The following is a 57,671-nucleotide window of genomic DNA, read 5'->3' on the forward strand; positions in this document are numbered from 1 at the left end:
CGCTGGTCATGTGAAGAGACTCCTGCATACAAGGCAACACCACCTTCATTCTTCGGAGTGGGATAGACGGGAATGGTTCCAGTTGGCATCTGTTCAGACCTTACGGGCAATTGCCCTGCACGGAACCAACGACAGGCCGTCTTGTAATCTATGCCTTGTTCCCGCGCCCAATCCGCCAACTTCATTTGACCCTACATAAGCACATATGGTATTGAAGTTTCCTGCTGCTAATTACCCTTTGCTGTCCACTCGATATCAAGAGTAGATTGACAGGGGCTAAATAACTGCTTTGTACTGACCACGGCAAAAGTCTTTATCGGAATTGACAGATGACGCAGCCATGCAAACTGAAGGACTTACCTATGCGTCCTCAGGTGTTGACATCGATATCAAAAGCAGTTTCATCCGCACGGTTGTGAAGGAACTCAGGTTCAGCAGAAGGACATTCCGTCCTGAAATTGGTGTGGGGCACTTCACCTCAGCAATACGCATTGGATCCAGACTGCTCACTCTTTCAACCGACGGCGTCGGATCAAAAATGCTCATCGCAAGGAAACTAAACAAGTGGGATACCGTAGGAATAGACTGCATAGCCATGAATGTAAACGATACAATATGCATCGGTGCGGAACCGATTGCTGTTGTCGATTATATCGCAACACCAAAGATTGAAATGGAGATCGCTTCGGCGATAGGAAAAGGACTGAACAGGGGAGCAGCCAGAGCCAACGTAACCGTTGTCGGGGGCGAGGTCGCAATCCTCACCGATATGCTCAATGAAGTCGATCTGTCTGGAAGTTGCCTCGGTATCGTGGAGAAAAAGAAAATGATTACCGGGAATACAATCATGCCCGGAGATAAAATAATCGGACTCTCGAGTTCCGGTCTCCATTCAAACGGTTTTACCCTTGTTCGCCGGCTTCTGGAGGACGGCTTACTGGACCTTGATGCAAAAATTGGAAACAAGACACTGGCGGAAATAATAATGTCTCCGACAAGGATTTACGTCAGGGGGGTGCTCGATGCGCTCCGATCGGGAGGCATTACGGGTCTCGCCAACATAACCGGCGGGGGGATGAGAAATATTATAAGGCTCAATGACAGTCTTCACTTTCGAATAGATTCTCTTCCACGTATTCCTGAGATTTTTAGTCTTATTGCAGAAGCTGGAAAAGTGTCTGATCGCGAGATGTTTCAAACCTTCAATATGGGTGTGGGATTCATGGTCGTATGCAGGGAAGATTCCTGTGAAAAGGTGATTAAGAGACTGAAGAAGAACGGTGTGTCGGCATTTGAGATTGGCAGTGTAGAAAAAGGCAGTGGATTGACGCTTGTGGACCATGACATTCATTACAGCGCATATTGAGCTTTACTTGCATGTTTTGGGAGATGCGGTGTATGAGCCGTGATAACGGCAGCATCCTGGTATTCAATGGAAGAATTTTTACCGGGCACAGATTCGTCGAATCAATACTGATATCAGATGGTCGGGTGGTATACGCAGGCTCTTCGGGTGAAATAACGGAAAAGTCCGCAGGACAGGGAATTGAACGACTGGATGCACAGGGGAGGATCGTACTTCCGGGCCTTACCGACAGTCACATGCACCTGCTTGAAACCGGGACAGAGATGATGATGGGCACACTGAAAGGATATGCAAGCATCGAATCAATGGTGTCGGATCTCAGGAACAAATGCGGAAAAATGCCGTTTCTCGTGTCAGGAGGATGGGATGAGGAAAATTTCAGTGAGCGCAGGCTTCCCGAAAGGAAGGACCTGGACAGGATATCCACCGATGCCCCGGTAATGCTTTTCAGGTTCTGCCATCATGTTGTTTCTGTTAACTCATTTGTTATAGAAAGACTCGGTCTGGAAGACGCAGAGGATGTGGACGGAGGAATTGTCGGTCACGACTCCTCCGGAAGAATGAACGGCATACTCATTGACAGGGCAATAGATTATCTCCTCGGTTACAGAAGCAGTCTCCTTCAGTCTATTGCAGCCGACGCTATGTGTCTCGCCGCCGATTATGCCATTTCGAGGGGCATCACAACACTGATGTCTCTGGATTGTGACTCGCTTGAATTGCAGAGGTGCATTGAACTCGTTTCATCAAAAAGAATGAAATGCCGACTGAGACTTTTCCTTTCGAAGAGTACATTTTCCGATTATCTTGCTTCCGGTGCAATTCCTGAGGATGACATGTTCAGGGTTGCGGGCGTAAAGCTGTTCGCAGACGGCAGTTTTGGCGGTAGAACAGCCCTTCTGTCCAAACCGTACGAGGACAGCAACACATCGGGATTGTGCCTGATGGATGTCGGCGACTTGACTGAGGAATTACGGAAGGCAGCCGCTGCAGGAAAAATGGCTGCGGTTCATGCAATCGGGGACAGGGCAATAGCAAACGTTCTGAAAGCGGCGTCGAATGCGCAGATCCCCGGCAACAGGTTGAGAATAGAACATCTGGCTCTCACTCCCCCGGAAATAGTGAAAAGGTTATCCGAGTTCAGGCCGCTGCTTGTTGTGCAGCCACATTTTCTCGTCGGCGACTGGTGGCTGCCGGCAAGACTGGGAGATCGAGCCAAACACTGCTATCTTTTCAGAACATTTGCAGAGAAGGGCCTGGAACCGGTAGGTTCCAGCGATTCTCCGGTGGAACCCCTGGATCCGTGGACAGGCATACTGTCAGCGACAGACAGGGGGAAGCACGCGGGTGTTGAGATGTCAGCCATCACTTCTTCGGAAGCTGTTGATACCATCGATGCAATCAAGATGTATACTGCATGGTCAGGCAAAGCAAGCAATGAATCGGGCATAATAGGGTCTCTTGAGCCCGGAGGTTACGGGGACTTTATTATGATGATGGAGAAAGACATAGATGCCTTGCTCCGGAACAGCATGGTTATGAGGAGTTATGTCGGCGGGCGGCTGGTTTTTGAGGCGGAATGAGACGATTTGTCGTCATCTTGCTCCCCTGTATATTACCACAGGACACGGAGATTCCCTGATAATGTGTTCAAAGAGGCTTCCATGATAGAATGGCAGAGCTGATGTCGAGAGTCTTGAGGAAAGGACAAGTACGGAAAATTTCCCCTTCGAGACTTCATTGATTATGAGCTCCGCAGGGCTACCTCTGCGTGTCACGTTCATTACGCCGGCGGAAAAGTCTGCCGGTGCCGCCGCACTATCATTCCGCGATGACGAAATGTGGAGCTCCGAAATTGAACCGTTTCCAATTCCCCGGGAGAGCGCTTTTGCAATCGCGATTACCGTCCTCCTGTTGCTCCATTCGCTGGTTACTGCAAGTATTTTTCTTGCCTGCCTGCTGTCCATAAGAAGCGTCAGCTGGGTGACCATCATAATGTCCACTACCGAATTCTTCGCGATGCTTCTTGTTTTGCTCCCTAATCTGAAATTCCTCTTTCCAGGATGAGGCTTTATGACAAAAAGCAGCAGGTCATAGTTCTCTTTCCTGATCTCCTCCAGTATCCCTCCGGCAATCGATCTGTGGTTGACAACTTTAGGAATCACTTTCACTTGATTTCTGTAACCTGTTTCCACTGCGGCAAGCGAAATTCTGGTTCCTCTTTTCCATTGCCCAATGATCTCCAGCGGGTGCGACGAATCAATGACATGTATTGTAACAATTTCCCCCCCTCTCCTCAGAAATCTCATTGCAAACGGTATGATCAGCTCGACTATCTCTTTCGAATCTGCAGGAATGAGAATGCGTCCGTACTGGGGGGTTGCATCCTTCCGCTCTTCTTCCGTATCTTCGCTCTGTGCATCCATGTGTATGCTACCTTATATTATTTGTTTAATTTAATTTTTACCCATGATAGAATTAAGCAATGCAGAATTTTATCGAATCAATCCGTCCTTCAGCAGTATGGAATGAAGTGCAAGATCTAAAAGGACGACGTTCACATAGGTGCTTCCTATGAATCCGAGGAACGGATGAACTGTGTATCTGGTCACAAGCGAATCAAGTAGAGAAACGCTCAGATTTGTGTTGAAATGTACCCTCGGAATCTGGAACAGTGCAAAGCTGACAGTTATGTCCGGATCGAAACCAGAAGCGCTTGGCTCAACACCGTTTGCCGGGACCTTCTGTCCTGGTTTGAGATGGCCTGTCTGGATAAGATATGTGGTATAATTGAGCGTCTGATTGTAAAATTCCAGTGTCGCGATCCCAATTGCCTGTCCGCCTGAACCGTTAAGCGAATTGTAATTTACCGAAGATACTCTGGGCCAGAAGTACATCGGCGAGCTGAAATTTTGGCCTATCAGTTCCGAACCCACCACTGTCCCGTTAACACTGATGAGGCTTCCATTCTCCTGCCAGCCCAGGCCGAGAGCTTCTCCCGCACCTGCAACAAAAGCCGGATATGCGAAACCGCACAGGATGAAGGAAAGCAGCGTCAGCACTAGAACCGGCCTCAGATGCCTGAAATGAGCATCAGACATGAATTATCAACCCCATCAGTATGGATATGAGTTTAATTCCTATAAATGCGGAGATCAGGCCACCGCCGCCATAAAGTACTATGTTTCTCCTTAACAGCGCGACTGGCCCTGTCGCCTCGAATCGTACCCCTCTCATTGCTATCGGTATCAACAGCGGGATCACAATAGCGTTGAACAACAGTGTGGAAAGTATTGCTATCTGAGGGGATTGTATTCCAAGTATATTCACTGCAGCAAGCGATGGAAGGAAGGCAACAAACATTGCTGGTATTATGGCAAAGTATTTCGCTACATCGTTGGTAACGCTGAATGTGGTCAGCGCCCCCCGTGTAATCAGAAGCTGCTTGCCAAGCGCAACGATCTCGATGAGTTTGGTCGGATCGGAGTCAAGGTCGACCATGTTTGCGGCATCCTTTGCTACAGCGGTTCCTGAGTTCATTGCCAGGCCAACGTCGGCCTGTGCCAGCGCTGGCGCATCGTTTGAGCCATCGCCTGTCATGGCTATCAGGTGACCCCTGGACTGCTCCCTGACAATGATCTCCATTTTGTCCTGCGGTTTTGCTTCCGCTCTGAATTCGTCTACACCCGCCTTCTTCGCGATTGTCTGTGCGGTGAGGAAATTATCTCCCGTGACCATGATTGTCCTTATCCCCATGTTCTTCAGCTCCTGAATTCTGGAATCGATACCGGGCTTAATCAAATCCTGAAGGACAATCAGCCCCTGAACCTCGTTATTAAGCGCGAGAACAAGCGGAGTCGAACCTTCAAGAGCAGCGGCATGGATTTCTTTCCTGATCGTCTCAGGAATTATCACGCCGCTCTTTTCCATTGCGTCGGCAGAGCCTTTTCTTATTCTGTCCTGATCGATATCGGCTCCACTCATTCTTGTTTCTGCAGTGAATCTCACCGGTCTTATCCTCGATATTATATCCTTGTCGACTCTCGCTCCCCGGGCATAAGCCAGTTTCATTGTCGAAACGCCTTCGGGCGTATTGTCAATTGCAGATGACAGATATGCAAGATTCAGTATGCTGGCCTCGTCCTTGCCTGGAGCGGGCACTATTCTGGTCGCGACCCTGTTTCCTATAGTTATTGTTCCGGTCTTGTCAAGCAGCAGAACGTCAACATCGCCGGATGTTTCAACAGCCTTTCCCGACTTCGCAATGACATTGTATCGAATAACCCTGTTGACTCCGGCAATTCTTATTGCAGGCAGCAGCGCACCTATCGTTGTCGGAAGGAGACATACAAGTAGTGCGACGAGCGCACCCATGTCGACTGTGAATTTGAAGAACTGCGCCACCGGTATTATCGTTGCTATTACAATTACAAGAACAAGACTCAGGGCCACAAGCAGCTGCGACAGTGCAATCTCATTCTGTGTCTTCTGTCTGTTTGCACCTTCCACAAGAGCAATCATCTGATCCAGGAATGTATGGCCGGGATCGTTGCTCACCTTGACCTTTGCCTGGCCGGATATAACTGTTGTGCCGCCAAGAACAGAATCTTTGTCGCCTCCGGTTTCCTTCACCTGAGCTTCGGATTCACCCGTCATCATTGACTCGTTGACAACGAGTGCCCCCTCAATGATCTGGCCGTCTATTGGAACCGTGTCCCCCTCGTTCAGCAGAACAATATCTCCTTTCCTGAGTTCATTGTTGTTCACGAGTTCCGGCTTTCCTGCACTGTCTATCCTTCTTGTCTTGATTTCGGTTCTTAGGCTCTTGAGTGACTCTGCATTTGCCTTTCCCTGTGCATCAGCAAAAGACTCCGAAAAATTCGCAAACCACAGGGTCGCGATCAAAATAAGCAGGATAGCAAGGTAGTATGAAAATCCATACCCTTTCCCAATCATACCGCTGAACAGGCCGGGAAGGAAAGTTATCATCGCCACAAATATCGTGCTGATGTAGACAACAAACATTACCGGATTTTTGAAAGCAATTCTCGGATCAAAACCTCTCAGTGATCCAGTCAGAGCATTGGACAGGAAGCTCCTCCGTAGCTTTCTCATTTCGCTGTTTTCTTCCGCAGTTATCCCCCCAGGAATCCTGCTAGCGGACCGAGAACCAGCACAGGCAGGAAGAGTAGGGCGCTAAGCACTATTATGAAGCCGAACAGAAAAATCCCGAAAACAGGATCATCGGTCATCATGATCGTTTTCGTCTGGGACGCTGTCTTGGTCGATGAGAGAACCCCGCCTATTGAAAGCGCTATTGCGATAGGCACATATCTGCCTATTATCATCACAACCGCTTCCGCAATATAGAAAAAGGCCGAATTCTGGGCAACAACAACTCCTCCCATGGCCGATCCGTTGTTTGCAGCGGCTGAGGTGAATTCATAGAGGAGGGCGGTGAACGCTTCATTTGGCGGCAAAAAAATGAATCTGGAAAAACCGGAAAGTATCGCTATTGCTGTTGGAATGAGAATAAGTACCGGATGCAACAACACAAAAATGACAGCATACCTCATTACGCCTGTTGAAATTTTTTTGCCTATGAACTCAGGCGTTCTTCCCACCATGAGGCCGGAGATAAACACGGCAAGCATCATGTAAATCAGCAGCGTGATGAGTCCGGTGCCTACTCCGCCAGGAGTTCCCTGAAGATCCATGCCGAAAAGTGCTACGCCGATGGAAAGCGGATTCATCTGGTTTATATTGACATTGGGGCCACCTGTCATAGTGTATGTGTTGAGAATCAGGCTGAAGGTCGATTCTGTAATTGAAAAGCGCGTGTCCTTGCCTGCCCAGTTGCCTGAAGTCTGGCTTATCGGAAGTGTGCTGAGAAGGTGATTCGGAAGGTATTCCGCATAGAGCGAAAGGCCGATTGCAATAATGAGGATTGACATCGTTACGGCAACCAGCACTCTTGCCTGTTTCGGATTCCGTATCATGTGGCCGAATGAGAATATCAGGCCGAACGGTATGATTGCTTCAGTTATGAGTTCAAGATAATTAGACACGGGTCCTGGATTTTCGAAAGGATATGACGAATCTGCACCGTAGAAGCCACCGCCGTTTGTTCCCAGGAATTTAATAGATTCCAGGCTTGCAACAGGTCCCCTGAAAATGTACTGGTTTCCCATATCTACAGTATGCGCTATTATGGCGGCCTGGAATGTCTGGGGCATTCCGAGGTATATGAAAACTATTGCCTCCACAGCACTTATGGGTATCAGGATGCGTGTTATGGTTGTGACAAAGTCCTTATAAAAGTTTCCGACCTTTGAGTTCTGATTTATAATGCTCCTGATGAAGGCAACTGCAGAAACAATGCCTGTTGCTGCGGAAGTGAACATCAGGAAGGTGATAACGCCCATCTGGGAAAAGTAACTCAGCTGCAGCTCCCCCGTGTAGTGCTGCAGGTTGGTGTTCGTCAGGAAGGATGAGACAGTCGTGAAGTTGAGGAGTACCGGCAGGCCACCTGCATGATTCGGATTCAGGGGCAGCAGCGGCTGAAAATAAAGAATGATGAATGATAGAATTCCAAAGGAAATATTTGTAAATAATATGGCCTTAAGATATTCCTTCCAGTCCATTTCAGACTTCGGATTCACTCCAAGGAGCCTGTAAATGAAATTTTCAATCGGCAGCATCAGGCGATCCGCTGCCATGCGCTTGCCGAGGAAGAGTCTTCCCATGTAGTTTCCAAGAATCGCCGAAAGAAACACAATGACAAAAAGGAGAAAACCGATCTGAACGAAGGAGATTAATGGTATCAATTGCTTATCCCTTCAGAATCTCTCTGGATAGAGAAGTGCATAGGTAAGGTATGTGACAGTGAGCACAATGAATGCAATAAGGACGACATAACCTGCTGTCAAATTATGGCACCTCCCGGTGATTTTCCGTTAGAGTAAGACCAACTTAATTAAATTTTGCTCTCGCGAAAGCCGGAATTACAGAATCGACTGCGCTTGTCGGTCCACATTCACATATCACGAAATCCCACAGGTTTGTAAATCTGCTGACTGTTTTAAAGCATTGGCGCAGTACACTGCCAATCCCGGTTTCCATTGGTATGGTTTAGTTTTTCCTGCAAAAATACTAAATGAAATTATACCCTATGACAGATAATGAAGCGAGGTAATAACGTGATATCTGAAAAGAGAGTGGCAGACAGCGTGTCCCACATATCGAGGGTCATGATGCCGACCGATGCTAATATAGCAGGAAATGTCTTTGGAGGAACGATACTAAAGCTCGTGGATGAAGTTTCGGGTCTTGTTGCCCTGAGGCATTGCAATTCAAATGTCGTCACGGCCTCTATCGAACACATGGATTTTCTTTATCCAGTCCATATCGGAGACCTGCTGTCACTGGACGCGAAAATGACTTATGTCGGTAACAGCTCTATGGAAGTACTGGTAAACGTGACCGCAGAAAATCTGATGACCGGCGAGAAGCAGCATGCGGGCGATTCAATAGTCACACTTGTAGCCCTTGACAGGGACGGTCATACCAAGTCTGCTCCGAAACTGATACTTACCACTGATGAGGAAAGAAGGTTGTTTTCAGAAGGTGAAAAGAGAAGGGCCCTCAGACTGGTAAGGGCGAACGAAAGGAAAAAACAGTCCCAGTCATCATGAGCATCGTATCCGGGAAAGGTAACAGATGCCAATAAACTCAGCAGAATGAACCCTGTGCAGTTATGGAAAGAGATAATTTCGACGAGAGACATTACTCTGCTGCCCTTGCTGTAAATGGCGCAGAAGCGGTAAATGCGGCAATTCTCGCATTCTCCGAATTAGGTTACAGACAGAATTTCGGCATTATAGCCGGCAGATCAGTCAACTTGGATTACGGGATCAGCGAAAATTATCTTCCTGTGAGAATCGTTCATCATTCAAGGCATTTGAATCGTTTTATCTCTGGGAGGGAAACACAGCTGCCGCTTCTTCATGCAGTTTCTCTGATGTCTGGCAGAACAGAGCGCAAAGTGAAAGAGGCTAGAGGCGGATCACTCACAGATCGACAGCTGATTTTCGAGCTGGTCTCCTCACTTGAAAAGAATGAAACCGGCAGGGCAGAGGGTATCATCGTGGAATTAGTTTCAAGAGGTATGTTCGAGGAGCTGATGGGTGTCCTCCGGGATGAAGCTGTCAGGCGTTACTCTTATATGTTTCCCGCTTTTATTCTCTGGAATGCTGTCCGGTGCATCGTCAGCGATGTCCCGGCCTATGAAGGTGGTTCCGTGTCTTTGCTCCGATGCCTTTCCGCAAGCACTGTTTCAGACGAATACATTTCGGTCCGGAAGGCAATTGGAAGGAAGGAGCTGAAGCTGCATAATGTTCTGGAAAACAGCTACGTCCCCGATGAGAAAGTTGATTGGAAAATAATCTCGGCCCTGAGAAGTGGAATTCCGGAACTTGCATTGAACATGCTTCTGGAAAAGATCTCCGACGGAATGAGTCAGAATCACATACTTTCTCTTGTCTTCAGGGAAATACTTGCTCAGTCACTAAATTCGGACAGAAAGGCGCTGTTCGAACACCTCATTCAGAATTGCTCTTCCATGATTGAGGTGAATATTTCCGGGAACGACAGAAGTGAAATCTCAGTGTACGAACTGCTGCTGACTGCCTCACACCTTGCTCAGATTTCTGTCGCCCATCCACTACAGCGGCCCTCCTCAGAAGGAAATGATGGCCTCAATGATGCTCTTCTCGTCATAGAGAGTGCCTTATCCGAAAAGACAGGTTCAATCCTGCCGGCGAAGCACAACACATTGTCGAACCAGGGGATAGCTGAATTTCTTGTCATGGCATCAATAAAGTGTGATCAGCTGAAAAACTTCAGTGAAGCCCTCTGCCACTGCTCATCTGTTCTGTCGGCCGGTGAAGTTCTCGGCGGCGGTAATGTTGCCAAATACGTCATCGACGAAAGCGCAGATTATCTTTCAAAACTGTTTTTGATCGGCGGCAGGTACGCCACTTCGATATATGACAGATTCGGAAGTTTCAGTGAATCCGATTCTCATTAAACAGACTGACGGAGATCAGAATATTGCAATTGATATTGTAAAAACACTCATAGAATTTCCGGAAGCATTCTATAATTCTGCGATTTTTTTCTGACATCAGCGTCGGCAAAATTTTGGTAAATTATATTTGTATGAATGTATATGTGGTAGACGGAGTGATTGTTTTTGCCAACTAAGAAAAAAGCAAAGACTGCAAAAAAGGCAAAGAAGGGAAAGAAATAGAAACCTGAGGATTCTGAATGGGGGAAACGGTTTTCCCTTCTATTTTTCATTTTTGTCATTCAGGGTGAATTTTTTAAGAATCTTTTTTGTTTCCCATTGCCGGCTGCACTATTCAGCCAACTGCTGCCACAAGTGAATAACAATAAAGGTATCTATCTGTTAAGTGATCCTTATTTTCAATGGCGGATACTGGTAATTCTGCAAACAGGCTTGTTAATGAGAGAAGTACATATCTCAGAGATGCGGCCATGCAGCCAGTTGACTGGTTTCCATGGTGTCATGAAGCATTTGAAAAGGCACACAGGGAAGGGAAACCAGTTCTGCTCGACATCGGCGCTTCATGGTGTCACTGGTGCCATGTTATGGATGAAGGAACTTATGAAGACAAACATATTGCGCAACTGATTAATGAAAAGTTTGTTGCTGTAAAGGTCGACAGGGATGAAAGACCAGACATTGACGGGCGTTACCAGAAGGCTGTAAATGCGATGACGGGCCAGGGAGGATGGCCCCTTACAGTCTTCCTTGATGATGAAGGAAGACCGTTTTACGGCGGAACATATTTCCCTCCCAAACAGTCAGGGCAGCTTCCCGGCCTGGACGAAGTGCTTGAAAAAGTCCATGACTATTACTCCTCAAACAGAGACGATGCATCGGAGGTCGGAAAGAGGGTTTTGTCAGCCCTCAAAACAGAGAGAAAGGACAAATCTGAGGCAGTCAGGACATCCCTGCTTTCGGCAGCCTGCCTGCAGATGATTGCCGAATCGGATATGAAATACGGTGGATTCGGTTACTCGCCCAAATTCCCGCATACAGCCGCAATTGAATTCCTCATGGCTGCATTTCGCAGGGGTAATAATAATGCTCTTCCAGTAATAATAGCCACTCTGAACAAAATGCAGGAAGGAGGAATCTTCGATCAGTTGGGCGGAGGGTTTCACAGGTATTCCACGGACGAGAAATGGGTAGTCCCCCATTTTGAGAAGATGTCCTACGACAATGCATTTCTTCTGAAAAACTATGTTCACGGTTACCAGATTTTCAGGGACGAGGAATACAGAAAAACTGCGGACCTCATCATTAACTTCGTCATGACTAAACTGAAGTCAGAAGCCGGATTCTATTCGACCCAGGACGCCGATGCGATTCCGGGGGATGACGGCGATTACTGGACGTGGTCTCCCTCAGAACTATCTTCTGTGCTTAGCGGAAAGGAAAGGGAGGTAGCATCCTTCGTCTATCATATTCGGGGAGAGGCGGAAATGCATGGCAGGAGTGACAGGCATGTACTCTACAGGGCGATGACTGTGCCTCAGGCAGCCGAACGTCTCTCCCTGACAAGGACTGAGGCGGAACAAATGCTGAATACTGCAAGAGACAAAATGCTTCTCGCAAGACAAAAAAGACCTTCCCCGCGCGTAGACAGAACCGTCTTTTCCAACTGGACCGGCATGGTCATTTCTTCGGTCTATGAGTATGCACGTGCATTCAATCTTGACAATGACGCAGATTTCTGCAGGAAGGCAATAGAATATTCTATTGCGCATTCATTCGATGAGGAAACCGGATTCCTGCATGTAGTAGATTCTTCAAGGAAAGTTACAGGTATGCTTGAGGATCAGGTGCAGATGGGTCTGTCCCTGATAGATGCCTTTTGCTATCATGGAAATGAAATTTTTCTGAGGACTGCGGTTTCAGTTGCAAAGATACTGTCCAGCAGGTACGCGCTGTCCTCCGGGCTTCTTTCAGATACAGACAGATATCTTGCAACGCCTGATTTCAACGAACTATCCTCGATTGAGAACATACAGCTGTACGATTCACCTAATCCTTCCCCGAATGCCTCTGCTGCAATATTTTTTCAAAGGCTCGAAGCCGTCACGGGTGAACATTCGTATCTCGACAGTTCGCAACGTATTTTGAACGCTGCGTCACATTTTTGCTCTGAGAGCGGCTCTTTTGCAGGTTCATATTTTCAGGCTCTGGACAGCCATATGAATGGTATGGCATCACTGGTTATAGTCGGATCAGAGGGAGAGCGGAATTTCGAAGAACTGAAAGCCGCCTCCTCGCAAATCTATCTTCCTGCAAAGGAGACAATATTTGTCGACCTTTCCGGTGGCTGCAGGAAACTCTATTCCGAAACAATAAAAGGCATGATTGAAAGGGCCGAAAAAGGGAAAAAGGCATTTGCATTCCTGTGCAGGGGAACAACATGTTCTTCTCCTTCAGGTTCTGCGGACGAACTGATTAAAACAGTGGGAGTCTGATTTCCGGAATTACGTCTGAAGGGGAGTGTAAAGCTTGTGAAGAATTGACTACATTATGCCTTATTTCACATTATCATCAGGACTCTCTGCATTTACCGGAAATGGCGTTACTCATCCGGTGAAGGCTCGCACAATTTCCCTTTCTCCCATTTCAATCCCCTGCCTTCGGAACAATCACGGCACAGTATGACATATCCCCTGGGATTCATGAGGTCGCTGAATCTCTTTAGATCAATAAGCTCGACAGGCATCTGGCAATCTTCACACTGCATTTGACTTCCACTCCACATTACGTCCGACTTCTAATTAACTTTGCCGTAATTCGCGCAGGAGCTTCTGCCAAAAGCTTCTGGAGGCGGCCCGTCTTTTGTTTCAACGTTCTCTTCTTCCAGATCTTCCCCGCCTGGATGCTATTGCGTATACGGAAAAAAGTGAAACCGCGATTATTACAGTCGCTATTGCCGCTTCTTCGAAGGGCTGGCCAGGCGGCGACACCGCGTAAATGGTGTTTCCTATTGCATAGCCTCTTCCTTTAAACACTATCATCGCTGACGGATCCTCCCGTAGCGACATGGTGTAGTTGCCTGTTGCATTTCCGGAAATGAAAGGTATCCTGAACACCGTTTCGTTCAGGGCACTGGCCTGGTAAGAATAGACTGTCTGTTTTACGGTAGCAGAGTAAGTCCTTGTCCAGTTTGCGAGAGGAATTGAAAATTCTCCAAAATTCAGTATGTTCACTCTCTTCAGATACGGAACGCTGCTGTTCAGTACCGAAAGCTCGGTGATGTTTTCAAGATAGCTTGCAGGACTGTTCAGATTGATTTCATTTCCGCTGCTGCCTATCGAATTGAGCGTACCGCTGAAATTGAAACTCTTCCAGGTCATGTTGTATGCCCCCGCGGTGCCGTTCGGCAGCCACCTCAGAGACATGTTGAGCCTCGTTATTGCAACTAGCCCGATGCCGGATGCTGTCTGAGTGACAGTCAAATTCATGCTGCTGTCCAGGTAGAAAACCTGAATTGAGTCGTTGAAATCCGAAATCGTCTGATTGATTTTTTCTTCATCCTTCAGGCCTAGGGGCGTGGTTGTGTTTACGGACGCGCCAGATGAGAAACCGCCGGTTCCAATTTTTGTGTAATTGGTGAAATTTCCGCCGGTAATATTTATGTATGTTGCGATCTCCGAATTCCAGTAGGCGACCCCGTTTGAAGGATTGAGGTAGATATGCAGGCTTGAGCCTGCTGCAGGAGGAAACACCTGAACAAGGATAAACAGCGATAGCAAAACAGTCAAGACCGATATTGCCTGCGATTTCACAGTGTTCCAGCAACTGTTTTTACTATAATTTTATTGCTGATCGCTTTAGACAGTACCCGCGCCGGATAGCAGTTATCAGCCGCCGGACACCGCCGGAACTATGTCGACAACTGAACTTTTACTGAGTTCTGTTTTCTGTCCGTTGAGAAATCTTATATCCTTCCCGTCCACGTATACATTGATATACCTGCGTATCCGGTCCCCGTCCTCGTATGTCCTTCGTCTGAATTCTTCTCCAAAAATAGAAGCAAGTCTGGAAAAAAGGGCATCTATGCTGCCCTCAAACTCAATTTCAATTTCCCTGTTTCCCTTTGTTATTGACTGCAGTGCAGATGAGAAGTGCACAGTAACCATCAGTTCAAACCTCCGATGCCCTTTTCAAAAATTTTTTCGACCTCTTCAGTATTATTTCCCACCTTATATGTGCGTCCCATTGATTTGGCATCCAGATGCCTTTGAGATTTAAGGCCGTTTCCTGTGATGAGGCATACGATTGTCTCGTCTCTTCCTATTGTCCCGTCCTCCAGCTTCCTGCGCAGGGAGGCAATGACGCATCCTCCTGCAGGTTCGGTGAATACGCCTTCATGACGGGCAAGGAGCATCTGCCCCTCAAAAATCTCTCTGTCATCCGGCGCATCAGCGAAACCTGCGGATTTCCTGATTATGGACAGGGCCTCATAACCCGAGGCAGGATCACCTATTGCCAGCGACTCGGCCACTGTTTCCGGTCTCTCAACAGGATGTATCATGCCATCCGTTCCGGAGTAGGCATCAGAAATCGGAGAGCATCCATACGGCTGCGTGCCTGAAATCATTACTTCTGCAGAATCATCTATGAGACCTGTTTCAGCAAACTCATTTAATCCCTTGCTCACAGCAGTCAGCAGCGCCCCCGAACCCATGGGTACAATTACCCTGTCAGGCAGTGCCCACCCAAGCTGCTCTACCGTTTCCATCGCTATTGTTTTGGATCCCTCCACATAATACGGCCTGAGATTTATGTTGACGAACCCTATCCTGTATCTGTCGGCGATCAGGTTTGAAATCCTGTTTGCTTCATCATATGTTCCGTCAACCTCAATCAGATTTGCACCATATGCCAGCGCCGGCAATATCTTCCCTCTGTCCGTGCTGGACGGAACGAGCACATATGACGGGATACCGTATTTTGCCGATGCTGCAGCTACAGCTCCCGCAAGGTTTCCCGTGGATGCGCAGCCCGAACCCGCGAGACCGAACTCAACGATCTTTGTTATGGACACCGCAACGGGTCTGTCCTTAAAGGAATAAGTCGGATTCACAGTATCGTCCTTGACGAGAATCCTTCTGGCCCCCAGCATCCTGGCGAGATTCCTGCACTCTCTCAAGGGAGTCATTCCGGGATTGAGTCCGTCTGCTCCGACAACCGGATCAGCAGGTAGAAGAGGCCAATATCGCCACATGCTGCCCGGCTGCGATCGGATATAATCCCTGTCAAGAAATTCCCTGACTTCCTCGGTTCGGTATTTTACCTCCAGGGAATGGAAGCATTCATCACATGCATTCCTCAGGCCCACCGGAAACTTTTTTCCGCATCCCTTGCACTCAAAGCCATCTATGTAGCTTCCGCGCTGATTGCCTCCTCTGCTGGTATATAGCGTCATTTTGCAGACCATTATCGAACTTCGATATAGCATTGGTTGATATAAAAATTCTAAAAGGAATTTTACTTTTGCCTGCGCCATATATCGCTGTTTGCACCGGATATGCATGAGACGGCGGTTGAAACAGCAGGATTGTAGCTCGCACTATTCCGATACGAATTAATATTGGAGAACAATCGGTAACCATATGTCCTTTCCGAGGATTGAAGACATTAAGAAGATCAGAAAGCAGCTGGACATGACTCAGAGCCAGCTTGCAAGAGCGGCCAATGTGAGCCAGTCGACGATAGCAAAGCTGGAAAGGAACAGCATATCTGCAAGTTACGATATTGTAACCAGGGTTTTCAATACACTTGAATCCGAGGGACGGAGCAGAAAGCTCAGAAAGACTGCCAAGGATGTTCTTCACCCCTCTGTGGTGAGCGTCAATAATTTCGCAACGCTTGCCGAGGTTTCGGAACTCCTCAAAAGAAAGGGCTATTCACAGTTGCCGGTAATGAGCGGTGAACGGGTGATGGGCAGCATATCCGAAGAGGCAATACTTGACAAGCTCAGGGACGGCATAAGCATTGAGGAGCTCGCAGGGATCAGGGTCGAGGAAGTGATGAATGAAGCATACCCTGTTATATCTGAAGAAACACCTGTTGAAGCAGTCGCCTCCCTCCTCACACACAGCACTGCGGTTCTGGTTCAGCGAAGGGGCAGGATCTCAGGCATTATCACGAAGTCAGATCTTCTCAAGCTCATCTGAAGAGGGAGGAAAAGTGTTTTGGTGAAAATGTTTGAGTTAACGATCTAACCGCCGCAAAAATTCAGGGCCAGAGTCCTCTTGCCCTGTGGGCGTCCACGACCTTCTTTACCGCATAGACATACGCTGCTGTCCTCATGTCTATGTTTTCCTTCTTTGATATCGGTAGGATATCATTGTATGCCGACGTCATAACCCTTTCGAGTTTCTGATTGACCTCTTCCAGCGACCAGAAGAAGCTCTGTATATCCTGAACCCACTCAAAGTAGCTCACTGTGACGCCTCCTGCATTTGCAAGCACATCCGGTATCAGAAATACACCATTCTTGAAAAGTATCTCATCGGCCTTTGGTGTTGTGGGTCCATTCGCCTCTTCGACAACCATTTTTGCCTTGATCTTGGATGCATTCTTTTCCGTTATCTGATTTTCAAGAGCAGCTGGAACGAGTATGTCCGTATCCAGCATGAGAAGCTCATCGTTTGAAATGTTCCTTGTTCCGGGGAAATTTACAACCGAACCTGTTTTCGCCTTATGTTGTTCAAGCTTGGGAATATCAATGCCCTCTTTGCTGTATATGGCGCCTCTGCTGTCGCTTGTTGCAATGATCTTTGCCCCCAGATCACTGTGGAAAAGTCTGGCACCTATCGAGCCGGCATTTCCGAATCCCTGAACCGCTACCGTTGCCTTTTTTGTGTCTATTCCCGCGGTTTTTGCGGCAGCCCTTGCAACATACATCGCGCCCCTGGCGGTTGCTTCCCCCCTTCCCTCGGATCCTCCAATGCTCAGTGGTTTTCCTGTGACCACTCCGGGCACTGAGTAGCCCTTTATCATGCTAAATGTGTCCATCATCCATGCCATCGTCTGGGAATCTGTGTAAACATCCGGAGCAGGAATGTCCTTCTCAGGTCCTATTATTATGCTTATTTCCGATGTGTATCTTCTTGTCAGTCTTTCAAGCTCATTCCTGCTCAATTGCTTCGGATCAACGACAACACCACCTTTTGCGCCTCCGTAGGGCAGATTTACGACAGATGTCTTCCATGTCATCCATGCGGCCAATGCCCGTACCTCGTTCAGGGTTACATTGGGATGGAACCTGACTCCACCCTTGCAGGGTCCCCTTGAATAGTTATACTGAACACGGTACCCGGTAAAGACTCTGACCGAATCATCGTCCATTCTTACCGGGAAATTGACTGTCAGCTCCCTCTTGGGGTGTGTCAGTATTTCTACCATTCCGTTGTCGAGGTTGAGTATCTTAGCAGCCTTCTTAATCTGCTCAACAGCAATCCCAAATTGATCTAGTTGTTCTGCCATTTTATTGCACCTGATTGATTTTCCCTGCACTATTTATGTCCCTATAGCGCAGGTGTATTGAAGCTAGTATGCCCGTATATTTTAATACTGCCGATGTGAAAATTAGGCATGGCGGTAAAGTGCAGAATTGTGAATACCGTTCACGTTAAGCCAGGAAGAATTAATCCGGGCGCCGACTCCATTCAGAAGACGCATTCCGGGTACGATAACTGCAATGGAAGCGATTTATGGTGCACATACGGATATAATGCCTGCAGCCTTAACCTAATTTCCTTCGGAAATAGGTTGAAATACAGGTTCGCGGTAAACGCGATCGGGAGGTATGGCAAATATGGGACCCCGGACCGGTGTCATTGCGTTGTTTGCTGCGCTTACCCTGCTGTTTTTGTTAATAGGATCAGCTGTAGGTTATATGTTCTACGGTGATCCGTTGCTTGGTGCGCTAATATTTCTCGTGCTTTCGGCGGCAATCAATATTTTTACATATTTCTTTTCAACAGCGTTCGTCCTCCGGAGCAACAGGGCAGTGATGGTTAACGAATCCCAGGCGCCACGTCTTTTTGCCGCTATAAGGCAGGTCTCACAGACATATAATCTGCCAATGCCGAGGGTTGCCATTTCGGACTATCCAACGCCAAATGCGTTTGCAACCGGAAGGAACCATTCAAACGCAGTTGTATGTGCTACATCCGGTCTTCTCAACATTCTGGATGACAGGGAGCTCAGGGGTGTTATGGCTCATGAACTGGCTCACATAAAGGATCGTGACATACTTGTAATGAGCATTGCAGCTACGATAGCCGGAGCCATATCCTGGGCAGCCAATTCCCTCTTTTTTGCTGCGTTATTCGGGGGGCGCCGCAATCAGACCGGTATTTTAGGACTCCTGGTTATGATGGTTACAGTCCCAATAGCAGCGGCGATTCTCCAGCTGGCAATCTCCAGGAGACGGGAGACTGAGGCCGATGTGGTTGGTGCAAGGACCATTGGAGATCCGCTTTCCCTTGCTTCAGCACTAAAGAAGCTGGAATATGCAAACACCACTGCGCCTCTGCATGTCAGTCCTTCTTCTTCATCACTTTACATTGTTGGCGCCGGTCGCGCCCGCAGTCTGATGGCAAGGCTAATGTCAACACACCCTCCCCTGGAGCAGAGGATAGCAAGGCTCCAGAAACTGGCTTATGACATGGGTTACTGGTCACCTTCTGCACAGGGACCTGCTTACAGTGGCAAACTACAGAAAATGAGGTTCTGAGGTACTAACCTCAGTGATTCCAGTCCTTTCGCAGCACATCTATTATGCCAGGGGTCAGAATAAGTTTTTCATTCACAACTGGATAGCCGTAGGGCAGCAAAGTTGTATGGACATCGTCCCACCTTATTTCCACTTCTGAACTTATTTCAAGCTCACCAACTGATGCTCCCAGAAGAATCGCCCTTGCAACAAATGCCGCACTATCAATTGTCAGCTGTATCTTGCCCATGTTTCTCGTTATGTTATTGATTCTATCAAATTTGCTCGTTATGAGTTTTGCAGTCCTGCCCAGGGGTCTGTCGTAACCGAGGATGCCGCCTACGATCAGGTATTCATAACCTCTTATTTCCTTTTTTTTCAGCTCCTCTGCAGCCATGTGATCCAGAATTATGCATCCGCTGCCTCCGGTATATTCAAGAGAATCGAGCTCGCTTACTTCGCCTATCTCCTCCAGCAACTTTCTGTCCTTTTTCCTTCTTATGCTTGTAAATACCAGTCCCGGCCAGATTTCACCGCAATGTCTGTATTCGGCAAGAAGCCAATCTGACAGCCTTTCTTCGCAATTCTCGATGACCATCCTCGGTCCTTTTTTCATTCACCTGAGTGATTGGAACACCTACTAAAAAACCCAGCGGGCCTGTTTAATTCTTAATCGCTTCCCGGAAGATGAGTTTTCCCGTTATCATTTGCCGTTACTGTTGTAAAAAGGTTGATAATTGTAAAGCTGGTCAATTGAACGGTTACAGATGAGAACGGTTTCGGACGAAAGGGCTGTTCAGGCTGAGGGAAGCCTCAGCATTGGTCGAGAAAAATGTCTCACCGGCATCGAAGGGCTGGACAGCATTCTGGGAGGAGGAATCCCTAGAAACAATACTGTTCTACTCACTGGAAACTGCGGTACCGGAAAAACATCCCTATCGCTCGAATATCTCCTCCACGGTGCTATTTCCGGCGAAAACGGGCTATATCTTTCGGTCACGGAACCGTTCGAAAAACTGATAGCAAACATGATACCGTATGATTTTTTCAAAAGAGACTTCTTAAAAAACGGGAGACTCACCTTCATCGACATTTCTACAATATACAGCAAACTCGGTTTCAGCAGAGACAGGATGAGTCTGGAGGACGTCGACCTGCTTGTTGTTGCCATAGGAGATCTGGCCAGGGAAACAAAGGCGAGAAGGCTGGTCATTGATTCCATTACTTCCGTTGCTTATCAGCTCGATACGCAGGAAAAGCTCAGAAATTTAATGCTCGGACTGAGCAAGATGCTCTCCGGGCTGGGAACAACATCGCTCATCATATCGGAACTGACTGCAGCCGATGCAAGTTACTCAAAATATGGCGTGGAGGAAGCAATAGCTGACGGCGTAGTCCTCATGGGGAATCTTGAAAGGAAGGGAGATATGCTCAGGACCCTTCAGGTAATAAAGATGAGGGGAACATCGCATTCGCGTGCGAAATATGTTCTGGATCTGACTACGGCCGGGACGCTTCTTGTTCCGCTGCTCAAGGGTGGCCAGTCATGAACGATATTGCCAGCCAGGTTGCAGGCGAGGTTAACAAGCTGGAGCCTAGTACCTCCACATCGCTTGAGATTGGGACAGATGTCTATTTTGATGCCATCAAGGGCATGCTAAGTCTTTCCGACAAGGGCTCGCAGATAATATACGTGGCATCGACTGTCCCGGCGGACGCAATAATGAATGCAATGGAACTCATCGGGGTTAGCACGAAACAGATCAAGTTTATTGATTGTATTTCAAACATGATGACGGGACAGCATAAGAGGGAGGACAACATAATATTCATCGAGAGCCCGACGATGCTGGAAAACATCATGCTGAAAGTGGAATACCTGAGAAGGAAATCGTCAGGCAAAAATGTTCTCGTCATTCTCGATTCGATAAACACGCTTCATATACACAACGACTGGAAAATTATGGGTGAGTTTCTCCACATCCTGGTCAACAGCCTGCGTTCAAGAGGTGCAATGATTCTTATGATAAGCATAAAGGAACAGCAGACACAGGAAGTCAGCACTCTCCTGGGCCTTGTGAGCGATAAACTTGTCAGATTCGGAGGAGAATGATGTCGTTCACGTCAGGCATAAAGAACCTTGATGTGGCACTGGATGGAGGTTTTGCGGAGGGTTCACTCTGTGCTGTAGTAGGTCATCCGGGATCCGGGCTTGGCGTCCTCGCCATGCAATTCGCCTCTTCCGGGAACGAGAAGAGCTACTATTTTTCCACCATGGACAGCAATGATGAGATTCTGCACACGATAAAGCGGTTCGGCTGGAACAAAGACATAAACATAGTGGACATCGGAGACAAATACTATGATTCTGTGCTTCTGAAGAAACTGGAAGTGACAAGATACAGGCAGGAGGGAATAAAGGTTATTGACGTTTTCGACTCTGAACCTGACGGTTCCAGACCGTTCAACTTTCTTACATTCCTGACGCATGAGATTTTCAAAGTCAAGCCGCCATTCAGGATAACAATAGACTCCCTTGATTTCTTCCTTGACAATTATGGCGTGGATGAGGTTCTCAGCGCCCTCAGGACATTAAAGGCCTATAACAAGCGCAGCCAGGGCGTAATTCTTGCAACAATGACAAAGGATATTTTCGACAGCAAGACGCAGAACGCGATAGATGCGCTGTGCGATACACTGATTGAACTGGAGAGAGAACGCGCAGGTAAGAAGTTCGAGAACAATTTCATATTGAGCAAGGTTAAGAGTTTTCCTGAGAAGGCAAAGATCCTGCAATATGCGATTACATCGGAAGGTTTCACTTTATTCGAATAATTGCTGCCTCAGGGATGAAAGGTGCCCGTTTTTTTTATTTTTACCTTAATCAGCGAGCTGGCGGGCTGAGCGGATACAACAGTCGTCCCGAAAACGCGGTCGCTGAATCTCTGCCTGGGGTCGCCAAATGTGAAAAAGCCGAGTATGAGGTCGAGTGGCAGAAGTATGTACCAGAATAGTTTGGATATGTTCCTGAACGCCGCTTCACGGAGCATTATCTGTCCCCTTTCTGAAGAAACGCGGAGTGACATTATTTTCTTTCCAACAGTATAGCCGTAATAGTATTCTGTCAGAGTCCCGTAGATAAGCCAGCATATTCCAGATGCAACACCCAAAAACAAGTCAAAATATAGTCTGCTGAATCCGAATGTCATGCCCACTGCCCATATTGGCACGAATATAGTCACCATGTCAATTACGCCGGCAGCAATTCTCTTCAGCCAGTGTGTTCTGAGAACGCTGTTCCTGAGTATAATCTCCGCAGCTATGGGCATCCCTATTCCCGATGTAGTAATGCTCATCATGAATATAATTCTATCGCATTTGACTGACGATCGTCTGACGGCTGTAACATACTTGTAGATGTTTCAGGAATAGACAGCCGGCTTATGACCGGTCTGTCTGCTTTCTCGTCAATTTGATCGTCTAACCGGCGTTGTACCGGTTCAGGCAGCCAGTTCCGGACATCAGTCCATTATATACCGGTTCTTCATAAGCGCGATCATGGTAGAACTTGCGTCGATGGCCGAAGACGATTTTCTGGCTTACCTGAAGAACAGCATTGAGCTTTATGCCGGTGAGAAGACCAGATCAGGCGACTGGAGTGAAATGGAATCACGGAGCCTTTCCGAGAAGACTTTCAACAGCCTTCTCCCGGACGGCATGGCGACAAAGGATCATTTCCTCTTCTCCATTGTGGATGAGAACAGCGGATTGAAGGTAGGTGTCATATGGGTGGGAATCGGGAATGCCAGTCCGGCTAAGGGAGCATGGGTGTGGGATCTGCTCATATTTGAAGGATTCAGGAGGCGAAGGTATGCACTCGATGCTCTTCGAAAGCTGGAACAGTTCCTCCAGACCAGGGGAATCACCCGCATTTCACTGCATGTATTCGCGCACAACACAGCGGCGCAGCATCTTTATGAGAAGTCGGGATTCACTGTTCTGGATATGACGCTGTCAAAGAGCATCACCTGTTAGTCATCTTTTATCTTTAAAGGCAAAATTGTTCGTTGTGCAGAGCGACATTGGACAACGGCCAGGTGCAGCTGCCTGATGACCGTCAGGGGGCAGTATAAGCCGGTCTGAGATTTTACGACGCCTATTCAATGTACCTGATGGCAGCGGATGGTTCTATCCGTGAAACTGCCCGAACCGAACTTATCACGGCCAGTATCGTCAGTGTGGCGGATATGGCAACAAGATAAAGGACGCTCGCGGGGGAATATGTAAATGAAAGTACGGGACTGAGTCTGCTTGCTATGATATTTCCGTTTATTAGGCTCATGATTACACCAATTACTGAGCCCGATACCGCTATGAATACGAACTCAAGGAGGAATGATGCGCTGACCATTCTTCTCGTGAATCCGAGTGCGCGCAGAAGACCTATGCTCTGATAGCGTTCCACCACGGAACGCATGGCTATTATACCGAGTCCGGCTGTTCCCGCAACCAGCCCCATTGCAATGAAAATTTCAGTCATTTCCACTATTCCGTTTATGTCCATGGTGATTTGTTGTGTAATCAGGTAGAGATTGAGTAATACGGGATTGTATTCCGTGAGAGCTTTCCTTATCTGTATGGATGCTGTGGTTGGTGAAACACCGTCTGCAAGGCTTATGAAAAGAACCGGAAAGGATGATCCCCTGAGGCCAAGGGAATCCATTGCCGTCGCCGAAACAAAGACCCCCTGAAAACCGAACTCATCGAGTATTCCCGCCACGACCACATTATGGGAAGTATGGTTGTTGCCGTACACAGTAAGTGTCTGGCCGAGTTTGATATTCACGTGAGGGTTCATGCCAGAACCGAAATTTCCCTGCTTTACGCCTGCAAGCGTCATGTCTATGACCGCCAGAGACGAATTGTTTTGAACAGCATTCCATACGCTGCGCTGTGAGTTGAATCGGGGGAGGTAGCTGTAAAACTGGTACCTGTTCCCGGAAAAGAAATCCCCTGTTCCATTATATGATGGTATTCCGACCAGCGGATAGATGAAGAGGCCGGAATCGTTGCCGCTGGCGGTAAACGCTGTTGTCGTATCATAAATCAGACTTGCCCGGGAAATATACCGGCTCAGTGAATTATTGTTTTCAATTGCGGAGGTTATGTTTGTACCATCACCGCTGTATACGACAAAATTGTATCCACCGCTCTGCTTTGCAACCGTCTGGACTGCAGCCTGATCAACCATACTTCCAAGGACAGAAACCGATACAATCCCGAAAATGACAAAGGAAAACAGCGCCAGCGAGATCGCCGTTCTGGTCTTCTTCTGAGTGGTGAACGCAAGCGCCTGCCTGACCGTTGCGCTTATTCCTCCGCGATTAATCTTTTTTGGTTTCATCGCACTAAGCAGAAACGGCTCCAGTGCGAAGAATACCAGTATGCCTCCTGAAACGAGGAAAATACCTGATTCCACATAGACGTAATAGGAATAGCCAAAATAATCCGGAAAAATACTCCATGCCTGTGGGATGCCCCACTGGATGATCAGACCGATTCCCGCAATTCCGGCAACAAAACTCCTGCCTGTGATGACAACGATTAACCAGACCACCGATAATATCAGCAGAGACAGGCCAAGCATGGAAATTTCCAGAGATGTGGTGAAATAGCCTGCTGCCAGCAGGAACACCGACACAATGGCGAGTAAAGCGAGCACAGTATTTTTGGGGCCGACTGCAACCTTACGCTGATTTACATTTCCTCTTATCGCATCTATTATGCTGAATCGACTCATAAAAATGCTTGCGGCAATTATTACTGCAAAAGTGGCAATGCCTCCAGTAGAGAAGCCAATAACTATATCAGACAGGGAAGGGCTGAATGATGCAAGCAGTATGCCAGTATTTCTCACAGGCAGTGAAAATGTATGACCAAACAGCGCCACAAACCCGTACATCATCAAGAATCCAATTGCTATCCCGAGAAGTGAGCCTGCAAAGCATGAAATCGCGGTATACACGAAACCTTCGGAGACAAATCCGTATGTTATTCCGGCCCTGCTTGCACCCAGCGCCCTGAGAGTGCCAAGATCCCTCATTCTTTCTTCGGCAAGCATGTAGAAAATGACAAGAACAAGTATCAGACCGGTTGCTACCGCGAACAGGCTCAGTGCCAGGTACAGATCGGAAAGATCACTTATTTCGGCATGGATTGTATTGAGCTGCTGCTGCAATAACGGATAAGCTGCAAGGGAAGTGCCAAATTCCGAATTGATTGACGGCAGTATGGAATCGATTTTTCTAATGGCACTGCCTGAGACTTTTACAGCAGAAAGTACTGTTCCGCTGTTGGCGATGGCAATGATGCTAATCCTTCCCTGGGAGCGAAGTGCAATTTGCGCGCCGCTCAGCCTCATGAATATGTTGAAACCAGAATCAAAATATCCTCTGTAATTGTCCCTGACAATACCGGCGACCCTTCCGGTGTAATGCACTCCAGGACCAAAATACAGTGTAACAGTGTCGCCAGTGGTGGCATTAAGCTGGTTTGCGGCAAGTTCATCTATGAGTATCCCATCTGCGGGAAGCGAAGTTATCACGCTTCCATTGGCGGATATGAAGTTTCCCAGTACGCTGCTGGACCACCATGGCGTCCCGACCAAACCAATATCCTGGTATGGGACACCTGTTGTGTTGTCGAACACGCTGACAGTTTCATATATCATCGGAATGGCGGCTGAAATTCCGGAATAACCTGATATCGATGAGTTCAATGCGCTATAGGCTGAATAATTGAAAAATGCTCCGTACAGCGAATTTCCGGAATCGGTGATTGTTTCGTCTATATGTCCGTAACTTAGCGCAACAAGGTTGTCGCTGAGTTCAAGCATGCTGCTCCTCATAACCAGCGCCCCGCTGATCATTGCGGAGCCCACCATCAGCCCTGCTATTATGAGCGCTGCCCTCTTTCTGTTGCCGAAAGCATTCCGTATGAACATCCTGAATATTGTTCTGTCTTTCAGTATTATCGAGACCGAGAATACGCTGATTATGGCGAACGTGATTAGCAGCAACAAAGAAACATCAGGTACCATTATCTGCATCTGATTCACCGTCATTCTCTATTTTCCCATCGCGGATCTTGATTTTTCTCTTTGAGTACGAAGCAACATCCTCATTGTGCGTCACAACTATTACTGTCGAATCGGTCTCCCGGTTAAGCTGGCTGAAGAGTTCAAGGACTGCCTTGCCTGAAATGCTGTCGAGATTGCCGGTCGGTTCGTCAGCCCATATCACAGCAGGTCTGTTTATCAGTGCCCTTGCTATGGCTACCCTCTGCTGTTCGCCGCCGGAGAGTTGATTCGGCCTGAATTTTGCCCTGTCGGCAAGTCCGACGTACTTCAGAATCTCGATTGCCCTTGCCCGCGTCTCTGTCCCACGGACGCCCGCAATTAGTGCTGGAAGTTCAACGTTTTCAACCACGTTGAACACAGGCAGCAGGGCATAGTTCTGAAAGACAAAACCCATTCTAATCGATCTGAAATAACTGATTTCTCTGTCGCTCAGCGCACTTATGTTCCTGCCGTCTACTATGACTTCGCCTTCACTTACCGTGTCCAGGCCGGACATGCAGTTCAGCAGCGTACTCTTTCCGGAACCTGAGGGGCCTGAAATAGATACAAATTCCCCTTTCCTGAACTTCAGGCTCACATTTCTTAGAACTGATATGGACTCTTTTCCAATCATATAGTATTTGCTGATGTTCCTTGCTTCTGCCGCGATTTCGGTCACTGTAGCCCTCGGCTGCCCGTTGTATTGAATCAAGTTATTTCCAGTTAATTAACTGAGTCCCGAAGAAATCGTACGAGGACATGGTGTGCCACTCGGCTCGCCCGTCACTCATCACAGTATCAGCGCTGGGTTTCTCGTCACCGTGGCAGCATGGTCATTTCATAAGAGTTTAGAAAGTTATCGATCCAAACACTGCCGGCTGACCGTGAAACGGCACTCTTCGCTCAATGTCCAGATCTTAAATTAAAGTCCGTACACGTCTGCTGTCTATGCAGCCAGGCACAGAACGAATTTGCCGCATTGCCGCACAAAAGACTTTTAAGACTGAGCTGTTATGCTGCAGTTGTGAAAAGAAAACTGATGGAAATACTTGCCTGCCCTGTATGCAAAAACCATCCGCTGGATATCGCAGTAACCAAAGAGGATGGAGGCGAAATTATCTCAGGCACAATAACCTGTTCGAAATGCGGAGGCACGTATCCCATAGAAGACTCTATTCCGAACATGCTCCCGCAAAATATGCGATAAGGGCGAGATCATGTTCGCAGTGTTTTAAGCGCCCTTTCCATAGAATCCAGACCCTTCTCCAGGTTGTTCATGCTAGTTGCATACGATAACCTGAAATGCCTCTCCCCAAATTTGCCGAAGGATGATCCTGGTGTTACGGCGACCTGTGCCCTGTCAAGAAGGAATTCGCTGATGCTCTCTGAATCCATTTCGTAATCATATTTCGGGAAGGCATAGAACGCTCCCTGCGGCTCCACCACATTCATACCTTCAATCTCCTTCAGTCGCCTGACAACGAAGTCGCGTCTTTTTCTGAATTCCGAAACCATCTTTTCAACGGGCTCCTTGGGTCCTCTGAGCGCTGCGACTCCTGCTTTCTGCACAAACGAGGTCACACAGGTAATGGAGTGCGTCTGGATCTTGAGTATGTCCTTCAGGAGGCGCTTATCGGCGTGAAGGTATCCCAGCCTCCATCCTGTCATCGAATAAGTCTTGGAAAATCCATTTACGGTGATAACTCTCTCTTTCATTCCTGGAAAAGAGCCAGGTGAATAGTTTACTGCATCATATATGATCTTCTCGTAAATCTCGTCACTAAGGATGAGTAAATCATGCTCTCTGGCCAAATCACACAATCCCTCAATGTCCTCCTTCCCGGCTACCGCTCCAGTAGGGTTATTCGGCGAATTGAGTATTATCATTCTGGTCTTTTCTGTGATCTTTTCGGCAACAAGCTCTGGTGTAAGTCTGAAACCTGTCTCTTCATCGGCCCTGACAGGCACCGGGATGCCTTCGGCAATTCTCACCATCGGCTCATATGATACCCAGGAAGGGTCTGGAATTATTACCTCCATGTTCCTGTCGACAAGTGCAAGTACTGCCATGAATAGTGCCTGTTTTGTAGGAGTGACGACGATCTCGGAACTTTCCGCATCTATGCCATTCTCAGCCTTCAGCTTCTGTGATATCGCCTCTCTCAGTTCAGGTATACCTGCAGAGGCGGTGTATTTTGTGAAACCAGATTTAAGGGCCTCTATACACGCATCCACAATATGCTGTGGCGTTGGGAAATCCGGTTCGCCTATGGAAAACGAAGTCACATCAAGCCCCCTGGATTTGAGCTCCTTGACCTTGTCAGCCACCTTTACTGTCCCGGATTCAACTATGTTTTCCATTCGTCCCGGCATAACGCTGCAATCATGCCGGTCCCCCTTAAAACATTTCCATGCTGTATTTCGAACATTTGCTGAATTTGTGTAATGCAATTTCTCTTTCATATAAAAAGGGCAGCTCCAAAACATGGGATATATTGATAAAGAAGTGCGTCGTTTGTAAATGTTGACAAAAGGAAGGTGGAATATTGCCACTTAATCTCGACATCTCGTCGTTCAGGCACGGCACCGAATTGATAAAGAGAGGTTTTGCCAGCATGCAGAAGGGCGGCGTTATTATGGATGTCACGAATGCAGAGCAGGCGGCTATCGCAGAGGAAGCAGGCGCTGTGGCTGTAATGGCACTGGAAAGAGTTCCCGCAGACATCCGGGCCGCAGGCGGGGTCGCAAGGATGGCGGACCCTCTGAAGGTCCTGGAAATCATCGACGCTGTAACAATTCCTGTAATGGCAAAGTGCAGGATAGGCCATGTCGCAGAAGCGCTTGTGCTGCAGTCGCTGGGTGTGGACATGATAGATGAAAGCGAAGTTCTAACGCCTGCCGATCCCTTCCACCATGTTGATAAGAAATCATTCACGGTACCTTTCGTCTGCGGAGCAAGAGATCTCGGTGAGGCGCTCAGGAGAATCAGCGAAGGTGCCGCCATGATCAGAACAAAGGGAGAACCCGGCACAGGCAACATAGTTGAAGCTGTCAGGCATCAGAAACTTGTTTTAGGCAAAATAAGGTCACTGAAGGGGATGTCGGAAGAGGAACTGCTGACTGTCTCCAGGGAGATGGATGCTCCATTTGAACTTGTCAGTGAAACAGCCAGACTGCAGAGACTGCCGGTGGTCAATTTCGCCGCTGGTGGCGTGGCATCGCCTGCAGACGCAGCGCTCATGATGCTCCTCGGCAGTGACGGCATATTTGTCGGCAGCGGTATTTTCAAGGCCAAGAACCCTGCAAGAATGGCAAAGGCAGTCGTTGAAGCCACTCTCCATTTTGACGATCCTTCCGTCGTTGCGGAGGTTTCCAAGGGTCTCGGGGAGTCGATGCACGGAGTCGAAATATCAGCACTTGCACAGGAACAGAGGATGCAGGAAAGAGGCTACTGAACAGGCCGTGTTACAAGTTTTAATGATTTCGGTCGATCCTAAATGTCATCTCTTGGGGCCGGGATGATAGGGAAGCAGCAGAGGAACTGCCGTTCTGTACTGCTCATACATTGCACCGTATTTGTGTCTCATCAGCGGCTCCTGAAGGATCCTGAGATACAGGAAATAGCTTGTTACAATTGCAGGCGTAATTATGAATATGGCGATTGCCGACTGGAGCAGCACTCCGAGTCCCACGAGTATGAGCATATAGCCGAAGCCCTTTGGATTCCTGGTGAGTGAATACGGCCCCTCAATAAGCAGCCTCTCCCCTGTTTTCATCTGTGTATATGAGAGTGCCCAGAATATCCACGAACCGCCGGCAAGAAAGAGGAATGAGAACAGTACAAAATTCCAGGGAAAGATATTGAAGTAGGTCCAGGTAAATGCCTGCCCCAGAACGGGAGTCGAGTAATCAACCAGCGCAACGTATCCGAACGGTACCAGCACTGCAACAATATAGACAAGAACCGCTTTTTCAACCGAAGCCATGAATGAAACATGCGACCTTCCCCTCCCTGCATGCCATGCTGTCTCCTTTTTTGCGTTCAGCTTAATGGGAGTTCTGTCTGCCGTCTGTTTGAACATGCGTCATACCATCCGTCAGACAATATGCACAGAACGTTATAAAAACTTAATCTGTGGACCGGAAATTTCAATGGCTGCCGATTTCCAGTACCTCCTTGGTCCCGGATGTCGTACATCATCGAAAAAACCGGTCTCGGCAATGCAAAGACTGTTAAAGCAGTAAATATATCGGCTCCAAGGGATCAAAAATGTCAGGCTCTATCGTGAACACCGTCTTCAGGGAAGCAGTACTCCAGTCCTCAAGCTCGCTTGGCGTATTTGCAGGCGGCATCGTAGTGCTGATCATTGTGCTGATATTCCTTGCCGCAATGATCAAGATCGTCAAGGAATATGAGCGAATTGTGAATTTCAGGCTCGGAAAAGCGCAGGCTGAAAAGGGACCGGGCATCGTCTTCATCATACCCGGAGTGGACAGGCCGGTCCGAGTGGATCTCAGGGAGCGGTTCCTTCAGATTCCCCATCAGACCTGTATTACAAAGGATAATGCTCCAGTCGATATCGATTTTATAATTTACTTCAAGGTGATAAGTGCTGCCGACTCGGTTATTCAGGTAAACAATTTTGAGGGCGCGGCGATGGGAATCGCCACAACAACTCTCAGGGCCGTTATTGGCGATATAAACCTCGACGAAGTACTATCCAAGAGAGAGGAAATTAACGCGATACTCAGAACCAAACTCGACGAAGTCACAACCAGATGGGGCGTTAAAGTCACAAATGTCGAAATCAGGGAAATTCTACCCCCGAAGAACGTTTCAGACGCCATGATACTCCAGATGTCTGCAGAACGGAGCAGGCGTGCTGTTGTAACGGAGGCCGAGGGTAAGAAATCAGCTACAATCACGGTGGCCGAAGGGGACAGGCAGAGCGCCATCCTGAGAGCCGAGGGAGAGAAGCAGGCTGCGATACTCAGGGCGGAAGGCTACGCTCAGGCGCTGAGCACTGTATTCAGTGCGGCCAAAACAATTGACCAGAAAACGCTCACGCTCCAGTATCTCGACACTCTCAAGGCGCTTGGAAGCAGTGCTGCGACAAAGTTCGTGCTTCCTGCTGAATTCACACAGCTTCTTTCACCGATAAAGGCCATGATCCGGGATGCCGAGACGGAGGCAGGAAAGGTTGACTGATGGGGCGCCTCAGAAAAAGGAAAATATTGTAGACAGACTGTTCCTTTTTGGCATACGCCCGTTCATGATTGTCATGGCGCTTCTCATAGGCGGGCTGTATTTCCTGATCTCTGGCGCACTGGGTTCGGGCATTTCTTCGCTTTTTACAGGCGCAGTACTTTTGCTGCTGGGCATAGGGCTGGCATACGGTTTCAAAACAACCGGAACGAGGAAGATAACTAAAAAGTATTACAACAAGGACACTAAAACCGGCAGACAGGGAAAAGCCAAGAGTGGGTTCGGACCGGGTGAAAAGGGCGTTGTCGACGTGGACAACGAATTGTGGACTGCGGTTTCAGCGGAGAAGATACTTGCTGACGATGAAATAACAGTCATTTCGATAGAACCGGACAACGTTACACTGAGAGTGGGGAAAAGGAAATAACTACCGTAAAAGGCGTTCTTCCAATACATTATTCCGGTATTCCGCCCGTAAGGGCTGAAACCTGCGAGAGGAACTATCTGCCGGTTTCCTGCTCTTCTGATGGTCCGGAATCTTCGATCTTCTCAACTTTGATCCTGCCCTCCCCGTATTCGATGACTCTCACCCTTGAATTCTTAGGTACAGGTTTATCTGAATAGCAGGTCCAGTCTTCAGATCGCACATTGCATACGCCATCTTCTCCCGGCACGAGATCGGTTGTCGACCAGCCTGTCGCACCGACCACCCTGTGCGGTCCCACCAGCATCGGGCTGTTCATAAGCGCCTTCCTCACCTTTGAGATATAGACCGCACCGATTATCAGGAAGCCGGCAATGAATCCCATCAGCAGGTATTCCAGAAGACCAAACGGTGATGGGGAATAGCCTGCGGGGAGATGATTTGAGTAGCCGATGCTGTTCCCTGCAAGCAGCCAGGTGCCGAGAAGGCCCAGGAGTATGCCCGAGGTTGCAAAGAGGCCATGTCCCGCCTTCACCTCTATAAATATCAGGACCGCGGCGGCTGCAAGCACCAGTATTGCCACTACGGGCGCTCCTATGACCTCGGCTCCCAGCAGACCGAGGGCAATCATGATTGCCCCAAAAAAAGTGAGAAACAGTGTTCTATGGAACAAATCTATGAAAATAGCCACCGCACCCACTATGAAGAACAAGCCATCAAGAGTTGCATTGCTGACAGTGCTCAGGAAAACATCGAAAAGCGGTTCCTGCAGGTTGTCGACATACGCTCCGCTCAGACCAACAGCCGAAAGAAACTGATCGAAAGTCTGTGCTTTCCCCGTAATGAGCTTTACAGCTGCTGCGGTTGTCGAGTTGTATGCAACATTGCTTCTCGCCATGTTTTCCGCGGCGCTTACATTATAACCGTTGCGTGTGGCAAGTGCTCCTATGTAGGCTACCGAAAAATTTACCACATGCGCTTCTTCCGAAGATGTGCCACCTATTATGTATGGTGTCGACGGTCCGATTACGGATCCGTTTCCCATGTAAATTGCGTTTGTAGCGAGAGCTATGTAACTTCCCGCGGATGCCGCTGCCCCGTCAGGCGGAACGAATGTGAACACTTTCAGGCCGTGGTTTTGCACGTTTTGAATAGACGACACAATGCTCAGCATGTCCTCTAGCAGCCCTCCGGGCGTATTCATCACGATTATCATGTCCTCATGATTTGCTATGGCAAAGGACGAAACGCTCTGGACATAGTTCGAAGCTCCCTGATCGACACCGATGTCAAAATTTACAACTGCCACCAGAGGGGCCTTCGCAGCATCCGGATGAGGCTGAATTATTTGTGCATCGACAACCTGCGCTGTGCTGAGTATGACTGCAAAAACGACAAGGATTACTGCCACACCGTATCTGTATGAAGACATCAGTTGCGAATATAGCTCAATACGGCATTAAATCTATTGATTGTCATCAGCAGAATTACCGTTCAGGCGTCTGTTATGCACGTTAAAGAGCGTATTTCAGGATTCTCATTCATGAAACCTGTCGGATAAGTAATATAAACCGACTGACAACTTGAATTCTGGTATTGGAGTTGGAGCAGAGATCGCGCAATATTGCGAGAGGCGAAAATTTGTCATCTGAACGCACGTTTCCGTTCTTCAGGGGCGGAGATTCGGAAGTAATGAAAATACTTTCCGGCAACAGGAAGAGGATACTTCAGACTCTTTATGTTTTGCCGGCGTCAAGCGTGTCCAGAATTTCGAGAGAGGTCGGGCTTACCCCCAACACCGTCAAATGGCATCTCAACGCCCTCAAGAGGGCCGAGTTCATAAACGAAGACCGTGTTGACAATAAAGCGGTTTTCTACCCAAGCAACTATCTCGACCAGTCGGAAATACTCCTGCTCACTGTCCTGAGTGATGAAAGCTCCAGCAGAATATTCAGGGAAGTCTACGACAACCCCGGTCTTACGCAGAAGGAGATAAAAAATGCACTCGGGCTCACCCAGAACACAACAGGCTATTTTCTCAGAAAGCTCACACACATCGGTGCAATTGACGAAGTACAGAACGGTAAATTCAAACATTATTATCCCTCAAAGAATGTAATAAAGAGATTTGAAGAAAGGAAATCAAGGTCACATGAACTTGCAAATACGCTGATACTCAGGCTGAAATCCAGCGGCATAGAAATCACGGACATAGTGGTGACCGACATCTCATTCAATTTCAGAGTTCAGCAGAGGCATGGCACAGAACTGGTGGAGTTCCAGTCCAATCCTTTCATGCATCTGCTCGGCTGACTGGTTTATGCCTGCAGGAACGTTTTTAGCCTGATTCCTGAGGAATGAAGATTTAAATTGCCACGCTGATACGTCTCTATGAAATATCTGCATCTTCATGGACTGGAAGTCTCACAGCTCTGCCTGGGTACATGGCATCTGCCTCCTTCAACGAAGCAATACACTGACGGCATTCACAGGGTCGACAGGCAGGAGACTGAACGCATTGTCAAGAAGGCGGTGGACCTAGGAATCAGTTTCTTCGACACGGCCAACACATACCACGGCACTATAAGCGAAACCCATCTTCATCCGGAGCATTCGGGAAATGCTGAAAGAATCCTGGGATCCTGCCTGTCCGGATATGAGCGTGAATCGATAGTGATCGCGACCAAGGTAAGAGCGGAGGTTGCCAAGTTCCCGAATGGCGGAGGTCTTTCGAGAAAGCATATTTCATGGCAGATCAGGGAAAGCCTGAAGCGGTTGAAAACCAAATATGTGGATCTGTACCAGATACACTGGGAAGATGAACTCACGCCGCCGGAAGAGACGATGGGTATTCTAAACGACATTGTGCACAATGGTTTTGTTCATTACATAGGTGTGAGCAATCACTCTGCTGAAATGATGACGAGGATGCAAGAGATATCGTTAAGCAGGGGATACGAGCAGTTTATTACAATGCAGGAACCGTACAATATTGCTGAGAGAAAAGTTGAGTACGATAAGATAGCCGTGGCGAGAAAGTACAGGATGGATATGCTTGCATATGTCCCTCTCGCTCAGGGAATACTCTCGGGTAAGTATCTTGAGGGTGTCCCCACAGGTTCCAGGGCCTCGTATATAGACGGGCTCAGGTCTGACGCACGCAGGCTAGAGGGCCTTGCAGCCCGTGTAGCGAGCACGGCCAAAGATCTGCAGATCACCCCTTCGCAGCTCTCCCTGGCGTGGATTCTGAGGATGCAGAAGGAGCTAGGCATTGCAATCGTTCCAATAATTGGAGCCACAAGCGTCAGACATCTTGAGGAGAACTGTGAGGCGGTGAATGTGAATTTGCCGGATGATGTATTCAGGGACCTGCTTGAAACTTGATTCAGGCAAGACATCTCTCGGTTATTGAAAATATTTTCTCATCGGCGTCTATCCTCGCCATGGCGCCCACCGGCAGAACTGTTGTCCGGCATTCATGTCCGAAGTCGTTTATTTTCAGTATCGGGAAGTCATAACTCCGGCTTACATCAAGCAGTATGTCCTCCATCTGACGTACGGGAAATGGCGAGTTCTGCAGGCTGTGGACATATCCGACGACAGCGCCGGAGATTTCTTCGAAAATACCCATCTGTTCCAGCTGATGGAACATATAGTCACAATCGTCCGGTCCGACTGTATATCCCTCCATGAATAAAATGGAATTCCTGCAGTCCGGCCAGTAGGGTGTCCCGGCAAGCTTCAGCAGGCACATTATGTTGCCCCCCACCAGTTTACCTGAGGCACTTCCGCTCCTCACTGTTTTCCTTTCACCTGAGGGATTGACCTCTCCTGTCATCCCATCGATAAGCCTCAGCCTGAATTCGTTCAGATCGTATTCAGACGGCTTCCAGCCGAGTCCCCAGGCAACATCGTGCCCGTGGAAAGTCACGAGCCCCGTCTTACTGTTAATGGAGTTGAGAATGACTGAAATGTCGCTGAAGCCCTGGAAGATCTTTGGATTTTTTCTTATTGTATCCCAGTCGAGATGAGGCAGGCAGCTGTTCGCAGTTCCGCCTCCCTGCGAGCAGAGTATGGCACTGACATTCCTGTCGGCAAACATCTCATTGATGTCTTCGGCCTTCTCCACCGGTTCACCGGCCAGATAACCGTTCACTTTCATTGCATTCCTTCCCAGCACCACCTCGAAGCCCATGTCGTTGAGGATGGCAATCCCATTGTTCAGTCTTGCCACCAGCTCGTTGCTGTTCAGCGGGGCGGAAGGCGTGACAACTCCAATCCTGTCCCCTTTCTTTAGTCTCTTCGGAATTATCATTGTAATGCAATCACATCCATGATAAAAATGGTTATGCATCTGCCCTGACCGGTAACGGATTCAAATGTTCTTTCCCACACCAAGTTCGGTCGCCTTTTCATACGCGATCCTGGCAGCAGCCAGATCCTCTGCTGCAACACCCAGTGATTTAAAAAGAGTTCTTCCGGAACGGGCATTCCGGCGTCTTATGGCAGTACCGGCAAGAAGGTCGCTGAGTTCAGTAACCTCATCCCACTGGAGGTCTCCTGAGGCAACCGCGGCAATAAGTTCCCCGCTTTCCTTCATTGCCTGCGCCTTCAAGTCGGAGACAACTGTTACGCAGGAGCAAACTGTTTCAGGATCTATTTCCACCATCTGAGGTTTGTAGCCTCCCACAGCATTGATATGGCAGTCCTCTTTCACTGATCCGGCATTAATCACCGGAGTCGATGATGTGGTGACACACGTCACTATGTCCGCGTCAGCAAACGAGGGATAAACGGCCCTTACTCCATCGACCCTTATATCATGGATTGAGTGAATATCCTCCATGAAGCTATGCATCCTCCTTTCATCCCTTCCATGCACGATTATTCTCTCGATGTTCCTGACGGCAACCACCGCATCAACCTGTGCGCGCGCCTGGTAACCTGTGCCAATGCAGCCAAATACCTTTGCATTGCGCCGGGACAGAAGATCTGTCGCCAGCCCCGAAGCGGCCCCTGTTCTCATCTGCCCCAGTTTCCCTGCCTGCATCACCGCAACGGGTTCCGGGTTGCGCGTGGAAAAGAGCGTGAGCATGAATGACATTTGCTCTCCAGAGCTGTAAAATGACTTTACAGCCGCCAGCTCCCACTCGTTTGAAATTGCTCCCATTATGCTCAGCACGCCTCCACACTCGATATTCGTGCGCGGAACCAGATGCGCTCTCCCTTTTCCCACCTGTGTGAAGACTTCCCTTAGGGAGGCAATCGTCTCCTCCATTGTGACAAGCCTGGTGACATCGCTGTCTGTCAGATATAGCACGCCGAAATCCCCCGGCTTATGAACGGCACCGGATTATTCTGTGCCGGGCACTGCCTCCGACGTATATTTCGGCGTATCGAATTTGCTGGAGAGACCCGACAGCACTCCCCAGGGATAAAATATGGCAACAGACACGATCACAACGACAAGAGATGACTGATAGAAATTCAGTATGCTCAGCGCACCGGTGCTACCGATATATGTCATTGCAAGAAGGAAAGCAATGTATGCAATGTACCACAGCGAGTTCATGATATTCTCTCGGACTCTGAATGCGATCGCGAATACAACAACACCGATGAGAAGCAGCAGGACGGAATATGATACATAGAGCCATCCGCTCCAGTAAACTATAAGGGAAGCGGCTACAAATGCAACTGGTGCAATCACACTTCCCAGCGGCAGCATTTCCTTGGTCATTCCCTGTCTGCGGGAAACTGTCATTGCTACGGGATTGGCTGAAAAACCTATATAACCGGCCACAACGGAATCTGTAATAAGACCGTATATATTCGGGAGAGGTGCGGCCACGAACGCAACGACCGCCCCAACGATCGCAAGCGCAATGAGGGAGACATAAGGTATGGAATAGGTTTCACTCAGCCCTTTCATGGATCTCGATGCTACTCCTGATCTGCCCATTGCGAAGAGCACCCTTGAACCGCCGCCAAGGTAGATATAGCCGACCACAAACGGACCTATTATGCCTATGATCAGCGTCAGTATAAGCAGCCAGCCGACATTGTAGCTGTCCGCTATTGCGATGAACGGATTCCCGCTGATCGCTCCGACAGACGCCCAGTTGCCCGATACAAGACCAAGCTTTGACCAGTTTATTCCTGTCACGAAAACAAAGTCATAGAGGAGATATATCAGCAGCTGACCTATGACAACAATCACAATTGCCGCAGGCAGCTTTTTTCTGCTCTTCGTCTCCTCGGCATAATCCGGGAGGACTCTTATCCCGCCGAATGCAAACATCGCCAGCGGTATGGCCAGGAAAACGCCGGACATGCCGAACGGTATGAAGCCGTGATATGAGGTCAGGTTTCCCGAATCGAAGAAAACAAAGACAAGGCCGAAGGCAACGGCGAGATAGAGAACGAGTTTCACAATGCCTATTGCCACGGTTGACCGGCCGAAGGCCTTCACGCCGAAGTAGTTGAAGGGTATGAACACAAGCATGAGCGCAACGCCAAGTGCAGCGCCGCCGAAAGTCGGAAGACCCTTGACAATGAGTCCCTTTACAAAAGCACTCAAACCCTCGACGACGGCAAGAGCCTCAACAGGTGGTATAAATATGTACCACAGGAGGTCTGAGAAAGCGTTGATGAGATTCGTCATCCTTCCATGCGTGTACAGGGAATATCTCGACGGTCCTCCAGCTTCAGGATATAGCGATGAAAGCTCTACATAGGTCAGTCCTATGAATAGGTAGAATATGCCGCCTATGAGCCAGGCGAGTATGCTGCCCGGTCCTGCAATCCCTGTCATGCCCGCTGTGCTGAACAGTATTCCGGTTCCTATTGCACCGACAACACCTATTATGACGAGGTCGAAAAAGCTGAGCTCCTTTTTTAAATAGCGGTCCCCCTGCATGAAAGGGGAGATCGGCAACGGAGTATTTCAATGGTGCTGTCCATTACGCTTCTCCCGTTTTAGCGGGAGGAGGCTGACTTCAGCTCTTCTATCTCCGGAGCCTGAAGAATCCCTTCCTTCCCCTCCATAAGCGAACTGATTTCCTTCAGCGCCAGTTCAAGCTGCGTATCAACTCCCGCCCTGTAATCCTGGGGTGAAATCTCGACTTCAATCGTTGGGTCTGTCCCATAATTTTCAACGCTCCATCCCACATCTTTAAACCAGAAGGCATACTGAGGCTGGGTGACAGTGGTGCCGTCGACAAGTCTCAGTCTCGGATTTATGCCTATTACACCACCCCAGGTTCTTGTTCCAATAAGGGGGCCGAGGTTGAACAGCTTGAAGCCATGGCTGAATATGTCGCCATCGGAGCCAGCATTCTCATTTGTAATTGCGACCATCGGGCCCTTAACTGAATCGGGAGGATATGGGACTGGCACCCCTCTCCTCGGTCTGTCATATCCTATCCTTTTCCTCGCGAGCTTTTCAAGCAGCAGTGCCGAAACATGCCCGCCCGAATTGTACCGCAGATCGACTATCAGCGCCTCCCTCTCGACCTCGAGCCTGTATATCCTGTGGAATTCAGCAAAACCGTTAGGTCCCATGTCTGGTATGTGCAGGTAGCCCACTTTTCCGTCTGTCCTGTCATGCACATAGTTCCTGTTCCTTTCCACCCATGTCCTGTATATGAGTCTCTTTTCGTTCCTGAGCGCTCTGACTGTGAACTCCTTTTTCTTTCCGTTACGCATTAGTATGATGTTGACTACATCATCCGCCCTGTTTTCAAGAACGCTCTGCGGGGCCCTGCCGGGTGTGAGTTCTATTCCGTCTATGGAAACCAGAACGTCTCCTTTACTCGCATCCACTCCGGGAGAAAGAAGCGGGGACTTTTCTCCATCGTTGGCCGGGTCACCAACATAAATGTCACTGATAACATATCTGCCGTTCTTCAGCTCAAATTCAGCTCCAAGACTTCCTATGCCGTACGGCGTGTCGGTCCTGTAATCGCCGCCCATCTCGTAGGCATGCGACGTTCCCATCTCCCCCTGCATCTCCCTGATTAAATCAGAAAGCTCGAATCTTGTACTGATGCGCGGTATCAGAGCGCTGTAACGGCTGTATACAGCATCCCAGTTCACACCGCGCATGTCCCCCCTCCAGTAATTGTCTCGCATGAGCCGCCATGTTTCTCTGAACATCTGTTCCCATTCCTTCACAGGATCGAGCCTTATCTTGATCCTCCCGAGATCTATGAATCCAGACTTCCTTCCGGGTCTCCTGTCATCCGCGCCCTCGACCTTCTTTTCCGCGTCCCGTATACTTATCTCCTCTCCGTATTGAAGCAGAAGGTGCGAGCAGTCAGCCGAAACCTCAAAATCGGATAGGTCCTGTGCAAATGTCTCCATTTCCCCGTTAGACAGATCGAAGGACTCAATTTTCCCCTTCCTCCTCTCACGGGAGTACAGCCAGTATTTCTTTGAGCCTTCCACCGGGAAGGAGAGTAAAAAGACCTTTCCCTTCAGCGCTCTTACTTTTCCATAGTCCGCCGATTCCACAGGAAATGCTTCCACCCTTGTCTCAATTGATGTAATGTCAATTCCGAAATTCTTCCTTTTTTTATCTTCCTCCTTCTTCACCGGTGGAGAGATAAAAGGTGATGGCACGTCCTTCCTGAGCGAAACCGCGAATGGTCTGGATGTCTTCTGAAAACCGAGATCAAACATAATCCTGTCATAAGTCGGATCGAGTTCCCTGTCTGATATGAAGAAAAGATATCGGCCTTCAGGATCGAAGGTCGGTGAAAAGTCGTTTGCGGAAGGTTGCGTGACATCAGTCTTCTTTCCCCCGTCTCTTCCTGCAATCCTTATGTTGCTGGCATTGTGTCCCTGCGGAATACTGTACGCTATAAAACTGCCGTCCGGTGACCACGCGAAATCATCTATCGGACCCCAGGCGCTCGAGTCAATCGGTTTTTTCCTTCCTGCACTGTCTGAAATTATGAGTTCATACCTGCTGGTGGAATAAGCAAACAGATCCCCGGCGGGTGAAGTCTTAAGTGCCATAACTGAGCCATCCACGTTTATCACTTTTTTCCGGATGCCGGATCTGTCAAAAATTTCGATTCTCTCCTCACCGTCCTCGTCGCTCACGGCTACAATAAATCCCGATTTCAGGTACCTGCCAAGTCTGTATCGGACGCCGTCTCTCCTGCCAAGCTGGAGCACCGGACCATCCCAGTTCTGCATTGCTAAAAGCTTCCCTCTTGCAACAATCACAAGATTTTTCGCACTGCTGTCCATGCTGCACTCTTCAATGAACTCCTTCGTTTCTATGAATCTCTCTTTTGTCTGTATCCTTGTGGCCGGGATCTCCATCTTGATTTTCTCACTTTTACCGGACGATGGATCAAAGACAAAAAGTTCACCTCCACACTGATACACAATTCTCCTCCCGTCGCTCCCCGCATTTCTGGCAAAGAACTCATTGTGCGAGGTGTGCCTTGTCAGATCCACGCCATTTGCATCAACGGAGTAGATATTTCCTGTTCCCTCGTGGTCTGAGATGAAATACAGCCTCTTTCCTATCCACATAGGTGAAGTCAGATTGCTGTCCAGTTCCAGGAACTTCCTGAATTTTCCGTTTCCCCTGTCATCCTTCCAGAATTTTCCCCTAGCTCCCCCCTTATATCTCTTCCACTGCGGAAGGTCTGTGGAGTTCCTCGCGAGCACAGTTCCGGCACTTCCAAACGCCAATGCTGTCGCAGGTCCAATGTTCATCTTCCTGTAACTGCCTTCTTCCAGATCGAATTCAAACAGTTCCGGATAACGCATGAAGGGTTTGCCGAAATCGCTCGACACAATGAGTCTGCCATCCTTTGACCAGCCTGCAATTGTTGTCAGCACTGAGCCAAAGTACGTGACCCTTTTTACCTCGCCTCCGCCTGAAGGCATTGCATATATCTCTGCAGAAGACTGGGATGAATATCTGACAGCCCTGAAGGCGATATTCTCACCATCCGGAGAAAATTTTGGATACGTGATTATTCCAAAACCACTGGCTATATTCCTCAACGCCCCTGTTCGCATGTCGTAAAGCCAGAGATCGTCGTCACTTACAAAAAGCACATTTTCCCCACTTATGTCAGGATAGAGGCAGTAACTCTTCATGGATGCGGGTATGATTCACTTTGTTTTTAAACATTGTATAAATCGCATGTAAATTATGCATCCTGACAAATTGTTTTGTTAAATGTAATTCGCGCACGGTTTATGATAACAAACTGTTTTTTATGTCATATCTGCCGTTCAGACAGTGAGCGGCAAATATTGAGCCAAAGACATGGACAGGTTATTTGAACTGATGATAAGTACTGTCATATTGAGGCGGCATCAATGTTCAAACTTCCAAGATTAAAACCATCCGCAATTGCCTGTTTCGTTTACCTGATTTTTAATCAGAAGACAGGGAGGCAGTGATCTTTGCAGTTCGAAACGAGTCACAGGATCATTAATTGCGATGCGGCTGAAGGAATAGCCCAACTACCAGACAGTTCAATTGCCCTCACTGTTACCTCGCCTCCTTATCCAATGATAGAGATGTGGGATGCGCTCTTTTCTGAGTCCGACTCAGGCATATCAGGTTCAATGGCGTCCGGAAATGCCGAAACGGCGTTCGAATCAATGCATCATCAACTCGATAAAATCTGGACCCTGATATGCGCAAAGACAATCGATGGCGGGATTTTATGCATTAATGTCGGCGATGCAACAAGGAGTACAGGGGGACGTTTTCGCTTATTTTCCAATCATTCACGGGTTATCAGAGGCTGTCTGGCGGCAGGATTTGACCAGTTGCCCGAAATAATATGGAAGAAACAGTCGAACAAACCTAACAAGTTCATGGGCTCAGGAATGCTCCCTACGGCAGCTTATGTCACTCAGGAACACGAATTCATACTTATATTCAGAAAGGGGCGCAAAAGAAAATTCGAACTCCCGGATGAAAAGATTCGCAGGAGACTGAGTGCATATTTCTGGGAAGAACGAAACTGCTGGTTTTCTGACATCTGGGATGACATTAAAGGCGAAAAGCAGGACAATGGGAAATCAACCCGGAAAAGGACGGCTGCGTTCCCCGTGCAGCTGCCCTACAGGCTGATATCAATGTTTTCCGTCATCGGTGACACCGTCATGGATCCATTCTGTGGCACTGGGAAGACATCAGTCGCGGCAATAGCTGCATGCAGAAACAGCATAGGCATCGACATCAATGAAGAGTATGCAGCGCTCTCAAGGTTGGATATTTCTAACTGTCTGGATGAATGCAATAACATCATTGGACGTCGCCTTGCCGGTCACACACAGTTTGTTAGCAATTCTGGTGTTGAGAATCACCGCTACATTAATGAAAATTACAAATTCAGGGTCAAAACCGCACAGGAATCAGAAATTCTTTTCCCTGTTCCTGTGTCAATACTGTCAGCGAACGGACAATTCACTGTAGTCTATTCCTGAAAGTCGTCTCTCATTTACGTCGCCAAGTTTTTGAACAGGACCATTGTTTTCCCATTACACTTGTATAGGAATTCATTACCTGGAGCTTATGCATGACTAAATACCTGAATGCGGCATATGGGAACAGGCACGTATTGGCTTTTAGAACAGAAAACGGTATAGTTTACGCAGATTCGCTGAGAAAATTAACAGGTAAGAGCTACGGCAGCATCAACTGTGTAGACGATCTTTGCCGTGACCCTGAGAACGCGAAATTAATAGCCGCTGATATTGTGACAAATTCCAATAGACTGGTTTCAGCCACGATTAACGGTGAGGAGGTGAAGCATCTTCCGTGTGTTCTTCATCCCGGCAAGATTGTCTGCATTGGCCTCAATTACAGGAAACATGCTATGGAAACACACGCAAAAGTACCGGAATATCCCGTCATATTCAGCAAATTCTCCGATTCCGTTGCTGCTCACAGGCAGGACATAGCAATCAAACCGGACGGCTGGAAAGTGGATTATGAAGCCGAACTTGGTATACTCATAGGCAGGAGGGCAATAAATGTAAGCCGCGGGAATGCGCTCAAATTTGTTTTCGGGTATTTTCCTGCAAATGATGTTTCCGCGCGTGAGCTACAGCTGCGGACAAGTCAGTGGCTGCTGGGAAAGACGTGCACTGGTTTTGCACCGATTGGACCCGAAGTTGTTACAACGGATGAAGTGGCAACACCCAACAACCTCCGCATCAGTTGCTCTGTAAACGGAGAAATGAGGCAGGATTCCAGTACATCCGACATGATATTCAAATGTGATGAAATAATCTCCTACTGTTCACAATATTTCATACTGGAGCCGGGGGATATCATACTTACGGGTACGCCTGAGGGAGTCGTTCTGGGGATGAAGGAGGGAACGCGGAAATGGATTGTACCGGGAGATACGGTAGAAGTTAAAATTGAAGGCATGTCAGCTCTTGAGAACAGATTCATCAGCATTCAGGGAAATTAGTTTTTGGGATATATGGGAGTATTCCAGAATCAATGCTGTTTCATTTGTCATGCGATTGCCGCACAGGTTCGCGAAAAGACATGAATTGTCAATCGTTGGGTCGGGTCTGAATAGTATTCGGTCTGCATTAATTTCAGGCATAATTCGTTCCATGTCATACTGAAAATCCACAAACGTCGTCAGGTCCAGTCGATAAAAGCATTTGATGCTTCAGCACCATCTGTATGCGGCATTTGCCAGGTTCAACATTCACGACCTGCGGGTTGGAAACGAGCCTAAATAATTGCAACGGCAAAACGTGCCGTTTTAGTTACTGTCTGTGCCCGCTACGGGCGCAACGTAAATAATTATAAGGAGCAGAAGGATAAACTGATCAGGATGGAATGAAACAGGGCATCGTTGAGTACGGAGGATATGGGGCAAATGGTAACCGGTCGGGAGATAAGGATTCTTTACGTGGATGATGAGGAGACGCTCCATGAACCGGTGAAGCTGCTTCTCGAAATCAATGGCGGTATCAAAGTAGAAACAGCGAAATCGGCTGCGTCTGTCCTGGCAGAAATTGAAGGAGGAGATTATGACGCCATAATTTCTGATTACCAGATGCCTGAAATCGACGGTCTGGAATTCCTTGATCGACTTAGAAAGAAATCGATAACCATTCCGTTTATTCTCTTCACGGGAAGAGGGAGAGAGGAGGTCGCCATTGAAGCTCTGAACAGAGGAGCCGATTATTATTTTCAGAAAGGAACGGATATTGCTTCGCAGATCAGGGAGATGCGCAATATTATCGAGACAAGTGTCGAAAAACGCCGGGCCGAAGAGGAAATCAGGGCAACCAGGGAGCTCCTTGAATCATTTGTTCAGAACACTGATGATGCAATAATATTGTTTGACACGGAGGGTCGTATAATGAGGGCAAACCCCTCTTTCCGCAGGATATACGGATGGGACGAATCAGAGGCATTGGGCAAAAGACTCCCAATGGTTCCCGATGATGATATGCCCAGAGTCGAGAATTACTTCAGATCCGTAGTGGAAACAGGGAAACCAATGACATACCGTGGAAAGAGGATCAGAAAGGACGGGACAGTCTTTCACGGTCTCATGACTGTTTCACCCGTCAGGGACGCTTCCGGAAAGGTTGTCGCCATTTCCGGAATAGGCAGGGACATTTCCGAATATGTCAGGCTTACGGAAGAAATTGAAAATCAGAATGAATGGCTGCAGACAACAATATCCAGCATAGGGGACGCACTTATGGCGACCGACGAGAAAGGCAAAATCCTGTTTCTCAACACAATGGCTGAAAAGCTGACAGGATACACAAAGGAGGAGGCAGTAGGCAGACCCGTAACGGATATTTTCAGGATAATCAACGAGAAAACCGGATTGCCTGCCGAAGTACCCGTGGATCGTGTCATGTCTACGGGAACTATTGTCGGCCTTGCAAACCATACTGCCCTGATCTCCAAAAACGGCAGAATTCGTTCAATAAAGGACTCTGCTGCACCAATTATTGACAGTAGAGAATCGGTGATAGGCATAGTTATGGTTTTCAGCGACGTGACAGCAGAGAGGATAGCAGAAAGGGCCACGAACATGCGCTTTGCGGTCACATCGCTTCTTGCGTCCGAATCCTCTATTGAAAGCGCCGGGCCGTCCCTTCTCAGAGCGATGTGTGACGCTATCGAATGGCAGGCGGCTGAGATCTGGCTTCCCGACAGGACAAACACCTGCCTAGAACTCCTCTGCCAGTATTTTTCACGTGAAATTGACTCAGAGCCTTTCAGGAAGGAAACGGAGTCAACAGTATTCATCAGAGGTCGAGGTGTTCCAGGAATGATATGGGAAACCGGGAAGCCCTTGTGGTCAGACAAACTGGAAGACCTTCCTGTCTACGTAAGAAAAGCAACGGCACATAAATCCGGTCTTGTCTCACTCTACGGCTTTCCAATCCGTTACGGTAATAACTGCACCGGCGTGATGATGTTTTACGGCTCGGTCAGCAAGGAAATAGAGGAGCATTTCCGCCACGTTATGGAAGATATAGGAAAACAGATTGGCCAGTTTATATCCAAACAGCATGCCGACGAGGATTTGCGGAGGATGACCGAGGTTGTATCCTCGCTGATGGAAAATGCCTCGGACTCTATAATAATTACCGACGCGCAGGGTAGGGTGATCAGCGTGAATCCTGCGTTCGAACGGATGTTTGGATGGAAGCTTGAGGAGATTGCAGGAAAGCAGCTGCCAACGATACCTGCGCCATTGCGTAAGACTTTCGACGATTCTCTGGATAAAGTCAAAAAAGGGGAATTCGTGAAATATGAAACGAAGCGCCTCAAAAAGGGTGGAGGCGATATCGATGTAAGCGTGTCTGTTTTCCCGCTGCGCGGCAACGATGGAAAGATCACAGGCATTGCATCCATAACGAGAGATATAAGCGACATGTCAAGACTCAGAGACGAACTCATGCTTCACGACGCCGCTCTCAGGGCATCGCCTTATATTTTCCTTACAGTTGAAAACGGCGTTGCCGGCAGAAAGATCATATATTGCAATCCCGCTTTCTTTGCGTTCAGCAGACTTGATGAGGAGAACGTCATTCACCACGATATCTCCGAAGTTTTCAGCTGCTTTGCGGGCGAACAGACTGTCAGGGATATCGAGAAGATGATCGTATCCGGAAGGCACCATGAGGCCGAATTCGAACTCAATGAAGGTGGCACGGGGAAAGCATGGATGGATATCGACATTTCACCTATATTCAATGAGCAGAAAAAGATAGAATTCTGGATACTGGGAATGAGGAATGTAAGCGATGAGGTAAGATTCAGGGAAGAATTGAAAAAGCTAAACGAAAAACTGAATCTAATGGGTGAAATAGTCAGGCATGACATTAAAAACGGCCTGCAATCAATCCTTACATATGCCGAGAGTGCCATCAGCTCAAAAAAGGAAGATGTTATTTCGAAGTGCCTTTCTGAAATAAAGAATTCCGTGAGCCGCATCAACAGGCAGCTTGAGACTTTCAGAGACTATCAGGAGAGTGTTGGAGCAGGCGCAGAGTGGCTTGACATGCATTCCATTCTCAAGACATCCCTCTCCGGTTTCGATTTGAAGAAAATAGATGTTGAAATCAACCTGCCCGAATTTGAAATATGGGCGTCTCCGCTGGTGGAGAGAGTATTCCACAATCTCATCGATAATTCTCTCCGTCATGGAAAAAATGTGACTAAGATCAGCTTTGCAAGTTTTGTGCAAAACGGTTTCTGCAGGATAATCTATGAAGACGACGGAGTTGGGCTCAGTTTCCAGAAGAGAGAACAGATATTTTCACACAAAGACGGAATTCCGGTGAAACATGGGATGCAGCTTGCCAGGGAGCTTCTCGAGATCACAGGCATCACGATAAAGGAAACAGGCGAACCGGGGAAGGGTGCCAGATTCGAAATCAGTGTTCCCCCGACCTCTTTCAGGAAGAAGGTATGAAGGCTTCCTGCTGAACGAGTCTTACAGTCTGAGGCAGGGCACTCTGAATGCATACACTGCTCTGCACTGACGCATTTAAGTATTCAAGTGAACTTAATGCCTTCATATGGACGAAAACGAATTTCACATGTATCGTTCAATTGTTTCTCAGCCTGAAAAAATAACACATGCTGTGATCAACAACATGGATTCTGTCATCCGCCTGGGCTCGATCATGCAATCCGGAAAAAGAGGCAAGCTCTTTCTTGTCGGCACAGGAACTTCACTACATGCTGCAGAACTGGCTTATTATTTCTTCACGGGGAACGGTAACGGCTCTTCGGCGGTTGACGCACTGCCGTTTTCTTCATATGAATTCGTTAATTATCCGCCCGCTCTGTCAAAGGAGGACACGGTGATGGTGATCAGTCATCGCGGCTACAAACGGTACAGCCACAGCGCGCTGGAGTTGAGCGCCCGGAAAGGATGCGTCACCGTCGCGATTACGGGAATTGGCAGCACTGTCAGAAAAGGGGACGCCGATTTTGTATTTGAAACAGTGGAGCAGGAGAAGTCTTCGGCTCATACAGTCAGTTTCACTTCAGCTCTTGCAATACTCCTTTCAATTTCCATCGCATCACGAAAACCCGAAACTGATGCAACCGCCAGAATCATCGCGGTAACCGAAAAGATAACCTCCCTGATGGGCAGTATAATTTCCGGAAGGGATGCGATACGCAACCTGGTTTCAGGAATGACGGATCTCAGGAGGGTCTGGATATCAGGAAGCGGTCCCAACAGGATAACAGCTAAGGAGGGTGCCCTCAAAATACAGGAGACATGTTATCTTGATGCATACGGATTTGAGATCGAACAGCTCATACACGGGCCAATGCGTGCAGCATCCATTCCGGACGATCTTTTTATTCCGATCATCTGGGGTGAAAGTGACATCAGAAGCCGCGAATTAGTGAAGTCCATAGCCGGGGCAGGAGGCAATCTGCTTACGATTTCCAGCAGTTCAGCCGACAATTACAACTGCCTGCATTCGGACATACAACTGGAGGAGCACCTTTCGCCTTTCCTCACCGTGATTCCGCTGCAGTTCCTGGCACTATATCTTGCAGCAATCAAAGGTACAGATCCTGACGGCTTCAGGAGCAATGATACTTTCTTTTCCAAAATAGATGCAACGCTCAAGCTTTGAGTTCAATCAACTTCCAACCCCGCTGTAATGTCGTCCAAAAGACTTCCTCCGGCAAGTTTACCGAAGAAGCTTCTCAACTGCACTGAATAAATTATGAATCTGCTCCCTGGTTAATGACTCCTGCCATGTCGTCGAAAGACAAGAGAGGTTTCAGCCCGTCATTTTTCTGTATGAACAATCCCCTTCCTGACAAGAACAGGCAGAGAGCTCCCTTTTTTCTCAAATCCGGGAAACTGTCCTTTGCTTTGATTTCGCTGAGGTAGACAGGTATGGTTACTGCATTGTTCTTCTGTGCATTTTCCACTTTGGAATAAGTGTGACATCCTTATATTAATCCGGTTCTTAATAATCCACTTATCGACTCTCTGCCAGAATCAAGCGAATTTTCAACAATGAAACAGCTTCTTTTAATTTATTTGCTGAAAACATCCTTGAGCCTGTGTGAACGTTCTGTTATTTTCAAAGCGACCATGCTGCCCTGTACTTACTGCACGAATGATTGAACAAGGGAATGAAATTATTCAACTGCTTCGACACGTCTAATTCGAAATAGGGCGACTCAGGGAAAGCGAAATGATTGTATCGGGCGCTTAAACGCTCCTTGCCCTGCACCCAACTCAGGTTCGCAGCTGACCATATGACGGTTAGAGATTGACAGTAAGCCATACAACCACAAGCGTAACAATTAACACCGGCAATGCCAGTTTAAATCCCGTCTTCATATATTCTGCAATGCCAATTTTTATGCTGTTCTTTCTCTCAAGGGTATGAAGCCAAAGAAGAGTGGCAAGTGAACCGATAGGTGTGAATTTTGGTCCCACGTCATTCCCAACGACATTGGCAAATATAAATTGCGAGTTCACTTGTCCAGTGAATTTCGCAATTGCCAGATTCCCGATCATCACAGACGGCATGTTGTTCATGATCGCAGCCATGAAGGCAAAAAGCAGGCCGGCTCCGACAACATTCAGGGGTCCGGGCAGTGATACCATGTTTAGAAGGGCTGAATGAACAATCGAAGTGAGTCCTTCTCGTCCCAGTCCGAACACTGTAAGATACATTCCGAGTGAAAAAAGCACCACCTGCCATGGAGCGTCCTTCAGCACCCCGCTGGTGTCTATCTTTTTTCTAAATCTGGCAAACAGAAAAAGGAATGCAGCAGAAGGAACAGCTACAAATGAGACAGGCAGATTGTAAATTCCTCCAATGGAATAGGCAATTATGAGGCCGATAATCATAGGCACTGCGATTCCCACTATTATTCTGTCTTTTATTGCCTCTGAAGGGACACCAATTTTTGCGGTTTCATAGATGGGTGGAATACTTCTTCTGAACAGCAACCAGAGAACCGCTATGCTTACCAAAACCGATGAAATGTCGGGAAGGATCATTACTTCAGCGTAATGCAGGAAACTTATTGAAAAATATCCGGAGGCTACAATATTGACGAGATTACTTATGACCAGCGGAAGACTGGCCGTATCTGCAATGAAACCTGCCGCCATTACAAACGCTACGATGCTCTTTTTGTCCATTCCGGTTCTTGTCATCACAGATACAACAATCGGTGTCAGTACGAGAGCGGTTCCGTCATTTGCAAAGAAGGCAGAGATCAGCGCACCGAGCAGAATTATCATTATGAACAGCTTCTTTGTATTTCCCTGTGCATTGATTGCTATCCTTGCTGCCCAGTACTCAAAGAAACCCGCTTCATCGAAAATCAACGTAAGTATTATTACCGCAACAAACGTAAAAGTCGCATTCCAGACAATCGACCAAACAATGAATACATCCCCGACCGTTGTTGCGCCGATCAAGACACTCAGAACGCCACCCGCCATGGCGGTATATCCTATGCCGATGTTTCCCGGTCTCAAGATTACGAGGCATAGTGTGGCGATAAATATCGAGAGGGATGCGGAAAATAGCAGATAGTTCAGAAAAATACCGCCTTTCCTGATGTGCTTTCCCGTACTCGAGAGTGAAACCGGTGTTTTTCAGAAACGCCCGCTCCCAGAGGACTCGCCATTCGCTTGGAATCGTTCATTTAAGCCACTCAGTTTCAGACTTTCCATCCACGCCTGCCGAAAATGTCATGTGGACATTTCCGATATTTCTCTGAAAAGTGGATTGATCAAATTGTCTGTAAGGAAATTTTTCGACAGACTGTAGAAAACCCACCTTCCAACCCTTCTTCTTTTTATAAATTCCTCTCTTTCAAGTATCCCCAGCTCATGACTTATTGAAGGCTGAGGAATGTTGAGCGCGGCCGTCATTTCGCAGACACACATTTCTTTCCTTGAGAGCATGAGCAGGATGACAATGCGATTGTGCCCTCCTAGAGCTTTGAACATTCTTTCAATATCTGCAACTCTCTTCGATGCCGGAGGAGACATAATCGATTCCGCCAGTTCCCTGGCATTCTTGAGATCTGCGTTTGAACACAGTTTGATTTCCTTCAGTCTTTCAAGACTTCCTTTCAACCGATTTTCGGACGTGGATGCACACCACGATCAACTGTATACTGAAAAGCAATATTAATAGTTTCATATATGTTAATTAATTAATATTTCTAACCGACTGCGTCGACCCGATCCCGACCTATTTGTTAAAATACGGGAATGTCAGATATCTGCAGGAGTTGACGGACGGTGCAAAAAGTCATGGAGCTTCATTTGCTCAATAAGCTACATCACGGTTCTATTTTCGATATACTTCCATCCATTCCTGATGAAAGTGTCGATTGTATTTTCGCAGATCCTGATTACAACGTTGGCGTCAAGTATCAGGGAAAACGGTATACGACGGACTTCAACAGTTATTTGGGCGAGTGTATAGAATGGGCGCGTGAAAGCCGGAGAATTTTGAAGAGAGATGGAAATTTCTTTATAGTAAACTACGGCAAAAACAGTGCATATCTCCGTGTCAATTATCTGGATAACGCCTTTTATAACGTTTATGAATACGTTTGGGTGTACAGGACAAACATCGGTCACGGAGAGCATCACTTTACAACCGCGCATCGAATAATTCTTCACTGTACGAAGTCTCCGGATAACAAATTCTATAAAGATGCCGTAGCCCAGCCCTATCAAAATCCCGGCGACAGGAGGATAAAAGAACTGATTAAGTCTGGTTCCCCAGGGAGAATGCCTTATTCCTGGCTCGAGGGGACTGCGGACGGCACGGCCAACTCAGAAAGGGACTGGTTCGAATTCAATCTCGTGAAAAATGTCGGTTTTGCAAAAACATTCCATTCATGCCAGATCCCGGAAAAACTTTCAGAAATGCTGTTCAGGGCGACCTGCAGGAAGGGAGATACAGTGTTGATTCTATTCGGCGGCTCAGGATCTGAAATTGCAGTTTGCCATCGCCTTGGACTGAACTGGATAAGCGCCGAAAGCATTCCTGAATACTGTGGGATTATCGAAAAGAGGCTTGCTAATGACGGAATGGTCGCGGAGTCAGACAGAATGATCAATTTTATGAAAAGAAAGGCAGGTCATAAGAAGTAAGCGTTAAACAGTTCCGCAGTTTATTCCCAAATTTGCACTTAAAATGTTCTGTTTATTTAATGGGATCTTCGTTTGGATGCCGCTGAAGCGATTGCTTGCTATCTAGAGCAAATGGTTGATCAGTCATATCGCGATCCGGCGCACCTATCACCCGTATTGTAATTGTTGTGTTGTTTAGGCGCTATGCGATTCTAATTTTCAAAAGGCGGTAAAAAAAGCGTCTTCAGTCTTTCCCTCTTTTGAACGATGTATCTTACAATCGGTTCCTTTCATCTGTCTTTGGCATCAATGAATCTTTCAGAACTCAAATGCAACAGAGAAGGTTGTATCGCAAATCTGATGGAAAACTGCAAATTGATGAAGCTGCTGCGCATCTATTCAGGAATGCCGGGATATGAAGTCGTGCTACCCCCTCTCCATATTTTCGGAGTAAGGGATTTTCAGAGGGACTCGATTGAGAACGTGGAGCTCATAAGCAATGCCATGAGCAGATGACTTTGTCTTTCCTGAATTCCCATTATTCCAGCGGTTCGCCTTGGTGAGGGCAAGTTGCAGAAGACACCGCTGTTCCGCCATTCTTCAAGAACATAACAATTATCTTTTTCCCGCCAGTTGTAATAAGGAGATGTCCAAGTATTTTCAAGTCGGCAATAGAGCATGCTCGTAGCCACAAAAACATCGCGGAATCAGGTAAAGATCGGGGAGAAGTGAGAACAACTCACTTTGATGGGCGCGGACCTTCTCTTGGGAATCTTCTTCTGAAATGACTAGATGGCCTGCCGTAGAGAAACTCCAGGAACCACGCCTCACGTTCAGTTTCTTCAGTCATAATTCTCTGAGCGAAATCGTATGTTCTATGGTCATTGCCACCGGCAATCATGTGACAGACCTCAGACCACACGCAAATTGCACACTGCTCAGCCCGAAGCGGCACCTTCAATATCGATTTGTGGTCCTTACAATCATCTGGCAAGTAAGCATCCGGGTACGATGACTGGTCGGCGAATTTCCTTATATCACTGGGAGGTTCTCCGTCAAGTTCGTAGATCCTTGGAGTCATCAGCTCGAAGTGCAGCCTGTCTTCAAATCTTGCATCCACTGCAATCTCCTTCAGCCTCTCGCCTTCAGGCCCAATAAGATGCATTCTGAGAATTGTGTAGTAATGGTAAGTTGCAGGTTCGGCACCAACTGCCCTGACAGGTTTTTCAATCAATTTGTCGACGTTCACTCCTGCTTTTCAATTTCCTATCTTCCTGCGACCTGAATATTATCCTTCGCATCCAAGTTCATAGTATCGGCATAATCCATCTGAGCACTTATCACTAATCGTTCTTAATAACCGGATTCAGAGAGTATGGATTTGTTTTCGATCAAATGATCCATCTGAAATGCGACTAACCTAACTGTACCAGTGCTTTGCAGATACACTTACCTATTCCATTCAGGAACAATTGTGCGTAAGAATTGAGTATCGCCTCTGCATTTACCGGTTGACTGAACACTGCGGCCAAAATCTTTCCTGATTGCAACGCAAAAATATCTTATACTTGAATAATGAATTAAAGAACAGGAATGGCGAAAAAGAAAGGTGAGGGTTTCCAGTCTGCCGCGGGTCTTATCAGATATTTTGATGCGGAGGACGAAAAGGCTCTGAAATTGAGCCCTTGGCTAGTGATTGCGCTCATAATTGCCACCGTTGTTATACTGGAATATCTTACAGCCTTCTACCCACTCGGCTGAATTGCAAAAACATCACTTATTCCGTCATGACTAAAAAACGAGCGCTAGCCCGTGAATTTATACCATCTGTCAGGAACAGTATTTTTAACATGCCGCTTCATGGTCAGTGAAGCGGGTCAGGTGTGAATTCGATGAGAAACAGTTCAGCGGGCACTGTATTGATCCTTGTTGACATGATTAATGAATTCGTGAGCGGGAAATACGGCTCTCCCAGGGCAGAAAAAATGGTGCCTCATGTGCTCACACTGTTGAATAAAGCCCGGCAGGCTGAAATCCCTGTAATCTATGTCAGGGATGCGCACAGGGAAAACGACCCTGAATTGAAGGTATGGGGAAAGCATGCAATGGAGGGTACCACAGCCTCTGAAATAGTGACAACCCTGAAACCGGAAAAAGACGAGACTGTATTCAGTAAGCGGCAGTACTCAGCATTTCTGAATACAGGCATTGATCGGAAACTGAAAAGAATTGGCGCCAGAAGTATTATTTTTGCAGGGATAAGCGCTGACATATGCGTCCAGCATAATGTTGCTGATGCATTCTACAGGGGGTACACCACATTGGCTGTGAGGGAATGTGTCGAGAGTATAAGCGCGGATGCGAAGGAGAGAGCGCTAAAGTATATGGAGACAATCTACGGAACAAAGATACTGAGCCTGAAACAGGTGGAACTCTGAAGAAATTCTTTACGGCTACAGACAAACAGATTGATAGTGGCTATACAACCGACGTTTATTTTACGAGAACAAGAAAAATACTCAAAGAAAACGGTCTAGAAAAGCTGAAAGTGACTGCCGAAGTAACAACCAGCGAATTGCCGGAAGGATGGATATGGGGAATCTATTCCGGACTTGCTGAGGCACTGAGACTTTTCGAGGGCAAGCCAGTGGATATATACTCCTTCAGGGAAGGGACAGTGTTCAGAGCCAAATCAAGACAGGGTGTGCTCGTCCCCGTCATGACAATAACCGGCGCTTACTATGATTTCGCCCTCTATGAAACGCCTCTTCTTGGTTTCCTCTGCCATTCGTCTGGTATTTCCACTGTCTCATCCCGCTACAGAATGAGATGTGGCAAAAAGACACTTCTTGCTTTCGGCATAAGACGTGCGCATCCAGCTATTGCTCCGATGATTGACAGGGCATCATATATCGGAGGATGCGATGCAGTATCTTCTATTGCAGGTGCGGAATTAATTGGTCATCCACCCCAGGGAACTATGCCCCATGCAAGTGTAATCGTTTTCGGCGATTCGGCAAAGGCATTTGCAGCTTATTCTGAATCTGTTTCAGGAGATGAAAAGAAGATAGTTCTCGTCGACACGTTTTCAGACGAAAGACAGGAATCACTTCTGGCTGCAATGAATATCAAGGGACTCTACGGTATCCGGCTGGACACGCCAAAGTCAAGGCGCGGCAGCCTTCCGTCAATAGTATCGGAAGTGCGCTGGGAGCTAAACAGTAAAGGCCATGGTGACATCAAAATATTTGTATCAGGCGGAATCAGGGAGGATGATTTAGCCGATCTCATAGACGCCGGTGTTGATGGTTTTGGCGTCGGCACGGCTATAAGCAACGCTTCCGTGATAGACTATTCCCTGGATATAGTCGAAGTCGACGGCAGCGCTATTGCAAAGAGAGGGAAGTTTTCCGGTCGAAAGGAAGTGTACCGCTGCCCTGACTGTTTTCAATTCGATGTCCTCCCCGAAGGTAGCGGAGTCCCCTCCTGTAATGTTTGTGACTTGAAGGAGGAGAAAATGCTGAGGAAAGTAATGTCAAAGGGCAGACTCGTTTCAAAAACAGAAAGTCCTGATGAAACACGCAATTATGTGATAAGACAGCTGTCAAAAATACGGATGCCTGACATGTCTACCTGATTCCTGGCAGGCCTTCCTGCCCTTCACTCTTTCAGTTACGGCATCAGTGTCGATTTTCCGGTCTGCCGACAATTGTTTGTCTTTCCGAATTAACCTGCCATTTTATTCAGTCTGTCTTGCTGCTTGACTGCTGTTTGAAGGATGAATAAAGTTTAATGCATCCGGGGTTATGCCTGAACGATGACAATTAATCCGGATGGCATAATCGCTGGCAGGAGACTGGAAAGCGGCCGAGTGACATGGTCGCATAAATACGATATGAACGTGGTATTCGTGCCTCCTGATGATTCAACAGTCTGTTCCAACTGTGGCGCGGCGCTGATAGCCGGAGATGGCAAGTGGCATCCAGTCAGGCTGAAGGATAGCAAATATTATTGCGAGAACTGTCCAGTCACCCTACCGTCAGTGTAGCTCAGCACCCCGCCTGGGCATCGGCATCGGTTTGAACCAACTGTAAAGCTGGAATTCAGCAGAGACTACCCGGAGAGCAGAAGCAGGATTCAATCAGAAGAAGAAATACGAAAGAGTATATTAAATACCTTAAAGTACGAGAGTTCGGCATAATAAATATGAATGGAGCAGACTGAATTGAAGGGCAGTGCCTCCCTGCAGGGCAAAACAGGTCGCTGCCGTCCACGCAACTGGCTTACGCTTCTCATGTCAGTTAATGAAAGAAAGGTGATTGTCTGATAGAAAACAAACTTCAATGGTGCATAGGTGGAGCACAGGGCAGCGGTGTTGACACATCAGCGAATATATTTTCAAGGGCATGCGCAGAAGGCGGACTTTGGATAATGGGAAAAAGGGAGTATTTCTCAAATATCAAGGGAGAACACAGTTATTTTGTCGTGAGGGTAGATACAAACAAGGTTGTAGCTCATTACGACAGTATAGACGTTCTGGCCACCTTTGACGAAGAGACGGTCGCAAGACATTTCCAGGAAATTGTAGCCGGCGGCGCACTTATATACGATCCATCGCTTGGCAACAAGAAAATTGCCGAAATTCCCACTCTCGATTTGCGGGTTAAACAGGAGATTATAAAGCAGTTTGAGCCCACACCGCCCACCATAAACACGCTTGTCAGTGATTGTGAAAAGAGAGGCGTCCATGTTTACGCATTACCTTATAGTTCACTCCTCAGCACCATCTCATCCCGAACAGGGGAGAAGAGAACCAGCGTCCTGGGAAGGATGGTAAATGTGCTCGCGGTTGCTGCCTCCTTCGCAATACTGAAGTATGATATGTCAGATCTCAACAGTTCAATCGAAAGAACGTTCGGAGGCAAGAAGAGTGTTGCAGGCATAAACAAGGTTGCGGCTGAAGTGGCATATGAGTACATGACAGACAATTTTAAAGACAATTTCAACTACAGACTCAAAAAGGTTGGCAGGGACGGCGAACGGAGAATGCTTATCAACGGCAACGAAGCCGTCGCT

Annotated in this window: 52 protein-coding genes (1 of these 52 running past the window's edge); 27 read left to right on the forward strand and 25 right to left on the reverse strand. The window is 47.8% G+C overall.

Annotation, left to right across the window (positions count from 1 at the left end; genetic code table 11):
- The first annotated feature begins 340 nt into the window (after window positions 1-340).
- Window positions 341-1,366, forward strand: a complete 1,026-nt coding sequence (purM, locus tag KIS29_04225) for a phosphoribosylformylglycinamidine cyclo-ligase (GenBank protein MBX8639529.1) — start codon at window positions 341-343, stop codon at window positions 1,364-1,366.
- Between the two features lie 32 nt (window positions 1,367-1,398).
- Window positions 1,399-2,949, forward strand: a complete 1,551-nt coding sequence (locus KIS29_04230; GenBank protein MBX8639530.1) for an amidohydrolase — start codon at window positions 1,399-1,401, stop codon at window positions 2,947-2,949.
- Between the two features lie 12 nt (window positions 2,950-2,961).
- Here the strand turns inward: KIS29_04230 and KIS29_04235 are convergent, their stop codons facing one another.
- The 5 genes from KIS29_04235 to KIS29_04255 all read right to left on the reverse strand — a co-directional run bounded on the left by KIS29_04235 (window position 2,962) and on the right by KIS29_04255 (window position 8,295).
- Complete coding sequence (locus KIS29_04235; protein ID MBX8639531.1) at window positions 2,962-3,792, reverse strand: universal stress protein; 831 nt, start codon at window positions 3,790-3,792, stop codon at window positions 2,962-2,964.
- Between the two features lie 69 nt (window positions 3,793-3,861).
- Window positions 3,862-4,467 (reverse strand): potassium-transporting ATPase subunit C, encoded by a 606-nt coding sequence (locus tag KIS29_04240; GenBank protein ID MBX8639532.1) that lies wholly within the window; start codon window positions 4,465-4,467, stop codon window positions 3,862-3,864.
- Entirely contained in the window at window positions 4,460-6,481 is a 2,022-nt protein-coding gene (gene kdpB / locus KIS29_04245; GenBank protein ID MBX8639533.1) for a potassium-transporting ATPase subunit KdpB, read from the reverse strand. The genes KIS29_04240 and kdpB overlap by 8 nt, the downstream gene beginning before the upstream one ends.
- Window positions 6,482-6,501: 20 nt before the next feature.
- Window positions 6,502-8,193 (reverse strand): potassium-transporting ATPase subunit A, encoded by a 1,692-nt coding sequence (gene kdpA / locus KIS29_04250; protein ID MBX8639534.1) that lies wholly within the window; start codon window positions 8,191-8,193, stop codon window positions 6,502-6,504.
- A gap of 12 nt (window positions 8,194-8,205) precedes the next feature.
- Window positions 8,206-8,295, reverse strand: coding sequence for a potassium-transporting ATPase subunit F (locus KIS29_04255; GenBank protein MBX8639535.1), 90 nt, complete (start codon window positions 8,293-8,295; stop codon window positions 8,206-8,208).
- 252 nt (window positions 8,296-8,547) lie between these two features.
- On the opposite strand from KIS29_04255, the gene KIS29_04260 reads away from it, so the two are divergent.
- From KIS29_04260 to KIS29_04270, 3 genes are all read left to right on the forward strand, one after another.
- Window positions 8,548-9,060: an acyl-CoA thioesterase gene (locus KIS29_04260; GenBank protein MBX8639536.1), complete on the forward strand. Its 513-nt coding sequence runs from the start codon at window positions 8,548-8,550 to the stop codon at window positions 9,058-9,060.
- Window positions 9,061-9,122: 62 nt separating this feature from the next.
- On the forward strand, window positions 9,123-10,454 hold the full coding sequence (locus tag KIS29_04265; GenBank protein MBX8639537.1) for a hypothetical protein: 1,332 nt from the start codon (window positions 9,123-9,125) through the stop codon (window positions 10,452-10,454).
- Between the two features lie 401 nt (window positions 10,455-10,855).
- Window positions 10,856-12,946 (forward strand): thioredoxin domain-containing protein, encoded by a 2,091-nt coding sequence (locus KIS29_04270; protein MBX8639538.1) that lies wholly within the window; start codon window positions 10,856-10,858, stop codon window positions 12,944-12,946.
- 107 nt (window positions 12,947-13,053) lie between these two features.
- On the opposite strand, the gene KIS29_04275 is transcribed toward KIS29_04270, so the two are convergent.
- The 4 genes from KIS29_04275 to thrC form a co-directional block, all read right to left on the reverse strand.
- Window positions 13,054-13,218, reverse strand: a complete 165-nt coding sequence (locus KIS29_04275) for a hypothetical protein (GenBank protein MBX8639539.1) — start codon at window positions 13,216-13,218, stop codon at window positions 13,054-13,056.
- 100 nt (window positions 13,219-13,318) lie between these two features.
- Window positions 13,319-14,263 carry a hypothetical protein gene (locus tag KIS29_04280; GenBank protein MBX8639540.1) on the reverse strand — a complete coding sequence of 315 codons (945 nt, stop codon included), beginning with the start codon at window positions 14,261-14,263 and terminating at the stop codon, window positions 13,319-13,321.
- Window positions 14,264-14,338: 75 nt separating this feature from the next.
- Entirely contained in the window at window positions 14,339-14,617 is a 279-nt protein-coding gene (locus KIS29_04285; protein ID MBX8639541.1) for a MoaD family protein, read from the reverse strand.
- On the reverse strand, window positions 14,617-15,906 hold the full coding sequence (gene thrC / locus KIS29_04290; GenBank protein ID MBX8639542.1) for a threonine synthase: 1,290 nt from the start codon (window positions 15,904-15,906) through the stop codon (window positions 14,617-14,619). Before thrC ends, KIS29_04285 begins: the two co-directional genes overlap by 1 nt.
- Window positions 15,907-16,093: 187 nt before the next feature.
- Between thrC and KIS29_04295 the strand changes: the two genes are divergently transcribed.
- Complete coding sequence (locus tag KIS29_04295) at window positions 16,094-16,657, forward strand: CBS domain-containing protein (GenBank protein ID MBX8639543.1); 564 nt, start codon at window positions 16,094-16,096, stop codon at window positions 16,655-16,657.
- A 61-nt stretch (window positions 16,658-16,718) separates the two neighbouring features.
- Here the strand turns inward: KIS29_04295 and KIS29_04300 are convergent, their stop codons facing one another.
- Window positions 16,719-17,972 (reverse strand): Glu/Leu/Phe/Val dehydrogenase, encoded by a 1,254-nt coding sequence (locus tag KIS29_04300; GenBank protein MBX8639544.1) that lies wholly within the window; start codon window positions 17,970-17,972, stop codon window positions 16,719-16,721.
- Between the two features lie 322 nt (window positions 17,973-18,294).
- On the opposite strand from KIS29_04300, the gene KIS29_04305 reads away from it, so the two are divergent.
- Complete coding sequence (locus tag KIS29_04305; protein ID MBX8639545.1) at window positions 18,295-19,227, forward strand: M48 family metalloprotease; 933 nt, start codon at window positions 18,295-18,297, stop codon at window positions 19,225-19,227.
- A gap of 10 nt (window positions 19,228-19,237) precedes the next feature.
- On the opposite strand, the gene KIS29_04310 is transcribed toward KIS29_04305, so the two are convergent.
- Window positions 19,238-19,822 carry a hypothetical protein gene (locus tag KIS29_04310; protein ID MBX8639546.1) on the reverse strand — a complete coding sequence of 195 codons (585 nt, stop codon included), beginning with the start codon at window positions 19,820-19,822 and terminating at the stop codon, window positions 19,238-19,240.
- Window positions 19,823-19,973: 151 nt separating this feature from the next.
- Between KIS29_04310 and KIS29_04315 the strand changes: the two genes are divergently transcribed.
- The 3 genes from KIS29_04315 to KIS29_04325 are packed head-to-tail and all read left to right on the forward strand — an operon-like array spanning window position 19,974 to window position 22,041.
- A complete protein-coding gene (locus KIS29_04315; protein ID MBX8639547.1) occupies window positions 19,974-20,756 on the forward strand; it encodes an RAD55 family ATPase in 783 nt (260 codons plus the stop codon).
- A complete protein-coding gene (locus KIS29_04320) occupies window positions 20,753-21,319 on the forward strand; it encodes a hypothetical protein (protein MBX8639548.1) in 567 nt (188 codons plus the stop codon). The genes KIS29_04315 and KIS29_04320 overlap by 4 nt, the downstream gene beginning before the upstream one ends.
- Entirely contained in the window at window positions 21,316-22,041 is a 726-nt protein-coding gene (locus KIS29_04325) for a recombinase RecA (protein ID MBX8639549.1), read from the forward strand. Before KIS29_04320 ends, KIS29_04325 begins: the two co-directional genes overlap by 4 nt.
- A gap of 8 nt (window positions 22,042-22,049) precedes the next feature.
- On the opposite strand, the gene KIS29_04330 is transcribed toward KIS29_04325, so the two are convergent.
- Window positions 22,050-22,565, reverse strand: a complete 516-nt coding sequence (locus KIS29_04330) for an RDD family protein (GenBank protein ID MBX8639550.1) — start codon at window positions 22,563-22,565, stop codon at window positions 22,050-22,052.
- A 199-nt stretch (window positions 22,566-22,764) separates the two neighbouring features.
- Between KIS29_04330 and KIS29_04335 the strand changes: the two genes are divergently transcribed.
- Window positions 22,765-23,241, forward strand: coding sequence for a GNAT family N-acetyltransferase (locus KIS29_04335; GenBank protein ID MBX8639551.1), 477 nt, complete (start codon window positions 22,765-22,767; stop codon window positions 23,239-23,241).
- A 121-nt stretch (window positions 23,242-23,362) separates the two neighbouring features.
- Here the strand turns inward: KIS29_04335 and KIS29_04340 are convergent, their stop codons facing one another.
- Both KIS29_04340 and KIS29_04345 read right to left on the reverse strand, forming a co-directional pair.
- Window positions 23,363-26,305, reverse strand: coding sequence for an FtsX-like permease family protein (locus KIS29_04340; protein ID MBX8639552.1), 2,943 nt, complete (start codon window positions 26,303-26,305; stop codon window positions 23,363-23,365).
- Window positions 26,295-26,957 carry an ABC transporter ATP-binding protein gene (locus KIS29_04345; protein MBX8639553.1) on the reverse strand — a complete coding sequence of 221 codons (663 nt, stop codon included), beginning with the start codon at window positions 26,955-26,957 and terminating at the stop codon, window positions 26,295-26,297. Before KIS29_04345 ends, KIS29_04340 begins: the two co-directional genes overlap by 11 nt.
- Window positions 26,958-27,347: 390 nt before the next feature.
- Here KIS29_04345 and KIS29_04350 point away from each other — a divergent pair, with 390 nt between their 5' ends.
- The gene (locus tag KIS29_04350) at window positions 27,348-27,530 is read left to right on the forward strand and encodes a methytransferase partner Trm112 (GenBank protein ID MBX8639554.1); all 183 of its coding nucleotides are present in this window, start codon (window positions 27,348-27,350) and stop codon (window positions 27,528-27,530) included.
- A gap of 8 nt (window positions 27,531-27,538) precedes the next feature.
- Here KIS29_04350 and KIS29_04355 read toward each other — a convergent pair whose 3' ends face one another.
- Complete coding sequence (locus tag KIS29_04355; GenBank protein MBX8639555.1) at window positions 27,539-28,696, reverse strand: pyridoxal phosphate-dependent aminotransferase; 1,158 nt, start codon at window positions 28,694-28,696, stop codon at window positions 27,539-27,541.
- 173 nt (window positions 28,697-28,869) lie between these two features.
- Here KIS29_04355 and pdxS point away from each other — a divergent pair, with 173 nt between their 5' ends.
- Window positions 28,870-29,778, forward strand: coding sequence for a pyridoxal 5'-phosphate synthase lyase subunit PdxS (gene pdxS, locus KIS29_04360; GenBank protein ID MBX8639556.1), 909 nt, complete (start codon window positions 28,870-28,872; stop codon window positions 29,776-29,778).
- 45 nt (window positions 29,779-29,823) lie between these two features.
- Here pdxS and KIS29_04365 read toward each other — a convergent pair whose 3' ends face one another.
- Window positions 29,824-30,405: a hypothetical protein gene (locus KIS29_04365; GenBank protein MBX8639557.1), complete on the reverse strand. Its 582-nt coding sequence runs from the start codon at window positions 30,403-30,405 to the stop codon at window positions 29,824-29,826.
- A gap of 188 nt (window positions 30,406-30,593) precedes the next feature.
- On the opposite strand from KIS29_04365, the gene KIS29_04370 reads away from it, so the two are divergent.
- Together KIS29_04370 and KIS29_04375 are read left to right on the forward strand one after the other, a co-directional pair.
- Window positions 30,594-31,532 carry an SPFH/Band 7/PHB domain protein gene (locus tag KIS29_04370; protein ID MBX8639558.1) on the forward strand — a complete coding sequence of 313 codons (939 nt, stop codon included), beginning with the start codon at window positions 30,594-30,596 and terminating at the stop codon, window positions 31,530-31,532.
- Window positions 31,525-31,956, forward strand: coding sequence for a hypothetical protein (locus tag KIS29_04375; GenBank protein MBX8639559.1), 432 nt, complete (start codon window positions 31,525-31,527; stop codon window positions 31,954-31,956). Before KIS29_04370 ends, KIS29_04375 begins: the two co-directional genes overlap by 8 nt.
- Before the next feature lie 73 nt (window positions 31,957-32,029).
- On the opposite strand, the gene KIS29_04380 is transcribed toward KIS29_04375, so the two are convergent.
- Window positions 32,030-33,385, reverse strand: a complete 1,356-nt coding sequence (locus tag KIS29_04380; GenBank protein ID MBX8639560.1) for an ATP-dependent Clp protease proteolytic subunit — start codon at window positions 33,383-33,385, stop codon at window positions 32,030-32,032.
- A 209-nt stretch (window positions 33,386-33,594) separates the two neighbouring features.
- Between KIS29_04380 and KIS29_04385 the strand changes: the two genes are divergently transcribed.
- Together KIS29_04385 and KIS29_04390 are read left to right on the forward strand one after the other, a co-directional pair.
- The gene (locus KIS29_04385) at window positions 33,595-34,266 is read left to right on the forward strand and encodes a helix-turn-helix domain-containing protein (protein MBX8639561.1); all 672 of its coding nucleotides are present in this window, start codon (window positions 33,595-33,597) and stop codon (window positions 34,264-34,266) included.
- Window positions 34,267-34,344: 78 nt separating this feature from the next.
- A complete protein-coding gene (locus KIS29_04390; GenBank protein ID MBX8639562.1) occupies window positions 34,345-35,337 on the forward strand; it encodes an aldo/keto reductase in 993 nt (330 codons plus the stop codon).
- A 1-nt stretch (window position 35,338) separates the two neighbouring features.
- Here the strand turns inward: KIS29_04390 and KIS29_04395 are convergent, their stop codons facing one another.
- The 4 genes from KIS29_04395 to KIS29_04410 are packed head-to-tail and all read right to left on the reverse strand — an operon-like array spanning window position 35,339 to window position 42,078.
- Window positions 35,339-36,268, reverse strand: a complete 930-nt coding sequence (locus tag KIS29_04395) for an LD-carboxypeptidase (GenBank protein MBX8639563.1) — start codon at window positions 36,266-36,268, stop codon at window positions 35,339-35,341.
- Between the two features lie 60 nt (window positions 36,269-36,328).
- A complete protein-coding gene (locus KIS29_04400; protein ID MBX8639564.1) occupies window positions 36,329-37,273 on the reverse strand; it encodes an ornithine cyclodeaminase family protein in 945 nt (314 codons plus the stop codon).
- Between the two features lie 33 nt (window positions 37,274-37,306).
- The gene (locus tag KIS29_04405; GenBank protein ID MBX8639565.1) at window positions 37,307-38,872 is read right to left on the reverse strand and encodes an APC family permease; all 1,566 of its coding nucleotides are present in this window, start codon (window positions 38,870-38,872) and stop codon (window positions 37,307-37,309) included.
- Between the two features lie 59 nt (window positions 38,873-38,931).
- Window positions 38,932-42,078 (reverse strand): PDZ domain-containing protein, encoded by a 3,147-nt coding sequence (locus KIS29_04410; GenBank protein ID MBX8639566.1) that lies wholly within the window; start codon window positions 42,076-42,078, stop codon window positions 38,932-38,934.
- A gap of 312 nt (window positions 42,079-42,390) precedes the next feature.
- Here KIS29_04410 and KIS29_04415 point away from each other — a divergent pair, with 312 nt between their 5' ends.
- The 4 genes from KIS29_04415 to KIS29_04430 all read left to right on the forward strand — a co-directional run bounded on the left by KIS29_04415 (window position 42,391) and on the right by KIS29_04430 (window position 49,101).
- Complete coding sequence (locus KIS29_04415) at window positions 42,391-43,425, forward strand: site-specific DNA-methyltransferase (GenBank protein MBX8639567.1); 1,035 nt, start codon at window positions 42,391-42,393, stop codon at window positions 43,423-43,425.
- A gap of 92 nt (window positions 43,426-43,517) precedes the next feature.
- The gene (locus tag KIS29_04420; protein MBX8639568.1) at window positions 43,518-44,420 is read left to right on the forward strand and encodes a fumarylacetoacetate hydrolase family protein; all 903 of its coding nucleotides are present in this window, start codon (window positions 43,518-43,520) and stop codon (window positions 44,418-44,420) included.
- 423 nt (window positions 44,421-44,843) lie between these two features.
- Window positions 44,844-47,915, forward strand: a complete 3,072-nt coding sequence (locus tag KIS29_04425; protein MBX8639569.1) for a PAS domain S-box protein — start codon at window positions 44,844-44,846, stop codon at window positions 47,913-47,915.
- A 106-nt stretch (window positions 47,916-48,021) separates the two neighbouring features.
- Window positions 48,022-49,101, forward strand: a complete 1,080-nt coding sequence (locus KIS29_04430; protein MBX8639570.1) for an SIS domain-containing protein — start codon at window positions 48,022-48,024, stop codon at window positions 49,099-49,101.
- A gap of 91 nt (window positions 49,102-49,192) precedes the next feature.
- Here the strand turns inward: KIS29_04430 and KIS29_04435 are convergent, their stop codons facing one another.
- From KIS29_04435 to KIS29_04445, 3 genes are all read right to left on the reverse strand, one after another.
- Window positions 49,193-49,405, reverse strand: coding sequence for a hypothetical protein (locus tag KIS29_04435; protein MBX8639571.1), 213 nt, complete (start codon window positions 49,403-49,405; stop codon window positions 49,193-49,195).
- A gap of 340 nt (window positions 49,406-49,745) precedes the next feature.
- Window positions 49,746-51,041, reverse strand: a complete 1,296-nt coding sequence (gene arsB / locus KIS29_04440; protein ID MBX8639572.1) for an arsenical efflux pump membrane protein ArsB — start codon at window positions 51,039-51,041, stop codon at window positions 49,746-49,748.
- A gap of 153 nt (window positions 51,042-51,194) precedes the next feature.
- A complete protein-coding gene (locus tag KIS29_04445) occupies window positions 51,195-51,584 on the reverse strand; it encodes a winged helix-turn-helix domain-containing protein (protein ID MBX8639573.1) in 390 nt (129 codons plus the stop codon).
- 180 nt (window positions 51,585-51,764) lie between these two features.
- Between KIS29_04445 and KIS29_04450 the strand changes: the two genes are divergently transcribed.
- Together KIS29_04450 and KIS29_04455 are read left to right on the forward strand one after the other, a co-directional pair.
- Window positions 51,765-52,616: a site-specific DNA-methyltransferase gene (locus tag KIS29_04450; protein ID MBX8639574.1), complete on the forward strand. Its 852-nt coding sequence runs from the start codon at window positions 51,765-51,767 to the stop codon at window positions 52,614-52,616.
- Between the two features lie 357 nt (window positions 52,617-52,973).
- Window positions 52,974-53,111: a hypothetical protein gene (locus tag KIS29_04455; GenBank protein ID MBX8639575.1), complete on the forward strand. Its 138-nt coding sequence runs from the start codon at window positions 52,974-52,976 to the stop codon at window positions 53,109-53,111.
- Window positions 53,112-53,334: 223 nt separating this feature from the next.
- Here the strand turns inward: KIS29_04455 and KIS29_04460 are convergent, their stop codons facing one another.
- Window positions 53,335-53,844: a DNA protection protein DPS gene (locus tag KIS29_04460; protein ID MBX8639576.1), complete on the reverse strand. Its 510-nt coding sequence runs from the start codon at window positions 53,842-53,844 to the stop codon at window positions 53,335-53,337.
- 344 nt (window positions 53,845-54,188) lie between these two features.
- On the opposite strand from KIS29_04460, the gene KIS29_04465 reads away from it, so the two are divergent.
- From KIS29_04465 to KIS29_04480, 4 genes are all read left to right on the forward strand, one after another.
- A complete protein-coding gene (locus KIS29_04465) occupies window positions 54,189-54,356 on the forward strand; it encodes a preprotein translocase subunit Sec61beta (GenBank protein ID MBX8639577.1) in 168 nt (55 codons plus the stop codon).
- A 131-nt stretch (window positions 54,357-54,487) separates the two neighbouring features.
- Window positions 54,488-55,033 carry a cysteine hydrolase gene (locus KIS29_04470; protein ID MBX8639578.1) on the forward strand — a complete coding sequence of 182 codons (546 nt, stop codon included), beginning with the start codon at window positions 54,488-54,490 and terminating at the stop codon, window positions 55,031-55,033.
- Window positions 54,931-56,232, forward strand: coding sequence for a nicotinate phosphoribosyltransferase (locus KIS29_04475; GenBank protein ID MBX8639579.1), 1,302 nt, complete (start codon window positions 54,931-54,933; stop codon window positions 56,230-56,232). Before KIS29_04470 ends, KIS29_04475 begins: the two co-directional genes overlap by 103 nt.
- Before the next feature lie 689 nt (window positions 56,233-56,921).
- Window positions 56,922-57,671, forward strand: partial view of a 2-oxoacid:acceptor oxidoreductase subunit alpha gene (locus KIS29_04480; GenBank protein ID MBX8639580.1) — the start only. 1,194 nt of this gene lie beyond the right edge of the window; only the first 750 of its 1,944 coding nucleotides appear in the window; it begins with the start codon at window positions 56,922-56,924; its stop codon lies off the right edge, out of view.

Origin of the sequence: Candidatus Sysuiplasma jiujiangense (assembly GCA_019721075.1) — an archaeon.
GTDB lineage: Archaea > Thermoplasmatota > Thermoplasmata > Sysuiplasmatales > Sysuiplasmataceae > Sysuiplasma > Sysuiplasma jiujiangense.

Bases quoted from the DNA above. Each gene is read 5' to 3' on its own strand.
- purM (MBX8639529.1), top strand. From the start codon at position 341: ATGCAAACTGAAGGACTTACCTATGCGTCCTCAGGTGTTGACATCGAT.
- KIS29_04230 (MBX8639530.1), top strand. From the start codon at position 1,399: ATGAGCCGTGATAACGGCAGCATCCTGGTATTCAATGGAAGAATTTTT.
- KIS29_04235 (MBX8639531.1), bottom strand. From the start codon at position 3,792: ATGGATGCACAGAGCGAAGATACGGAAGAAGAGCGGAAGGATGCAACC.
- KIS29_04240 (MBX8639532.1), bottom strand. From the start codon at position 4,467: ATGTCTGATGCTCATTTCAGGCATCTGAGGCCGGTTCTAGTGCTGACG.
- kdpB (MBX8639533.1), bottom strand. From the start codon at position 6,481: ATGAGAAAGCTACGGAGGAGCTTCCTGTCCAATGCTCTGACTGGATCA.
- KIS29_04260 (MBX8639536.1), top strand. From the start codon at position 8,548: ATGAAGCGAGGTAATAACGTGATATCTGAAAAGAGAGTGGCAGACAGC.
- KIS29_04265 (MBX8639537.1), top strand. From the start codon at position 9,123: ATGGAAAGAGATAATTTCGACGAGAGACATTACTCTGCTGCCCTTGCT.
- KIS29_04270 (MBX8639538.1), top strand. From the start codon at position 10,856: ATGGCGGATACTGGTAATTCTGCAAACAGGCTTGTTAATGAGAGAAGT.
- KIS29_04275 (MBX8639539.1), bottom strand. From the start codon at position 13,218: ATGCAGTGTGAAGATTGCCAGATGCCTGTCGAGCTTATTGATCTAAAG.
- KIS29_04285 (MBX8639541.1), bottom strand. From the start codon at position 14,617: ATGGTTACTGTGCACTTCTCATCTGCACTGCAGTCAATAACAAAGGGA.
- thrC (MBX8639542.1), bottom strand. From the start codon at position 15,906: ATGACGCTATATACCAGCAGAGGAGGCAATCAGCGCGGAAGCTACATA.
- KIS29_04295 (MBX8639543.1), top strand. From the start codon at position 16,094: ATGTCCTTTCCGAGGATTGAAGACATTAAGAAGATCAGAAAGCAGCTG.
- KIS29_04300 (MBX8639544.1), bottom strand. From the start codon at position 17,972: ATGGCAGAACAACTAGATCAATTTGGGATTGCTGTTGAGCAGATTAAG.
- KIS29_04305 (MBX8639545.1), top strand. From the start codon at position 18,295: ATGGCAAATATGGGACCCCGGACCGGTGTCATTGCGTTGTTTGCTGCG.
- KIS29_04310 (MBX8639546.1), bottom strand. From the start codon at position 19,822: ATGAAAAAAGGACCGAGGATGGTCATCGAGAATTGCGAAGAAAGGCTG.
- KIS29_04315 (MBX8639547.1), top strand. From the start codon at position 19,974: ATGAGAACGGTTTCGGACGAAAGGGCTGTTCAGGCTGAGGGAAGCCTC.
- KIS29_04320 (MBX8639548.1), top strand. From the start codon at position 20,753: ATGAACGATATTGCCAGCCAGGTTGCAGGCGAGGTTAACAAGCTGGAG.
- KIS29_04325 (MBX8639549.1), top strand. From the start codon at position 21,316: ATGATGTCGTTCACGTCAGGCATAAAGAACCTTGATGTGGCACTGGAT.
- KIS29_04330 (MBX8639550.1), bottom strand. From the start codon at position 22,565: ATGATGAGCATTACTACATCGGGAATAGGGATGCCCATAGCTGCGGAG.
- KIS29_04335 (MBX8639551.1), top strand. From the start codon at position 22,765: ATGGTAGAACTTGCGTCGATGGCCGAAGACGATTTTCTGGCTTACCTG.
- KIS29_04340 (MBX8639552.1), bottom strand. From the start codon at position 26,305: ATGGTACCTGATGTTTCTTTGTTGCTGCTAATCACGTTCGCCATAATC.
- KIS29_04345 (MBX8639553.1), bottom strand. From the start codon at position 26,957: ATGATTGGAAAAGAGTCCATATCAGTTCTAAGAAATGTGAGCCTGAAG.
- KIS29_04355 (MBX8639555.1), bottom strand. From the start codon at position 28,696: ATGCCGGGACGAATGGAAAACATAGTTGAATCCGGGACAGTAAAGGTG.
- KIS29_04365 (MBX8639557.1), bottom strand. From the start codon at position 30,405: ATGTTCAAACAGACGGCAGACAGAACTCCCATTAAGCTGAACGCAAAA.
- KIS29_04370 (MBX8639558.1), top strand. From the start codon at position 30,594: ATGTCAGGCTCTATCGTGAACACCGTCTTCAGGGAAGCAGTACTCCAG.
- KIS29_04380 (MBX8639560.1), bottom strand. From the start codon at position 33,385: ATGTCTTCATACAGATACGGTGTGGCAGTAATCCTTGTCGTTTTTGCA.
- KIS29_04390 (MBX8639562.1), top strand. From the start codon at position 34,345: ATGAAATATCTGCATCTTCATGGACTGGAAGTCTCACAGCTCTGCCTG.
- KIS29_04395 (MBX8639563.1), bottom strand. From the start codon at position 36,268: ATGATAATTCCGAAGAGACTAAAGAAAGGGGACAGGATTGGAGTTGTC.
- KIS29_04405 (MBX8639565.1), bottom strand. From the start codon at position 38,872: ATGCAGGGGGACCGCTATTTAAAAAAGGAGCTCAGCTTTTTCGACCTC.
- KIS29_04410 (MBX8639566.1), bottom strand. From the start codon at position 42,078: ATGAAGAGTTACTGCCTCTATCCTGACATAAGTGGGGAAAATGTGCTT.
- KIS29_04420 (MBX8639568.1), top strand. From the start codon at position 43,518: ATGACTAAATACCTGAATGCGGCATATGGGAACAGGCACGTATTGGCT.
- KIS29_04425 (MBX8639569.1), top strand. From the start codon at position 44,844: ATGGTAACCGGTCGGGAGATAAGGATTCTTTACGTGGATGATGAGGAG.
- KIS29_04430 (MBX8639570.1), top strand. From the start codon at position 48,022: ATGGACGAAAACGAATTTCACATGTATCGTTCAATTGTTTCTCAGCCT.
- KIS29_04450 (MBX8639574.1), top strand. From the start codon at position 51,765: ATGGAGCTTCATTTGCTCAATAAGCTACATCACGGTTCTATTTTCGAT.
- KIS29_04455 (MBX8639575.1), top strand. From the start codon at position 52,974: ATGAAGCTGCTGCGCATCTATTCAGGAATGCCGGGATATGAAGTCGTG.
- KIS29_04465 (MBX8639577.1), top strand. From the start codon at position 54,189: ATGGCGAAAAAGAAAGGTGAGGGTTTCCAGTCTGCCGCGGGTCTTATC.
- KIS29_04470 (MBX8639578.1), top strand. From the start codon at position 54,488: ATGAGAAACAGTTCAGCGGGCACTGTATTGATCCTTGTTGACATGATT.
- KIS29_04475 (MBX8639579.1), top strand. From the start codon at position 54,931: ATGTGTCGAGAGTATAAGCGCGGATGCGAAGGAGAGAGCGCTAAAGTA.